At 37.1% G+C, this 55,899-nt stretch carries 70 protein-coding genes and 1 pseudogene (1 of these 71 only partly in view); 16 read left to right on the plus strand and 55 right to left on the minus strand.

Annotated elements, in window-relative coordinates:
• The 33 genes from MKL38_RS15910 to MKL38_RS16070 all read right to left on the minus strand — a co-directional run.
• On the minus strand, positions 1-255 hold a 255-nt coding region (locus tag MKL38_RS15910; RefSeq protein WP_270903737.1), incomplete at its 3' end, for a hypothetical protein.
• Positions 256-467: 212 nt separating this feature from the next.
• Positions 468-1,340 (minus strand): DUF4882 family protein, encoded by an 873-nt coding sequence (locus MKL38_RS15915; RefSeq protein WP_270903738.1) that lies wholly within the window; start codon positions 1,338-1,340, stop codon positions 468-470.
• A 118-nt stretch (positions 1,341-1,458) separates the two neighbouring features.
• Positions 1,459-1,848: a hypothetical protein gene (locus MKL38_RS15920; RefSeq protein WP_199943005.1), complete on the minus strand. Its 390-nt coding sequence runs from the start codon at positions 1,846-1,848 to the stop codon at positions 1,459-1,461.
• A gap of 117 nt (positions 1,849-1,965) precedes the next feature.
• Positions 1,966-5,403 (minus strand): host specificity factor TipJ family phage tail protein, encoded by a 3,438-nt coding sequence (locus tag MKL38_RS15925; protein ID WP_270903739.1) that lies wholly within the window; start codon positions 5,401-5,403, stop codon positions 1,966-1,968.
• Complete coding sequence (locus tag MKL38_RS15930; RefSeq protein ID WP_270903740.1) at positions 5,396-5,758, minus strand: hypothetical protein; 363 nt, start codon at positions 5,756-5,758, stop codon at positions 5,396-5,398. Before MKL38_RS15930 ends, MKL38_RS15925 begins: the two co-directional genes overlap by 8 nt.
• On the minus strand, positions 5,755-6,261 hold the full coding sequence (locus MKL38_RS15935; RefSeq protein ID WP_032063835.1) for a DUF1833 family protein: 507 nt from the start codon (positions 6,259-6,261) through the stop codon (positions 5,755-5,757). The genes MKL38_RS15930 and MKL38_RS15935 overlap by 4 nt, the downstream gene beginning before the upstream one ends.
• Positions 6,261-6,659: a hypothetical protein gene (locus MKL38_RS15940; protein WP_092705757.1), complete on the minus strand. Its 399-nt coding sequence runs from the start codon at positions 6,657-6,659 to the stop codon at positions 6,261-6,263. Before MKL38_RS15940 ends, MKL38_RS15935 begins: the two co-directional genes overlap by 1 nt.
• 49 nt (positions 6,660-6,708) lie before the next feature.
• The gene (locus MKL38_RS15945; protein ID WP_270903741.1) at positions 6,709-11,445 is read right to left on the minus strand and encodes a tape measure protein; all 4,737 of its coding nucleotides are present in this window, start codon (positions 11,443-11,445) and stop codon (positions 6,709-6,711) included.
• Between the two features lie 125 nt (positions 11,446-11,570).
• Positions 11,571-12,485, minus strand: a complete 915-nt coding sequence (locus tag MKL38_RS15950; RefSeq protein ID WP_270903742.1) for a hypothetical protein — start codon at positions 12,483-12,485, stop codon at positions 11,571-11,573.
• Between the two features lie 103 nt (positions 12,486-12,588).
• Positions 12,589-13,227 carry a TonB family protein gene (locus MKL38_RS15955; RefSeq protein WP_270903743.1) on the minus strand — a complete coding sequence of 213 codons (639 nt, stop codon included), beginning with the start codon at positions 13,225-13,227 and terminating at the stop codon, positions 12,589-12,591.
• A 62-nt stretch (positions 13,228-13,289) separates the two neighbouring features.
• Positions 13,290-13,637, minus strand: a complete 348-nt coding sequence (locus MKL38_RS15960) for a hypothetical protein (protein ID WP_270903744.1) — start codon at positions 13,635-13,637, stop codon at positions 13,290-13,292.
• 92 nt (positions 13,638-13,729) lie between these two features.
• Positions 13,730-13,885, minus strand: coding sequence for a hypothetical protein (locus MKL38_RS15965; protein ID WP_270903745.1), 156 nt, complete (start codon positions 13,883-13,885; stop codon positions 13,730-13,732).
• 98 nt (positions 13,886-13,983) lie between these two features.
• The gene (locus tag MKL38_RS15970; protein ID WP_270903746.1) at positions 13,984-14,493 is read right to left on the minus strand and encodes a hypothetical protein; all 510 of its coding nucleotides are present in this window, start codon (positions 14,491-14,493) and stop codon (positions 13,984-13,986) included.
• Between the two features lie 71 nt (positions 14,494-14,564).
• Positions 14,565-15,482 carry a phage tail tube protein gene (locus MKL38_RS15975; protein WP_270903747.1) on the minus strand — a complete coding sequence of 306 codons (918 nt, stop codon included), beginning with the start codon at positions 15,480-15,482 and terminating at the stop codon, positions 14,565-14,567.
• A 94-nt stretch (positions 15,483-15,576) separates the two neighbouring features.
• Positions 15,577-16,674 (minus strand): phage tail fiber protein, encoded by a 1,098-nt coding sequence (locus tag MKL38_RS15980; protein ID WP_270903748.1) that lies wholly within the window; start codon positions 16,672-16,674, stop codon positions 15,577-15,579.
• Positions 16,674-17,027 carry a hypothetical protein gene (locus tag MKL38_RS15985; RefSeq protein ID WP_270903749.1) on the minus strand — a complete coding sequence of 118 codons (354 nt, stop codon included), beginning with the start codon at positions 17,025-17,027 and terminating at the stop codon, positions 16,674-16,676. The genes MKL38_RS15980 and MKL38_RS15985 overlap by 1 nt, the downstream gene beginning before the upstream one ends.
• A 97-nt stretch (positions 17,028-17,124) precedes the next feature.
• Complete coding sequence (locus MKL38_RS15990) at positions 17,125-17,457, minus strand: hypothetical protein (protein WP_270903750.1); 333 nt, start codon at positions 17,455-17,457, stop codon at positions 17,125-17,127.
• A 105-nt stretch (positions 17,458-17,562) separates the two neighbouring features.
• Positions 17,563-17,961: a hypothetical protein gene (locus MKL38_RS15995; RefSeq protein ID WP_270903751.1), complete on the minus strand. Its 399-nt coding sequence runs from the start codon at positions 17,959-17,961 to the stop codon at positions 17,563-17,565.
• A 1-nt stretch (position 17,962) separates the two neighbouring features.
• Positions 17,963-18,331 carry an HK97 gp10 family phage protein gene (locus MKL38_RS16000; protein ID WP_270903874.1) on the minus strand — a complete coding sequence of 123 codons (369 nt, stop codon included), beginning with the start codon at positions 18,329-18,331 and terminating at the stop codon, positions 17,963-17,965.
• On the minus strand, positions 18,303-18,710 hold the full coding sequence (locus tag MKL38_RS16005; RefSeq protein WP_270903752.1) for a hypothetical protein: 408 nt from the start codon (positions 18,708-18,710) through the stop codon (positions 18,303-18,305). Before MKL38_RS16005 ends, MKL38_RS16000 begins: the two co-directional genes overlap by 29 nt.
• A gap of 63 nt (positions 18,711-18,773) precedes the next feature.
• The gene (locus MKL38_RS16010) at positions 18,774-19,739 is read right to left on the minus strand and encodes a hypothetical protein (RefSeq protein ID WP_270903753.1); all 966 of its coding nucleotides are present in this window, start codon (positions 19,737-19,739) and stop codon (positions 18,774-18,776) included.
• Between the two features lie 72 nt (positions 19,740-19,811).
• The gene (locus tag MKL38_RS16015) at positions 19,812-20,180 is read right to left on the minus strand and encodes a glutamate 5-kinase (RefSeq protein ID WP_270903754.1); all 369 of its coding nucleotides are present in this window, start codon (positions 20,178-20,180) and stop codon (positions 19,812-19,814) included.
• A gap of 3 nt (positions 20,181-20,183) precedes the next feature.
• The gene (locus tag MKL38_RS16020) at positions 20,184-20,573 is read right to left on the minus strand and encodes a hypothetical protein (protein WP_270903755.1); all 390 of its coding nucleotides are present in this window, start codon (positions 20,571-20,573) and stop codon (positions 20,184-20,186) included.
• 4 nt (positions 20,574-20,577) lie between these two features.
• The gene (locus tag MKL38_RS16025; RefSeq protein ID WP_270903756.1) at positions 20,578-21,243 is read right to left on the minus strand and encodes a stress-responsive nuclear envelope protein; all 666 of its coding nucleotides are present in this window, start codon (positions 21,241-21,243) and stop codon (positions 20,578-20,580) included.
• A 68-nt stretch (positions 21,244-21,311) separates the two neighbouring features.
• On the minus strand, positions 21,312-22,259 hold the full coding sequence (locus MKL38_RS16030) for a major capsid protein (protein ID WP_270903757.1): 948 nt from the start codon (positions 22,257-22,259) through the stop codon (positions 21,312-21,314).
• Positions 22,260-22,286: 27 nt separating this feature from the next.
• A complete protein-coding gene (locus tag MKL38_RS16035; RefSeq protein ID WP_270903758.1) occupies positions 22,287-23,054 on the minus strand; it encodes a DUF6651 domain-containing protein in 768 nt (255 codons plus the stop codon).
• Positions 23,055-23,174: 120 nt separating this feature from the next.
• On the minus strand, positions 23,175-23,669 hold the full coding sequence (locus MKL38_RS16040; RefSeq protein WP_270903759.1) for a hypothetical protein: 495 nt from the start codon (positions 23,667-23,669) through the stop codon (positions 23,175-23,177).
• A 66-nt stretch (positions 23,670-23,735) separates the two neighbouring features.
• On the minus strand, positions 23,736-24,827 hold the full coding sequence (locus MKL38_RS16045; RefSeq protein ID WP_270903760.1) for a minor capsid protein: 1,092 nt from the start codon (positions 24,825-24,827) through the stop codon (positions 23,736-23,738).
• Positions 24,828-24,837: 10 nt separating this feature from the next.
• The gene (locus MKL38_RS16050) at positions 24,838-26,280 is read right to left on the minus strand and encodes a DUF4055 domain-containing protein (protein WP_270903761.1); all 1,443 of its coding nucleotides are present in this window, start codon (positions 26,278-26,280) and stop codon (positions 24,838-24,840) included.
• Positions 26,277-27,704 (minus strand): phage terminase large subunit, encoded by a 1,428-nt coding sequence (terL, locus tag MKL38_RS16055; protein WP_270903762.1) that lies wholly within the window; start codon positions 27,702-27,704, stop codon positions 26,277-26,279. The genes MKL38_RS16050 and terL overlap by 4 nt, the downstream gene beginning before the upstream one ends.
• Positions 27,694-28,164, minus strand: a complete 471-nt coding sequence (locus MKL38_RS16060; protein ID WP_270903763.1) for a DUF2280 domain-containing protein — start codon at positions 28,162-28,164, stop codon at positions 27,694-27,696. Before MKL38_RS16060 ends, terL begins: the two co-directional genes overlap by 11 nt.
• A 58-nt stretch (positions 28,165-28,222) precedes the next feature.
• The gene (locus MKL38_RS16065; RefSeq protein WP_270903764.1) at positions 28,223-28,864 is read right to left on the minus strand and encodes a putative metallopeptidase; all 642 of its coding nucleotides are present in this window, start codon (positions 28,862-28,864) and stop codon (positions 28,223-28,225) included.
• Entirely contained in the window at positions 28,833-29,261 is a 429-nt protein-coding gene (locus MKL38_RS16070) for a hypothetical protein (protein ID WP_270903765.1), read from the minus strand. Before MKL38_RS16070 ends, MKL38_RS16065 begins: the two co-directional genes overlap by 32 nt.
• Positions 29,262-29,338: 77 nt before the next feature.
• On the opposite strand from MKL38_RS16070, the gene MKL38_RS16075 reads away from it, so the two are divergent.
• Entirely contained in the window at positions 29,339-30,064 is a 726-nt protein-coding gene (locus MKL38_RS16075; RefSeq protein ID WP_270903766.1) for a hypothetical protein, read from the plus strand.
• Between the two features lie 20 nt (positions 30,065-30,084).
• Complete coding sequence (locus MKL38_RS16080; RefSeq protein ID WP_270903767.1) at positions 30,085-30,384, plus strand: hypothetical protein; 300 nt, start codon at positions 30,085-30,087, stop codon at positions 30,382-30,384.
• A 593-nt stretch (positions 30,385-30,977) separates the two neighbouring features.
• On the opposite strand, the pseudogene MKL38_RS16085 reads toward MKL38_RS16080, so the two are convergent.
• From MKL38_RS16085 to MKL38_RS16135, 11 genes and pseudogenes are all read right to left on the minus strand, one after another.
• Positions 30,978-31,226, minus strand: a pseudogene (locus tag MKL38_RS16085) (hypothetical protein).
• Positions 31,223-31,477: a hypothetical protein gene (locus tag MKL38_RS16090; protein ID WP_270903768.1), complete on the minus strand. Its 255-nt coding sequence runs from the start codon at positions 31,475-31,477 to the stop codon at positions 31,223-31,225. Before MKL38_RS16090 ends, MKL38_RS16085 begins: the two are co-directional and overlap by 4 nt.
• Before the next feature lie 91 nt (positions 31,478-31,568).
• On the minus strand, positions 31,569-32,273 hold the full coding sequence (locus MKL38_RS16095) for a hypothetical protein (RefSeq protein ID WP_270903769.1): 705 nt from the start codon (positions 32,271-32,273) through the stop codon (positions 31,569-31,571).
• A gap of 151 nt (positions 32,274-32,424) precedes the next feature.
• Positions 32,425-32,673 (minus strand): hypothetical protein, encoded by a 249-nt coding sequence (locus MKL38_RS16100; protein WP_270903770.1) that lies wholly within the window; start codon positions 32,671-32,673, stop codon positions 32,425-32,427.
• A gap of 7 nt (positions 32,674-32,680) precedes the next feature.
• Complete coding sequence (locus MKL38_RS16105; protein ID WP_270903771.1) at positions 32,681-33,121, minus strand: hypothetical protein; 441 nt, start codon at positions 33,119-33,121, stop codon at positions 32,681-32,683.
• Positions 33,118-33,516, minus strand: a complete 399-nt coding sequence (locus MKL38_RS16110; protein ID WP_270903772.1) for a DUF559 domain-containing protein — start codon at positions 33,514-33,516, stop codon at positions 33,118-33,120. Before MKL38_RS16110 ends, MKL38_RS16105 begins: the two co-directional genes overlap by 4 nt.
• 66 nt (positions 33,517-33,582) lie before the next feature.
• Positions 33,583-34,524, minus strand: coding sequence for a helix-turn-helix domain-containing protein (locus MKL38_RS16115; RefSeq protein ID WP_270903773.1), 942 nt, complete (start codon positions 34,522-34,524; stop codon positions 33,583-33,585).
• Complete coding sequence (locus tag MKL38_RS16120; protein WP_098732531.1) at positions 34,524-34,817, minus strand: hypothetical protein; 294 nt, start codon at positions 34,815-34,817, stop codon at positions 34,524-34,526. Before MKL38_RS16120 ends, MKL38_RS16115 begins: the two co-directional genes overlap by 1 nt.
• Positions 34,814-35,086, minus strand: a complete 273-nt coding sequence (locus MKL38_RS16125) for a hypothetical protein (protein ID WP_270903774.1) — start codon at positions 35,084-35,086, stop codon at positions 34,814-34,816. Before MKL38_RS16125 ends, MKL38_RS16120 begins: the two co-directional genes overlap by 4 nt.
• A 52-nt stretch (positions 35,087-35,138) precedes the next feature.
• Positions 35,139-35,423, minus strand: coding sequence for a hypothetical protein (locus MKL38_RS16130; RefSeq protein WP_086378012.1), 285 nt, complete (start codon positions 35,421-35,423; stop codon positions 35,139-35,141).
• A gap of 30 nt (positions 35,424-35,453) precedes the next feature.
• On the minus strand, positions 35,454-35,711 hold the full coding sequence (locus MKL38_RS16135) for a hypothetical protein (protein WP_270903775.1): 258 nt from the start codon (positions 35,709-35,711) through the stop codon (positions 35,454-35,456).
• Positions 35,712-35,810: 99 nt separating this feature from the next.
• Between MKL38_RS16135 and MKL38_RS16140 the strand changes: the two genes are divergently transcribed.
• The 3 genes from MKL38_RS16140 to MKL38_RS16150 are packed head-to-tail and all read left to right on the plus strand — an operon-like array spanning position 35,811 to position 38,337.
• A complete protein-coding gene (locus tag MKL38_RS16140) occupies positions 35,811-36,533 on the plus strand; it encodes a LexA family protein (protein ID WP_270903776.1) in 723 nt (240 codons plus the stop codon).
• Positions 36,534-36,565: 32 nt separating this feature from the next.
• Positions 36,566-37,684, plus strand: coding sequence for a DUF262 domain-containing protein (locus MKL38_RS16145; protein ID WP_270903777.1), 1,119 nt, complete (start codon positions 36,566-36,568; stop codon positions 37,682-37,684).
• Entirely contained in the window at positions 37,681-38,337 is a 657-nt protein-coding gene (locus MKL38_RS16150; protein ID WP_270903778.1) for an MAE_28990/MAE_18760 family HEPN-like nuclease, read from the plus strand. The genes MKL38_RS16145 and MKL38_RS16150 overlap by 4 nt, the downstream gene beginning before the upstream one ends.
• On the opposite strand, the gene MKL38_RS16155 is transcribed toward MKL38_RS16150, so the two are convergent.
• Complete coding sequence (locus MKL38_RS16155; protein ID WP_270903779.1) at positions 38,334-39,602, minus strand: N-6 DNA methylase; 1,269 nt, start codon at positions 39,600-39,602, stop codon at positions 38,334-38,336. The genes MKL38_RS16150 and MKL38_RS16155 overlap by 4 nt on opposite strands.
• Positions 39,603-39,909: 307 nt before the next feature.
• On the opposite strand from MKL38_RS16155, the gene MKL38_RS16160 reads away from it, so the two are divergent.
• The 5 genes from MKL38_RS16160 to MKL38_RS16180 all read left to right on the plus strand — a co-directional run bounded on the left by MKL38_RS16160 (position 39,910) and on the right by MKL38_RS16180 (position 42,108).
• Positions 39,910-40,098: a hypothetical protein gene (locus MKL38_RS16160; protein WP_270903780.1), complete on the plus strand. Its 189-nt coding sequence runs from the start codon at positions 39,910-39,912 to the stop codon at positions 40,096-40,098.
• A gap of 2 nt (positions 40,099-40,100) precedes the next feature.
• Positions 40,101-40,430 carry a hypothetical protein gene (locus MKL38_RS16165; protein WP_270903781.1) on the plus strand — a complete coding sequence of 110 codons (330 nt, stop codon included), beginning with the start codon at positions 40,101-40,103 and terminating at the stop codon, positions 40,428-40,430.
• Positions 40,431-40,441: 11 nt separating this feature from the next.
• Complete coding sequence (locus MKL38_RS16170; RefSeq protein WP_270903782.1) at positions 40,442-41,560, plus strand: ATP-binding protein; 1,119 nt, start codon at positions 40,442-40,444, stop codon at positions 41,558-41,560.
• The gene (locus MKL38_RS16175) at positions 41,560-41,703 is read left to right on the plus strand and encodes a hypothetical protein (RefSeq protein ID WP_005047320.1); all 144 of its coding nucleotides are present in this window, start codon (positions 41,560-41,562) and stop codon (positions 41,701-41,703) included. The genes MKL38_RS16170 and MKL38_RS16175 overlap by 1 nt, the downstream gene beginning before the upstream one ends.
• Positions 41,704-41,811: 108 nt before the next feature.
• A complete protein-coding gene (locus MKL38_RS16180) occupies positions 41,812-42,108 on the plus strand; it encodes a hypothetical protein (RefSeq protein ID WP_081174656.1) in 297 nt (98 codons plus the stop codon).
• A gap of 18 nt (positions 42,109-42,126) precedes the next feature.
• Here MKL38_RS16180 and MKL38_RS16185 read toward each other — a convergent pair whose 3' ends face one another.
• Positions 42,127-42,768, minus strand: a complete 642-nt coding sequence (locus tag MKL38_RS16185) for a hypothetical protein (RefSeq protein WP_270903783.1) — start codon at positions 42,766-42,768, stop codon at positions 42,127-42,129.
• 713 nt (positions 42,769-43,481) lie between these two features.
• Between MKL38_RS16185 and MKL38_RS16190 the strand changes: the two genes are divergently transcribed.
• From MKL38_RS16190 to MKL38_RS16200, 3 genes are all read left to right on the plus strand, one after another.
• Positions 43,482-44,915 (plus strand): hypothetical protein, encoded by a 1,434-nt coding sequence (locus tag MKL38_RS16190; RefSeq protein ID WP_270903784.1) that lies wholly within the window; start codon positions 43,482-43,484, stop codon positions 44,913-44,915.
• Positions 44,902-45,297 (plus strand): hypothetical protein, encoded by a 396-nt coding sequence (locus MKL38_RS16195; protein ID WP_442866677.1) that lies wholly within the window; start codon positions 44,902-44,904, stop codon positions 45,295-45,297. The genes MKL38_RS16190 and MKL38_RS16195 overlap by 14 nt, the downstream gene beginning before the upstream one ends.
• Positions 45,298-45,718: 421 nt before the next feature.
• Positions 45,719-46,195: a hypothetical protein gene (locus tag MKL38_RS16200; RefSeq protein WP_270903785.1), complete on the plus strand. Its 477-nt coding sequence runs from the start codon at positions 45,719-45,721 to the stop codon at positions 46,193-46,195.
• Between the two features lie 78 nt (positions 46,196-46,273).
• Here the strand turns inward: MKL38_RS16200 and MKL38_RS16205 are convergent, their stop codons facing one another.
• The 4 genes from MKL38_RS16205 to MKL38_RS16220 all read right to left on the minus strand — a co-directional run bounded on the left by MKL38_RS16205 (position 46,274) and on the right by MKL38_RS16220 (position 49,093).
• Complete coding sequence (locus MKL38_RS16205) at positions 46,274-46,801, minus strand: DUF4411 family protein (protein ID WP_270903786.1); 528 nt, start codon at positions 46,799-46,801, stop codon at positions 46,274-46,276.
• Entirely contained in the window at positions 46,801-47,922 is a 1,122-nt protein-coding gene (locus MKL38_RS16210) for an ImmA/IrrE family metallo-endopeptidase (RefSeq protein ID WP_270903787.1), read from the minus strand. Before MKL38_RS16210 ends, MKL38_RS16205 begins: the two co-directional genes overlap by 1 nt.
• Before the next feature lie 309 nt (positions 47,923-48,231).
• A complete protein-coding gene (locus MKL38_RS16215) occupies positions 48,232-48,561 on the minus strand; it encodes a hypothetical protein (RefSeq protein ID WP_270903788.1) in 330 nt (109 codons plus the stop codon).
• Between the two features lie 85 nt (positions 48,562-48,646).
• Complete coding sequence (locus MKL38_RS16220; protein WP_270903789.1) at positions 48,647-49,093, minus strand: winged helix-turn-helix transcriptional regulator; 447 nt, start codon at positions 49,091-49,093, stop codon at positions 48,647-48,649.
• Positions 49,094-49,204: 111 nt separating this feature from the next.
• Here MKL38_RS16220 and MKL38_RS16225 point away from each other — a divergent pair, with 111 nt between their 5' ends.
• The gene (locus MKL38_RS16225; RefSeq protein ID WP_270903790.1) at positions 49,205-50,455 is read left to right on the plus strand and encodes an MFS transporter; all 1,251 of its coding nucleotides are present in this window, start codon (positions 49,205-49,207) and stop codon (positions 50,453-50,455) included.
• Between the two features lie 83 nt (positions 50,456-50,538).
• The gene (locus MKL38_RS16230; protein ID WP_270903791.1) at positions 50,539-50,943 is read left to right on the plus strand and encodes a hypothetical protein; all 405 of its coding nucleotides are present in this window, start codon (positions 50,539-50,541) and stop codon (positions 50,941-50,943) included.
• 95 nt (positions 50,944-51,038) lie between these two features.
• On the opposite strand, the gene MKL38_RS16235 is transcribed toward MKL38_RS16230, so the two are convergent.
• A complete protein-coding gene (locus tag MKL38_RS16235) occupies positions 51,039-52,286 on the minus strand; it encodes a mechanosensitive ion channel family protein (RefSeq protein ID WP_270903876.1) in 1,248 nt (415 codons plus the stop codon).
• Positions 52,287-52,543: 257 nt separating this feature from the next.
• Here MKL38_RS16235 and MKL38_RS16240 point away from each other — a divergent pair, with 257 nt between their 5' ends.
• Positions 52,544-52,906, plus strand: a complete 363-nt coding sequence (locus MKL38_RS16240) for a DUF3592 domain-containing protein (RefSeq protein WP_270903792.1) — start codon at positions 52,544-52,546, stop codon at positions 52,904-52,906.
• Positions 52,907-52,910: 4 nt separating this feature from the next.
• On the opposite strand, the gene MKL38_RS16245 is transcribed toward MKL38_RS16240, so the two are convergent.
• The 4 genes in view from MKL38_RS16245 to MKL38_RS16260 are tightly spaced (each overlapping or abutting the next) and all read right to left on the minus strand, a layout consistent with a single transcriptional unit that may run on beyond the window.
• Entirely contained in the window at positions 52,911-53,555 is a 645-nt protein-coding gene (locus MKL38_RS16245) for a glycosyltransferase (RefSeq protein ID WP_270903793.1), read from the minus strand.
• A complete protein-coding gene (locus MKL38_RS16250) occupies positions 53,552-54,151 on the minus strand; it encodes a class I SAM-dependent methyltransferase (protein WP_270903794.1) in 600 nt (199 codons plus the stop codon). Before MKL38_RS16250 ends, MKL38_RS16245 begins: the two co-directional genes overlap by 4 nt.
• Complete coding sequence (locus tag MKL38_RS16255; RefSeq protein ID WP_270903795.1) at positions 54,126-54,920, minus strand: PIG-L deacetylase family protein; 795 nt, start codon at positions 54,918-54,920, stop codon at positions 54,126-54,128. The genes MKL38_RS16250 and MKL38_RS16255 overlap by 26 nt, the downstream gene beginning before the upstream one ends.
• Positions 54,908-55,899, minus strand: the 3' portion of a protein-coding gene (locus MKL38_RS16260) for an acyl-CoA dehydrogenase (protein WP_270903796.1). The gene runs 22 nt beyond the window's last position; only the last 992 of its 1,014 coding nucleotides appear in the window; the start codon falls outside the window, past its right edge; its stop codon occupies positions 54,908-54,910. The genes MKL38_RS16255 and MKL38_RS16260 overlap by 13 nt, the downstream gene beginning before the upstream one ends.

Raw genomic sequence — 55,899 nt, forward strand, 5'->3', positions numbered from 1 at the left:
TAAAGTTTTGGAAGAAATAAAAAATAATAATGCTCCAATTGATAACACTACAATGACAGGTTTCAATTTATTATCATATGGATTATTTTCATAAGCTACTGTCGCAGCAATAAAAGCGGCTACAATATACATAATTATAAGGGCAACAACTCTTTGAGCTATGTCATTAAATACTTTAGTTAACTCAATCAATAGAGGGTATAAAGAACCTGGAAGCATGATAGGAATAACAAGAAAGATAAGCCATCTCAACATTTAAAACACCCTTATATTAATCAAATATTTATATGAAACTTTAATAAAATTAATATTATTAAAAGTGACGAAGATTTTAACCATTAATAAAAATTAATACAATATTTTCAAACACTTAATAAGAATTAATTAAATCACCAAAACTACTCTTTTATAAAATAGAACCACCCGAAGGTGGCTGTTGAGAAAAATTAGTTAATTCAATTTGCTTTTTACAAAGCTACCCCACAAATATCCTTAGCTCCAGTAGGATAAGTAAACTGCATTTTTGACTTATCGGTTACCAATTGAAGACCAACCGTTTTTCCAGTCAGAGCAGAGTTAGCGAATTTGTCTTGATTGATTACACCTGTATAGCTTATATACTTTAATTTATTTTCCATAGTGAGATTTGTATAACCATAATTCATTCCATTAATAATATATCCAAATTGTTTAGTATTCTGATTAACATAAATACCAACTCTTACTTTTCCATCAGCAGGTACATCTACTGGATTAGTTGTTCTAGCTAAGCTAAAAGGTTCTAACATACCTTTACCATCAGATTTATAACTTAACCCTACTAAATTAATAGAGTGCCCCTGCATTACCCCAGAATAATTATTACCTTTACTAAAGACCACATTTAAAGTGAATTCTGCTCTATTTTGAGAAGATCCTGTGAGAAAAAAACCATAATCGTACATCTGGGAGCTGGAACCAAGATTAATATTTATGTTATTCACATCAAAAATAAATTCCTGAACAAAGATATCTGATGTAGCAACAGTCTTATCAATTAAAGGAACATTATCTGGAGTATCAAAAACATACTGTGTTTTAAATTGAGCATATTTTTTGGAAGCTAAGTATAATTCAACATATTTATTTGAATAGTATTTTATGAGGTCGTAACCAGATTGATTAGTGATATTAATATTAGCAACTTGCTCAATATAGCGATTATTGACAGAGCCTCCTCCTTTCGCAGCTTCATAAGCTTTTAAGTCCTGTAAAGTTGCATCAAAGCTATAAGTACACTCAGCAAAAGCACTACTTATTCCACTAAAACCCATTACTGTTGCTAAAATTATCTTTTTCACGGCGTTATCCTATTTTTATTTTGAACATTTAGTATAAACAAGTCTTTAAATAATTTGACTAATTCCGACAGATGACAGAAATATAATTAAGCTATTTAATAATGCCGCCCGAAGGCAGTTAACTATTTTGAATATCATCTTTGGCTTTTTTAACTTCTTTGATTACTTCAACAATCGTCTTGCCTTCCTGTTTATCAATAAAGTTAAAAATCCAACGGACTAAAGCCCAGCCGGGAATACCGCATATGAAGAAGAAGCCCCCTAAGGCAATCATTCCCCAAACATCAGTAACCCATTCATGAAGCCCCCACTTCACGATAATGAATGAGCCACCGGCTAAACTTGATACGACTGTACAAATGAGCCCAACGGCCCATTCTTGAGGTGAGCGCGGCATACGTGTCATCAATACTACTGCTGCAACTAACGCGACCGCTAAAGTCACCATAATTGCTGCACCATAAAATTTTAAAATTGCTGTTACACCACTAGTGGAAACTGGTTCCATTTATTTCTCCAGAAATAGAAAAACCGCTAGAAAGCGGTAGTTGTTCGTTGTCCAATCCATCATTGGGCCAATCATAAAAAAGCACCCGAAATGGGTGCTCTAAGTTCTTTCAAAGTATTAAAGGGTTTGTAGGATTCTCCCTCCATTAATCAATTTTGTTGTGAGTGGTGCAACCCCGACAATTGCAGTACCACCTGCTCCGGGTTGGCCTTCAGTTGTTCCATGGTAATTCCAGTTCCATGTTCCATCATTTGTGGATTTGGTACCACGTTGGCCCCAGCCACCACCATCACCTGATAACGGTGATCCATAGCGGTCATTTTGAGTTCGGTAACCTTTACCAGTTACTGAAGCTTCAGCATCCGTAACCTTAACCACCATAAAATAGCCAGTAAAGTACCAGCGCCAATCCTGAGTATCATTGTAAATTGGTTGCCCTGTCATGACTCTTCCAAACGGAGCACCAGCTCCACCAGGAACACCCTGCACTCCATAGCCAAGTTCTGTGTAGATACCACTTGGTGTAGCCCCGCCTCCAGAGCCACCTCGAGCTAAAGTTCCTCCGTCAATAATCAGATTCAATTTACTGTGCCGATTCATTAAACCGGGTGCGCCTTGAAACCCATCACGGCGAGTTTTGGCAAAGTTATAATCCGGATCACTTGAGCGTGCACCAAATGCAAGATGGGGCAAACCGCCATCCCCTCCACGCCCAACCACTGAACCTTTAATCGTAAGATTTACGGTAAGACCAGGAGGAAACTCTCCTGTATCAATCGCAGGAAATTCAGGAGCAGCTGGAACAATGAACTCCTGTTTTGCTGGACTTGAGTTATGGTCAAACTTATAAACCATTCGTGTTTCTGGCCGAAGTGAACTAGAACTCGAAACCAAAGCACCGGCTTCAACAATAAAGCTAATTTCTCCCGAGGTTGGCAAGTCACCTCTTTGCATCTGATATAGCCGTGCAAGATTAATATCTAGCTGGTCATAACGGATGTAAATCGGAGAATTATCAATTGGTACATCAATAAAGTCTTTATCGTTGAGGTAATACCGAACATCGTAATTTACTGCTGTAACGGTATTTGAAAACTTATCAACCGGATCTTTTTTAGCGACCAAGTAAGGTAATGAGTCTTTTGTATCGTCATTAACAACTGTATAGATCGTATTCACAAAATCATCGGAACTCAGCTTTAAAGCGCCATTTGGCAACCGTCCTAAAACTACTTTGTTCTTAGCAGATCCAGCAGTAATAGGAAGTAGATCAACGGTACCATCACCCATTTGCAAATAAATCACGTAACTTTTGCCTGCTATGAAATCAACATCATGGCTTAGAGTGAGAATTAAGCCCTCTTGTTTCACCACATCACCACTTTGATGGATGCCATTTCGATAATCAGCTACAGCAATACGGTCACGTAAAACCAGTAATTCCGATTCTGGCGCTGCATCAAAGGTAATGGATTTGCGCTGAAAGCGGAGCTTATTCCAAAGCCGGTACGCATTAAAACGGGCTTGCCATTTATTGCGCACACCAACAGATTTAACTTCTTTAGGGTTCTTGGCTCCCTTATCCGGCAAATAAATATTGATACGGCTATCATCGGCCGGATCCGTATATTCATAGACCAAGCCATCATAGTCATCCATCATGCCTAGCGTTAGATCATGCTTATAACTATCTGGAATGATATTCCTGAAGTTAAACAGTAATACCGAATTATCAGTTGGTCGCTCAAAGTAGATCTTTAGCTTGTTGCTCTGACGATAAGCTGTACAAAACACTGCATCACAAAGATTGGTAACCAGTTCTTCAAATGAAAGATTCGTATCATCAATCGTCGTACAGAACTCGGCTGCTAAAGGTGTACCGAAGTAATCGACAATATCGTTATAAGTACGATAGATGTTTTCAATATCAATCTCGTCGATCATACGGCGGCCAATCTTGTCATCGAGCGCCATTGAGACCAAAGCATCTGCAAAGCTTGAAGTTGGAAACAACTCTGTCGTCATTGCTCCATTTTTATAAGTAGGCAACATCCGCTGAAGATCAAAATTGATCTTGCGCGATTTAACAGATAAAGCTCCAGTCGTTGCATATGTGCGTGCACGGAAGACCGTTTCATGTTCATACATCGTGCTTTGCAACGGAAATGCACCGTATAGCGCTTGCCACTTCACTTCATCAACTACAGTCGTCACTGCTGGAGTTGGAGTTAAACGTCGAGCACGTACGCTACAGCGCCCTTGAAATGTGACCATATCCAGCGTTGCGCCAACCGTTTGCCGTGACTTAGCTGAACCTTTGAGAATAATCTGCTTAAGCATTGGATTACCAATAGCTGCGCCAGACTCATTAACTGGAGTTACTTCAACTTCAATCATGACATTAACAGCCGCCTGATTACCTCCTGAAGAGACTGTATAAAGTCCATTATTCGCCACAAAATTAAAGATGACGCGACTACGTTCAATATTATCCAGAATGAATGGACCAATCCATTTCTCGCCAATGGATGACAGCTTTGGGGATAAAGCACCAGTTTGCTGATTTGATAGTTCTTTTAGCTTTAGCCAGTTCGGATTTACTGCTGCTGGATTTGATAAGGCCATTCGGTCATCAGCAACGGATAAAACGCTATAAGTACCGTTTAAATCGTATGTTTGCCCGTTATAAGTAAAAGAAGCATTACTGATTTCAACTCGGTCATTGCTGACAAACTTAGTTGTTAAATCGGTATTGTTAGCAGCTGCTCGAAGGATCTCATTTGGATAAGCAAATTGAAGATAATTGGTGCCTTCCAGACTTTGAGTGTCAGCTGGTCGCAAGATCTGACCATTCACCGAGTTTTGGTGCTGGACAGTTAAAGGCGGCGTAGTAATTTCGCTACCGAGCGAAAAATAAGGCTGTCCAGAAACAATATCGACACCTGGTCGAAAGACCTCTACCGACGCACCTGCAATATCAACAATATTGGTTTCACCATCGTAAGCGCCTTTGATGTGATAGTGACCACGCCCAATACAGCCAACAAGATGTTCGACTTCGACGTTGTTCTCATAGACCTTATAAGGAACTGCAATTAAATCAGGCGTATCCCAAGCTGCACCATAAATATCAGCAATACGTCCATTCACTCGCATTTTGTTTTCGCGGTTTGAAAGTTCGTTATTTGCTGATGAGGATTGGTTGTTATTCTGAGTGGTTTGGGCAATTGACGGCGCGGGCATTAAAAATGCAATCGCCACACTTAAAACAATAGAAACGATAGCGGCAATAAGCGCAGGCATACCTTTCGGATTTTCAATCACAATGAAAGTACCCGGCAAGAAATCAAGCTGCTTTAAGTCGTGAGCATTCTTAGGTGTAATTTCATTGGCAAAAGAGATCTCCGCATGATCCATATTGCTTGAAGTGTGAAAAATACGGACATGCTCAGGCAAGTATTCATATTTTGAAGTAAGCCATTGCCCGATAGTTTCGGCTTGCTCAATTATCTTCTCTTCAGACAAAGGATCCTGTTTATAAATAATCTTAATCATAGTAACTGACCCGACTAAACCCCATTGCTTTAATGACGTCTTCAGCTAAATAAGTGACTCCACTCTCCATTAAATGTAGTACACGCCCTAAACGAAAAAGCCCCACATGCGGGGGCTTATTTCTTTGTCTTGGATGGAATGCGACTATGCATCCCTCCTTGGGCATGGGCAGCGGATTTAAGAGTTTTAATCGTGAGACTTTAAATTCGATATGGCCTTTAGGTTGCATGAACAAATCTAAAGCTTCGCTCCGGTCTACTCCATATAGATCTAAAGCGGCTTCATGTGCAAAGTGAACACAGTTGTAGTGCTCTTCGTCGTATTGCTTATCAAGTAAATGATCATGACTTTTCATACAGCCCCCTTCAGTCCACTAAACCGATCCAGTGAGAAAATGTCACCAGTTTTGGAAGTATTTAAACGAGGTGATTCAGCCTTAAATGTCACAGCTTTATGGTTCATTGAAACACCTGCAAGTTGAAGGCCAAGCAAATAATGAATTGGTGTATTCAAATTATCTGAACTGTAGAGCCGATAATTCACAGTAGGTTTTACATCTGCAAATTGGCCTTCCAGCACTCGCTCAAACTCATCCGGCAATATATCGCCAAGACCTGAAACTGAGACAGTTAAAGTCTGGTCCAGATCACCCAGCATTCCAGATCTTTGAATAGTTAAAGGCAAATATTCATAATAGAACTGGCCTGACCCTTCTTTGTGCTGTACATAGACACCTCGATCATCATTACGAACAACACGATAAGTATTTAGAAATGATGGGTGTGATAGCTCAATACACTCCAGTTGATAGATATCGACTTTACGATTGAGAAAGAACTTGGCATATTCGTTATCCATTAGACCTCCCAATCTTTAATCAATGCTGCATCAGCTGTAAGGTTCGGCTGGTTCTGAACAACCTCAATCTGAGCAGTTACTCTGTAAAGATTTCCATTCACCTCATTAGTCTTGAATGAGTTGGGAATGAAGTTGCATTGGTATTGCTGGCGCGCTCCTTGGTCAATGACGAGATCCGCATAAAATGAAGCTGGCTTGCTTTGGTATACACGCCAGAAAGCCATCATTTTATTGAAATCGGTTTTACTTAAATTCCAGTTCACATCGACAATGTGGCTATTACGTTTCACATCGATGTAATAGCGTCCACGCCCTCCATCCATCTGCTGGCGCTTAACATCATCACCCGGTGTTACGCCATAGCCATTTGTTTGAGGATTTAGCTTTAACTTGTACATAACTTTCCTTAAAGCAATAAAAAACCACCTCGGAAGGTGGTTCTGTTAATTATCGATTGCGTCTTGCGGTTGTATTCTCAGTCAAAGAGCGGCTGATTAGAGAGTTTGGATTTTTAATATCCTCACTAACTAATCTTGGTACCGCTTTTGGAAGTTGCTTATCAAGTTCTTCCCTTACAATGATCCGGACAGTTTTCTCATCCAGTTGTTCAGCCTCAACCGTTGCACCACTGACTTGGTTCACTACCTCAATCTTGAAATTGATAGTTGGAGAAGATTGCCCAAAAGAAGGTATAAACTCAGCTTGTGGGCGTGGAGATTGCCCAGAAGTAAAGTCCTGCACCTCATCAAGATTTGATCGATCCTGAACTAAACCATTTGAAGAGAAGTAAACTTTTCCGTCGTGGAATAGATCAGAACCTGTTGAAGTTGCTGCAGTAGGCACGCTGCCATTGCCCTTATAGATAATCTGATCATCTTGATAAGACTGATTACAGATGTTCGAAATATCTCTACTTTGGTTAAATGCCTGTGAACTTTGATTAGCCCGATTCATAACACTTTCAAAAGAGGTACTGCTTTGAATCGAATTATCAAGTGCTCTGCTAAAGCTTGAGTTATTCCCAGCATACTGGTTAGTAATGCTTTGAATATCACCCGATCTTAACGGCGCTTCTTTGCTTTGCTTGTGAGCATTAACGATAATCTGATTCTCTCGAGTAGGTTGGTTAAAGATATTCGAGATATTTTGATTATCATTAAATGCTTTAGAACTGAGGAAAGAACGATTGAATACATTCTCAGTTGAAGAGTTATTCAGGGCGTGGTTATTGATAAATGCTTCTGGACCTGAGCTCTTACGCATATTTTCAACCAAGCCAACACCACCCCATCGTTTGATGTCTTCTTGAGACCAAACTACCTCACCTTTATGAACAATACCGGCAGGATCATATTTGCCACCAAATCCAGTAAAACCACCATCAGCGAAGCCCTGATCTTTGATTGCCCGGATGTTAGCAATAATACTGACACCTTGAGCAACTGCTCCAGCAATCAAAGGCAAGTTGTAAGGAAAACCAACTTTCGCAGCTGCTGCAATATTCTGCTGAATAGCAAGACCGGCTGCAGCGATCGCATAAGCCTTATCCGCCGCAAACATAAGCTTATAGGCTTTGGATTGTTCGCCAAACATAGAACCAAACATTGAGGTGACTGAACCCATCATTTGCCCACCAAGAGCAATTTGAGTGTTCAATCGATCCTGTTGATATTTGTCTTCAATATCCTTAGTGTTCTGTGCAAATTCATTGTAAATTTGACTTCTTTGCTCTTGAGCTGTCTGAATAATTGCAGTCTTCTGATTTTCAAAGTCTTGCTGCTGAATTAATCCTGCTTCCATCTGTGCATTCAGACCATCTAAAACGCTTTGCTCATTTAAATCAGCTGCAGCAAACTGACTATCAGCTAGGTCATTTGCAGCACCCAGGCGACTAAACCGTTCCTGATCCTGTCTGTAGAACTCACTGGTACCATTCATATCAGCCTGAATACCACCCCAGTTTTGAATAGCATTATTAACTTTGTCACGTGTCTCTTTGTCCTGTGTAGCTTTAGATAACGCAATAAGTTTTTGACGCTCTTCTATGGAAAGTTTTGTATTCTTAAGAATCTCCTCTCTTTCAAGTCTATATCGTTCCTGCATTGCTTGAGTTTCGGAAAGCAAAGATAATCGAGCTTGAAATGATCGTTGCTCTTGAGCCAATTTCATAAGCGCGTTTTCTTGCTGATATTGCTGTTCCAGCAACTCCACAGCTTGCTTTTGTTCCGATTTACTTAATTCAATATCATGAGCCGCGTTAAACTTTTTGCGATCAAAATTTTCTTTAAGTAGTTGAGTCTCAGTTTTCTGGAACTCCTTATAGTCTTCTAGTTTGCTTCTCGTTGCTTGCTTGGCGATCGCAATATCATTGTCAGCACGACGTTGTAATTCTGCTTTAATTTCTTTAGTGCGTTCTGGTGAAAAGCCTGCTTTATCAACATCCTCTAATCTAACCGTTAAGTTATTCTGGATCCGCTGTACTTCAGTGGCCACTTCATTTTCAAGTGACCGCTGAGCATCTAGTTGACGTTCAAGTTGTGATTGAATGTCACCTGATGCTTTATCACTCCCTTTACTCGCCCCACCTTTAACCTTGCTTTGCATACTTGGTGACTGGTGAAGAAGTTTAAGTGTTACACCATCTTCAAAGATCACTTCACTAACATAACCACCACCTTTGCTGTCATATCTTGTCTTGATATCTTTCACAGCGACATTGGTTGTGATCGGCGTACCTTCAGGCATTGAGAAATCAATACCCTTATGAAATGAAGAAGCCCCTTTGGTAGGGGCTTTTCGTAGACCATAATTTGAACTGATCTTGTAGGATGACAATGGTTTACCACCCGCCTGCAACCTAGCCAGATGTTCATTAGAGACTTTCTGGCCAGACATTGAACCACCATAACGAACATCAAGATGAGGGCCTGTGCCAATCCCTGATTTACCTGATACACCTACTAGACGTTTCGATAGTTTTTGCTGTTTAGATAGCTCATTCGTAGTTTCCTTTAATGCTTTATTCTTGGCATCAATTACATTCTTGTTTTGTTCCTCTATTGAAAGAGTCTGCAAACCAATCTGATATAACTCATTAGAAACTTCTACTCCGCTTTTCCGCGCCCAGCTTGCAGTTTCTACCATTTGCCTCACTTGCTCAGGTGAGTAACCTTTGGCAAGTAAACCTTTGGTAACTAATGCTTCAAATTTACGATCTGCCAGTGAATCGGCATATTGCTTTTGTGCATTTTTTGCTGCTAATGCCGCTCTCTCATTTTCATTTAAGGACTTGGTGTTTTTATCAACGCCAACAATAGCATTTTCCGCCTTATTGCCTGCAATTATTACCTCAAAACCAAATAAGCTATACGTTTGCTTGGTCTTGGCAGCAGTTTCAGCTGCTTCATCATAGGCATTCACTTGTTTAAGCAATGCATCCATTAAATCCGCAGGAATTTTTTGACTCTTTAATTGCTCAATCGCCTCTGTATATGAAATGGTGCCAAGTCTAGCCTTATTCGAAATTTCAGCAACTTTGGCATTGCCCACCGCATAGTTCTGGATATTGATCAATGCCGACCCGACCGCCAGTTCTTGCCGTTCTAACGCCTTGTTTTGATCTTCAATTGTCGCTGCTAAATCACCTAATTTTTCCTTACGCTGTTCATCATTAAGGGCTTTAATTTCTTCCTTGGTCAACTTTGCAGCTTCAGCTTGCTCTTTTAGCTTCGCTGTAGCCTCAGCAGATTTATTAGAAAAATACATGTAAGTCGTAGCCAAAGCAGTCACGCCTAATGTGATTGCCCCAATTGGACCACCAATCAATCCCCATGCTCCGCTCAATAAACCTGCCATTGAAGCGCTTTTACCTTGAGCTAACGTAACGGCCTTCGTTGCTTTCTCAACATTATTGGCTGCAAGTACATATCTGGCACTAGCTGCAGTTGCTCCAAATTTGGCTTGAGTTTCGGCATTTGTTGCTCGCACATTAACTAAATGCGCTTCAGCTTCAGCCAGTGCTGCTTTTGCGCTTTCTATCGCCTTTTGCTTTTGTAATTGTGATGCAGCATTGTCAGCAACTAAGGACCCTACTTTTGTATTTAAAGCTGATACTTGTGTTGCGATTGCTTTGGTAAGTAATGCAGTGCCTCCCAAAATAGCTACATAAGAGATTGATTCTAAATTCTCGGCTAGAACCTTAATTGAACCAGATAAGACTTGAGCCGCTCCGCTTCCTTGGCTAGCTTCTCCGACAAATTTAGTAATCTCATTATTAAGAAGAGTTAATGACTGGCTGATCGTAATATCAGTTTTACCAAACAATGCATCTACATCAGACTCTACATTTCTAAGAGCTTTTACAATTTCTTGTGATGTTATTTTTCCTTCAGCAGCAACTGTACGTAACTCACCTACAGTAATTCCCATACCCTGAGCAATAGCTTTTGCTAAAGCCGGTGTTTGTTCCATGACAGAGTTCAGTTCCTCACCACGTAAGGTACCACTCGCTAAGGCCTGCCCGAATTGAACTAAAGCAGCATCTGCCGCGGAAGCACTCGCGCCACTAATCGCCACAGCTTTTGAAACCGTTTCGGTTAAACGCGCTGTATCATCCATGGTTAAATTTAAAGTTTTAGCATTATCGCTAAATCGTTGATAAACCTGTAAAACAGAATCCCATGCTGAATAAGTATTTTGAGCAATCCTGAATGTATCTTCAGTCGCCTTATTTAACTCCGTCTGGTCTTTAGTAACTAGCTTTAAACGGTTTTGTAGTCCTGTATAAACATCTATTTGACCAATTGCAGCATTGACCGTAGCCAAGCCTGCCATATATCCAGCCAAAGCTTTAATTGACGTACCGAATGAGTTAGCCGCTTTATCCTGTTTATCCAGCTCATTGGTTGTAGCTTTAATTTCTTGAGCAAATTTATGATTTTGTTGAGTTGCTTGTTTAGTCACTTCAACTGATTTTTGAACTGACGTATTGGAATTATTAACTGTGGTATTAAAGTTTTGAACAATGTTATTAGTAACAGAAAGCTGTTTCCCCATATCTTTCGATGATTTAGAAGCGGAATCACCTCGATCAGTAAATTTTGACAATTCTTCTGCCAAGGCTTTGACATTACGTTCAGCATTTTGCGAATCAATAACAATGACCAGACGAGATTCTTGTGCCATTTTTACTTTTCTCCAGGCAATAAAAAACCCACTCATTGAGTGGGTTCTATTTAAGTTAAATATATTTACTAAGCTGGGTAGTAAACCAATTTTAAAAAGCACCCTAGGGTGCTTTTCTTACTATCTTAATATTGCTTTTTCGCAGCATCCAATCCCTCTAAGAATGAAACTACTATATCGGAAGGTACTTTGATGATCCTATCTTGTTGACCTTTAAGTTTTAACTCAAAGCCATTTTTATTTTTTCTTAGAAATGGTTCTGACAATGATACACCAATTATCTCACTTAATTTACAGTCCATATACCTATTAGAGCAGTCTGCATCTCGATCAATTTTCACAACTTCATGAGTATTTCCATCGGTATCATAGGCAATTTGAATATTGCCCCATTTACCTATAAATGATGTATTCAAATATAATTGAGTTGTTATAAGTTTTTTTGTTGTTGGGTTATATGTTCCTCTTAATAACATATTATTGAAATCTTTAGTTTTTATATTAACTATTTTTTCAAAGCGATCAAACACTACAGATGCAGATGTATCCTTCTGTTCCAGAGCGCTTCCAACCAATTCAATGTAACTTCCTTCATCAGCCTTACTACCATCGGCTTTTAAAAACATAAATTGTGCAGATTCAGGTCGCAAAGACATTCCTCCACCTAAATAATAAGTTTTACAGTCTGAAGTTAATAACTTTGATACCAAAGCTCTATCTTGCACATATGATTTATTATTAATAAGAAACTCAGAATATCTAGTTGGAAGTCGTCGGTTTCCATTGGCTTTAGTAAGCATCCCTGTTTCAATTACTTTAAATTTATTATTTTTCAAGGATTCGTAATTTTTTAAATTACGTTGAACTCCAGCAAAAATATCCTTATCAGGGTCGACAAAAAAAGAATTAAGCACGTATTGTTTTGACATATCTGTTAAAGAGAATTCACTTGCTTTTATATCTGCATAACCACATTCATTTGCATGAGCAGTTGTTAATCCCAATCCAAACACAATACCTAATAAAATAATCTTCTTCATGCACTTCACCATTTGTTATAAAATGTACTAACTTTAACAAAGTGGTTACTAATTGTCACATAAAGAAAAACCACCCAAAGGTGGTTTTTAAATTAATGATAGTTCAATAGTGATGGGTAAAAAAATTAGTTAATGTCAAATTTGTAGTATCACTAATCGGGTAAGATTTACCATTGATTATCAGAGGAAAGAATTTTGCTTTTTTACGGAATTCATCTAAAACAAAATTATCTAATTCTTGTAAGCCGGTACTTTTTTGAATCTTTGCAACTGTGATATTGCCATTATCATCTGCTTCTGAATAAATACTCATATATCTGATTTGCCCTTTAAGATCATCTTTATTCACCTTAATCTCAGGAAAAACTTCAAATATTGGCTTTCTAGAAACATCAAAATTAAATGGCTGCTTACCATAAAATCCAACATAAAAACCATTTTCTTGATAAGGATAAAAGCTAGCATTCTTCATAGCCTTTAAGCTTTTTTTATCTAGAGATTCAATACCACTACTTTTAATGATTGTCGTATCTACCACTTTACCCTTTTCATTCGCTAAAAAACCTACAACAACTTCTCTGTCATATCCTTGAAGTTCCTGATCGCTAATATTAATTTTAGGGATTTGCTTCCAATGTAAATTTGGAGGCATTATTTCGACTAAATTATTAGGATCACTGGCATACACATTAAGCGCAAAACAAAACGATAAACTTAATAAAACTTTTAAGAGAATTTTCATATTGATCCAAGTATTAAAATATTTATTTGAAAGTATAAAAAGTGATGAAATTATAAATGATTTCAACCGCAATTAACGACAAAAGCTTTTTTATAGAATTTCATCACAGCCTCATAATCCCTTAAGAGCGTTTCCTTTGTATATACATTAGGTGAGAGCTTCAGTAATGCTGGCATATATTGCTTTTTGTAGACATCAGGATATATGTTGCACAATATCTCCCCCTTCCGATCGAGTGGAAGATTTTGACTATTTAAATCATCGAGCATCTTTCCTATTTGTTGATCCGCACTCATGAATTGCGTTTCAACTGAAGGTGGAAGTGACTTATTTTCCACTTGTTTGGTACAGCTAACTAAAACCGCTAAAGAAATAGATAACCCCAATGTATAAAAAAGTTTTCCTAACATATTAATTTTCAATATAAATTATCGCCAACATTATACATTTCCATATATCAAAATTCATTAACTAAAATAGCCATCATGAAGATAGCTATTTCTTACTTCTTGGATTTGGTTGAAATCTTCTTATGGGCTTCATCAATAAATAAATTATCTAAAGCAAAGATACAGTCATTAAAAATATGAGCATCAACAGGCAAATCATTATGTTCAGCATATACATTGATAGCCTGCTGATCTAAAGATAACGGCACACCCTGCTCATATCTCCGGGATCTAATAATTGTGCTATAGGCTGCAAGGATTGAGTCAGCTGCATAAGAGTATTGCGGTGGATCCGGAATGTGTCCACCTAAGAACTTGATTTGTTCGATTTCGTGCGGCGTTTTTGACGCATAGGTCTTTTGGTACTTGTATAGTTCGATGACTTTCCCAAAATCTTCGCCTTGTCCTTATCAGCATCTTCCTGAATTTTTTGCGCCTGCTCTTTAATGAATGACCAGATCAATAGTCCAATATCACCAAGGTTAAGTAGCTTAGATGCATTCTCTGCTGTATAGGGCTGTTCAGTTTCGACTGTAGCTTCATCTTCAACTTCAGCGAAAACAACGCCTTTCCAGTCTTCGATTAAATGAGCGCCAGCCGCATCTAATAAAAGCTCATGATAGAGCTTGCTGTTTTCATCTCTCACCATTACATCATAGCCTTTGGATGTAATTTGATTCCCTGCCTTCTCTAGCGCAACTTGAAAGGGTTTATAACCAATCCCTCGAATTTTAAATTCCGCCTGCCCATCTGCTGTTTCAAACGTGCACCATTTAGATACTTCTGAGCTTCGTACAATTCCGACTTTTAAAGCCATACCTACCTCGAAAATTTTGGAAATAAAAAAGCCCATGGATTTCCATAGGCTTTAAGGTTTGTTAATTTGAATTACACAAGTGCACGCACAATCGTTGGAGCTGTCCGCACTTGAGCAAAGTTGATATCTAAAGTGATGATGTCATCACCACCGCCATCTGGATGATTTGCTTCCATAACTTCTAACTGCGGGAAGTTAAACGAGTATTTACTTCCTTTACTGTCTTTAATATCAAAAGTCAGAGTGAAAACATCACGGGTTTTAATGGCATCGATCCAGCCTGCTGCTGTGGCAGAGAACATGAATGAAGCATTCGCTTCGATATCCATCATCTTCTCTAAATAGAACTCTGGCGTGTATTTTCCTGAACCAATACAGCGAATCGCTTCAAGGTTGTTATTGATTGAAAGCGTAAGTGACTGCATACACGCTTTACCTTGAATTGACTGACCATTCACTAGCAAGTTTTCAACGTTAGGCATACTGACCAATGGGCGACTTGATGCAGCTATTGGATTGGTAACCGGATTGACTTGCTGGCGTGTAAACGAATTACCAACCAAGCCAAAGTTACCAGTGATCTTTCCTGTGGTCTGAATGGTAATTTCACCCGTATTTACCTGAATACCACGATAAATAAAGACCTGACCAACATCTTCAAAGACTTTAACCAGGGTAAATGATTTACGTACGGTGCCGCCAAAGCTGAGGGCATTTGCTGCCCAGTTATTAAATGCAAGAGCACTTAAAAACAGATCAAATGTCCCTACAGATAATTCAAACTCTAACTGACCAGCCACTTCAGCTTCAGTGACTACCCCACCTTGACGGAATCGTGAATCAACAACTTCACTACTTTCTTCAGTTGAAACGTTTTCAGATAATCCGTCACTCACACGGCGAACCGCGTACCAGATTGGATTAGCTGGAGTAGTTCCCAATACTGCTTCTTCACAAGCATATAATCGAATTTTTGCGCCTGAACTCATTTATAGTTCTCCAAAATTTAGGCATAAAAAAACCCGCTTCATCAGCGGGTCGTTTAAAAAATGGGTGTAAAAAAACCGCTAATTAAGCGGTCCTTTAAAGAGTTTCATCAGGGTTTGAGGATTCAGGCGGTTCTATACCATTTAGTGCCGCAGAAACTGCTTCAGATAAGTTGGTAGGCTGAAACTCGACGGGTGTTTCACTTGGTGGCTCATCAAGTTCTGGCTTAGGTTCTTCATGCAAGCGGATATCAATCCAGCGACTCTCAGGAATATCTATAGGATTATCAAAATCCGGCACAATTGAAGCAGTTTCAATATCGAACTTTTTCTTGTAGGTTTTTACTGAAATGTCTCCATCTTCAAGCTGCTCATAAGACACTGCTACAACTACATTGCCGTTAGCATCCTTAGGCATTTCGATATACCAGCCTTCTTTAGCAAAACCCAGCGAGTCTTTAATCAGGTAGTCACCAATATCTAGTTTTTCAAAGCTAATCGGCTGTTTTGAAGCATCTTCATTGAGTTCAAGTGAATCAGCAAAAAGTCTTGCAATCGGTGAAGCTGCCTTATAAACCCCGTTTGAATCGACAGTAAAGCCTTTTGAACTTAATTCGCCAGACGTATCTACAGTAACCAACTTACCGCTCGTAGCACTATTACTTGTGGTAAAAACAATCGGATTTTTGCTGGTATAAACGATTTGTTCTGTTTTACTTAGAGTGCTAGTTGCAGGGTTAAAACTCCATGCAATTACGGCCATGTTATTGGCACGGGTTGAGGTGTAATACGGTAAGAATAACTCAGTTCCAGTAAGCCCTCCTCGTGTAATGACTATCGATGGTGCATAACCAGCAATGAAAGGATTGGTATAAATACTACCTGGTGCATTCTTAAAACGAGTCCTTTGGCCTCCTGCTTTATAACCGATATCAATATCATTTTCAGTTTCTGATTGAGGAGTACCTCCATATCCCAAGTTAGATAAACCATATGAACCGTAAGCAGCAACATTACCGCTATCCACTCCAACATCTCTTGTTGCCGCTGGGCCTAGCCCAATTACCTGAGTCCAGTCTGGTGTTAAGTTTGGAATACCTGATGCAAAAGGCAACATAAACTGCCGCTTACCTTGAGAAGAGTTATAAACAAAGGGCCGATGATCCCAACTAAATCTAAATAAAAGATTTGCCATTATGCTGTTACTCCATCAATCACTTGGAATACTAAAGTTTCAGTATGTTGAACAACACCACCAACAACCGCCTTAATATCCATCTGACATAAACCCAATGGCCATGTAGCAGTACTTGCTGCTGATTTCACGTTAAGCCATCCTTTCTGAGTCGTCTGGCTTAAAGCAGCACAGGTCAAAGTAGCCACTGCCGCACCGGTATCTAAAGTTTTAACTTGAGATGTAAATGCATACCCGGTTAAGTCGATCGCACGACGTACATCATTAGCTGGATATTGCAATGCATCATCCATATCAACTAACTGCAAATTCAAGTTGAAGGTGTCACCACGCTTAAAAACAAAATTGCTCATAAGTGATTCCTGTAGACATAAAAAAACCACCGATGAGGTGGTAGTGAGTAAGACATAAAAAAACCACCCTAAGGTGGTGAATTAAATATAATAAAAACTAAAAAGATGAGTTGTTAACATGAGCTAGTTTTGATAAATGATCTGCTCGTTGAAACCGCTCAAATGACTGATTACTACAAATCATAATGAATATTAGTAATGCTCCCAAAGTAATCAAGTTAAAGCTTGTAAAAAAGACGACTAAAAACGCAGCTAGTAAAACAGTTGTAGCAATAGCCCACCCAAAGCCTCTTTTTTTCTCTTTAAACACCTCAAATTCAATTGACTCATAAGGGGCTTGTCTTTGTTTTTCTGAGTAGTCAAAAAATTTAACAACAAAGGAAACAAAAGAAACAATGAAAAATGGAAAGAATATCAAGTAAAAATTCATCAGATTGAATCCTAAGGATTTTCAATTTTATTGAAACCTATATTAGTAAAACAAATTTAACTCCAGAGACAATATTTAGTTGTTTTTTGTTAATAAAACAATCTTTTAATTCACCATAAATCCAATGGTCACATTGTATTGCACAAAGTCAGCGTCTTTACCAACTTTAATAGATTGTCCGTTCAAACATTCTAAATCATCAAAAGAGAAATGTTCAAAATGGGCCAATAAAGAATCACCGAGAATCGTTAGTGCTTTTTCTCCCACATGAAGTCGATCAAAACATTGAACAATAATATTACCGGTACGACGGTTACAAGGCTTATCTGCTACACCTGAAGTAAAGCTGGCACCGCCTGCAATGGTTAGACTACACCACAAGCCTTCCTTTGGTACTGTAAAGCCTGGAGCATTTGGATATTGAATTCTAGCCTGTGAGATCCCTGTAAAACTTTGCATTCGATCAATAATAGCTTGCCTTGTTTGCTCTAAAGTCATTGCCATATTATCCACCATACTTTTGAGAAATATAAGTAAACGTGGTGTTGTAAATACCTTGCGGTGCTTGATCAGACCAGCCATTTTCTAAACGTTCAGCATATGGCTGGTTATTCTGAATATAGACCAAATTACCCAGCTTAAACTTAACGGCTTGAATAGCTGCATCTTGCACGGCGTTTGTTTCAAGTCCACGTAAACCATAGTCACCAGATCCAATTGAAACGATATGAGAAGCACGATACGCGCCAGTATCAACGGGACTTGAGACTACTAAAGACTGAACAGCATCCATGGTAATTTTCTTTACCTTATCTTCTGCCGTTTTAGCCACATCAAGACTAAAATCAGTTGGCCTTTTCCCCTTCCATCCCATCATTCACCTCGCTTTCTTCATACATTTTAAAAAGGTCTTGAGCAATCGCTTGAATTGAATATGCTTCAAATTCTGAACTAGGCTCTTTTTCTCCCATGAGCTTCTTAACCTTCTGCCAAACATGAACAGCTTCATGCAAAAGCAAGCCATAGATCTCTACCAATTTTCTTTCTGAGGTATCGCCCAACTGAACAATTGCGTAAGCTCCATCGGAATAAAAATCAACTTGCGCCGCTGCCCCTTTAAAAGACATGAATTGGTCAACCTTAGTCATATCCTCGAATAGAAGATCCATATGGATTTGGTTTCGAGCTAATGTGTATTGAACATGTTGGAAGGGTGAGATATGCCATAAAGGTACGTAATCTGTACTTATCATTTAATCTCCTAACTTGCACACAATAAAAAACCCACCGAAGTGGGTATGATTTTTAGATAAAAACTATAAATAACTTGGGTTATCAATAAAGAATTTCCTTGACCCTAACCAAGACGTCTTAACTTGATAAACTTGCTCTAAAAGGGGTGCAGAAATTCGCTCTAGTTCCCAATTAGGATAAATATTTGTATGAAATATACTTCTGTCATCGGTATAGCTATTCCATCTATCAAAAATATTATTTCCATACTGACTTTGTAAAAGAATATGTAATGCAGATATGCTATCTAGCAAATGCTCTAGATTCGCTTCTTGAATATTATCGCCTCTATTATGTTTAACTGAATTATAAGCATCATACCAAGCTAATGATTTTGTAGGACTACTGTCATCCCACCCATTAAAGGGTTGAAATTTCTTAAGCTGAGGATACTGTGTAAGAGTTACTTCAAACTTATCAAGCTTTAATAAATCACGACATTTAATATAATCTTTTGTATTATAAAATGTTTTTACTGTGTACCCATTTTCAACTAAAACTTTAAGCAATAAATATTCAACTTCGGTACATGCTAAAATTAGAAGTTCTCTAATTTTGTGTCCATATGCTCTAAGATTGATCTGAGATGGTTCAATATAATTAAACAAATCACTTAATGATCGCTGAATATTTTGGAAAGCCCTAATATCTTGATAAAAATCTTCCGTAATATAATTAAAATTTACTCGTTCATTTGCAATTCTTGGATAGAAATATCCAGGGTGCACCAAATCAATTAATTCGATAACCTTTTCACCAAGAGGGCCATTGAATGCAAAATAATATTGGATGGAATCTGCACTTACTTCAGTAGTATCCCCTGTAGCATAGCCGTCATTTATTCTTCTAAGCCAATCATTCCATTCCCATTGTCCACTACTCTTTCCTGATAAACCCTTAGATTTAACTAAATACTTAATTGTATCATTTTGGCGCCTTGCTATTCCAAATGTTCCATTATCTGTTCTAAATACCCAAGATTTGTCCATAATAATAAAAGCCAAAAATAAGAAGGATATTAATTATTATTTTCTAATAAAAAAAGGATATTTAAAAATAATTTAAACCTTCCTCAACTGGCATTTCCAGATAGTAGCTGCTGGATCTTGTTGAATGTGTTTGACACGAAAAGTACCTAAGGGTGTAACCCACTCATCTTCCATTTTAGGTACCATGGTCACTTCATTTTGAAGCACGGTCGCTTTCTTATCTGTAGCCAGTACTCCAAGAGTTTGGATTTCATATTGTTTGTAAGAGCCAAAAAGAGCACCACGACCAGTATAGTTTTCTTTAACTTCAACATGAGTTTCAGTCTTAGGATCCCAATTTGTTTTTGATATCCGTTCACACGTAAAGGTATGCACGGCGTCAGCCAAATCTTCATTAAATGCTTCAGCAATGTCCGCCTGTAACTCATCTCTTAAGCCCATTATTTATGCCCTGTAAAGTGGAATGCCGAAGCCATTAAAACTTGCATTAGGATCTTTCAAATCAATCGAATCAATATAATCAATTGCTATCTGTTCAAAGCTAGAAATCGCTTCAGTACCTTCTTGATACTCTTTCTCAGATTCGACTGAATCAGCTTTAACTTTCTTTCGTTTAAGCAACTGCTCTTTGCCGTTATAGATCGCCTTAGCAAGAATGCCTTTAATAATTTCACAAGCAGCGTCTTTGAGGAGTGAATCAATAGGATCCGGCACAAATCCAATTCGTTTTTTCATCCAAACATTAGCGAGTTGAACCAGACGAGCTTTATCACTGTCTGGCGCAAAATCGCTGCCCAAAATTGAATTTGCGTCATCTACAGTAATAAAGCTCATTTCATTATTCCTTTGGGATCAACTTAAGTAGTTCTGGTTTTGTTGCAGATGGTTTGTAGCCAATGTCTTTACTTGCCAAATATTCTTTTAATTGATCGTTAGACCAACTTTCAAAATCATTTGTCGCCGTTTCAGTTGCTGGATTTTGTGCCGCTTTTCCAGCTTCCAATTCAGCAATACGCGCTTGCATAGCAGCAATATCATTTTTGAAAGCATCAAATTCTGCTTGGATGCTAACTACCTTTCCTTCAGCTGCTTTAGTTGCATTGTAAGCTTGGAGTACAGCATCTTTTAAACGTGAGTTTTCAGAAATTAATTCTGAACTATCACCACTTGCCTGTTCCAAGATTTCGATTTTCTGTTTAAGTTGCCCGTTTTCCTCAACAACCTTTTCACACTCAGCTTTTGTATTATCAATGACCTCTTGCAGCTCTGGGGTAATTCCCACTGCAACATTTACTGTGACCAAAGTCGTTTTTGCAGGCTCTTCCAATTTGCGAACTTCAACTGGAATATCCAAAGCTTCATAGTCATTTTGGATTTTTGGATAGTCACCATAAATGATTACTTCTTCAGCACTACGATTTGGATATTCATAATAGTCTGGGTTTGCAAATGTTCCGACTTCTAAAGCTGCTGCTGCGGCAATACGTGTATAAATTAACTTCATGATACTTTTCTCTTAATAATAAAAAAGAGGGCTAAGTTGCCCTCCAATAAAATTAGATGTTTAAGGTATTAAGGCGTACCAGACAAATCCAACAATGTACCAGCAGTCATTTTATTGCTGGTTGCATGTTTCAGCCAGTTTGCACTTGAACCCAGTAAAGAAAGATCAGGATTAATACCTTTGGTTGTATCCCAGCTATAACCAAGAAGATCCATGTTAAAGGTACCTTCAGCACGCATACCAATTCCTAAGTTTTCTTCATCATTAATGTCGTAAGCTCGGAAGCCTGGTACTTGTGATTCAGTGACAGTAACAGCTCCCACTTGCAGACCAAATGCATCATCATCGCCTACGGCATCAGTAACCAATACCGGCTTACCTAAAGTACCTGGTAAACCGCCATAGATAACGATTTCAGATTCACCATAAATCTGCTTAGTGATTGCATCATCAACAATATCGAAATAGGTGTCTGAGTTCATTACCCACAAACTAATACGGCCAAACTTATCGCCAAACTTACGCATTCCTTTGGTTAAAGCTTTACGACCGTCTACTGCGATACTGCCTTTTGCAACCATATCAGGATTGCTTGTAATAGCTGCTTTCAATGAAGCCAAGCTGTACTGTAAACGTCCTGCAACCAAGGCATCTGCCAAATCATAACCAAGAATCATTGCGAACTCTTCAGGTGTACGAGCACGGCGTTTGAATGCCTCTTCAGTAGAAGCATAAGGACCATATTTATAGGGAATTTTCACGCCTACAGATTCACCGGCACCAATTTTTTCAGGGTTAACTTTAGCATTTGAGTTCACATCACGATGTTTGATGCTTCCCCCCACTCGGTAAAAAGAATCTTTGCTAAAATCACCTTCAATGATTTCATTGCGATAAACAATCGCTCCAGCGGATGCCTCATTAAAGATATTCAAATTGTCTTGCAAACGCTCTAAATAAGCAGTTTGCGCCAATTGGTTGTAGATGATCATGTCTGAATTAACTGTTGTAGTCATAACGACTTATCTCCAAATATTTAATAATTAGTTTGGTAGTTTTAGGAAGGATTCTTGGCCATGTTCTTTGATGTAATCGGCTCTTTGAGATACTGACATCTCGCTTCGCTTCATACCTGCAGGTGCTCCACCTTTGCCCCCACTTTGGAAACCACCGCCATTTCCTTTACCACCTTTAAGGATTAAGTCTTTATGCTGGTATCCACCAACCAAGGACTCTAAAGCTTCATCAACAGTTGCAAGTTCGCCAGGGCGGACACGGGAATAAATCTTTTCGCCTTTTTGGTCGTAGGCAACCACTTTGCCTTCTTCGATTTTGAAGTGCTGGCCAAATGTCGCTTGAACCATATCAACCGGTACTGCAATGTTGTCTTGAATGTACTTAGAACGAGCAAAACCACCACCAATAAGCTCACCATGCAATTGAGCTTCAAGAGCATCTCGCTGCTGAACAATAGGAGCATATTTTTCTTCAACTGCCTTGATAGCTTCAGCTTTCACTTTCTCGACTTCACCAGCATCCACCAGCTTTTTATCGTCAAGGTTTTGCATTGTCTGAATTGCTTTCTTAGCTGCTGTTGGATCTTCGATTCCGTCAAAAGCTTTTAGGGCTTTTTCTGCCGCTTCTTTAGCTTCACGATTCGTTTTTGCTTCATTGTTTAAACGTGTAATAGTTGCTACAGAGTGAGCGGCATCGTGTGGCATCTCTTTACCATCATCATGAACATAGATAGGTTTATCACCCTCTACTTCCGCATAAACTTTACCGTCGATCGTTACTGTTTTAAGTTTCATGGGTCATCCAACCTATATTTTCAAAAATGGGCATCCACCCTGGTTCGCCGTCTGCATCCACTTTCGGCAGGCATAAAAAAAGCCCTATTTCGAATAGGGCTTTTTAAAATTAATATTAATTTATTGGGTTGTTACTAACTTTCTATCTGGCTTTAAAAATAATTTCTTTTTAAAGAAAACTAAAAAAGTTGAGTTACCAACTGATATCAAGCCATAGATAATAAATACCACTAAAATATGCTCATACCCCACCGCAAAAAGATAAATAATTGCAAATGAAATTAAGATACCTCCAGCCAATCGAAAGAGAGCTATTGAAGTATCAAGTAAGCCTTCCGAAACCTCCTTTAAGAAATTCTTATGCTGAAAATTAAAATATCGATGTAAAAGCCAAAATATCAAGCCTATTAAGCAGTTAATAGCAACAGCAACTAATCCAACAAAATTAAATTGGTCATTTAATGAATTAACTATTTTATCAACACCCTTTTCTCCATCGAAAAAATATGAAAATATCATTGTTATTAAGTTAATTGTTACGACAATGCAAAGCTCAACCAACATTAAACTTAATAAATTTATATTCTTACCCGAATAGTTAGAAAGTTTTTTCATAATAAATATATTTAATAAAGAAAAAATAAAATTAAAATATTTTAATTAATATTTCAATATACCTTCCTATTTAACCAATTTACTATCTAATAATTTGAGATCATTCAAACTATATAAATGTCCCTCTGGATCATAAAATTTATCAAAATCAAACTTCCCTTCCTTATAAAGCTTGTACCGCTTTAGCCCTAGCCACTCTTTTTGGAAGAAATCATCTGTATTCTTAAAGAACTCTTTGAATGTAATATTCGCATCCAATTGCCCTATTAATTGGCTTCGCTCTTCCTTAGGGATATCTTTGACTTTGCGCTCATCCATTACAAATGGACGCTCTCCGACTAATCGACCGTCTTTATCAACTGGTACCAAAATACTGCGGCAATGAGGATGCAAAGGCGGTACACGCTTAGCGGGGTCGTTTATTTCCCAAAATGAACCATCAAGCGAAGCACATAGCTTAGAAGTTCTGCCATCAAGAACACTTACAAACCGAACATATTCAAAGCCAATCTTCTTATAACTATCTAGATAAGCTTGATTAGCCACATGACTTCGTACAGTCCGAACAGTACGGTCAATATCAGATTTAGTGCTGTTTAACAGACCATCTTCGAAATTAAGGCGTTTGGTACCGCGAATACGCTGAATAATTTCTTGGTTTGTTTTACCTGTGCTGATTCCATCACGAATCGCGTATTCAACTTTCTGGCGAGCACTTTCTGCAATTCTTGATAAAAGATCATCAACTAGAGCACCACCAGCCAAGGGAACTTTTTTGGCTGCTGAAAACAGCTTTTCACCGTCTGGCTTATTTATCTTTGCGCCGAATAACTTAGCTATATAACTGGCTTCGTAAACAGCCATAGCTGTAGCAGAAACGGCGAATGCTTCAGGTAAGCTTGTATTTACACTACTAAACCATTGAGAAATTAAATCTCTTATTTCCTTAAGGTTTGGAGTTGGGTATTTCCCTCCAGCTAAAGCAATCTTTTCTGAATCACTTAATTCATCCAATAAATCACGAAGCTTTGAAAGCATTGCATTCGTATCATCATTGAATAAACCCAATAATTCATTTACTGATTGCGAAGAAGCACGATAAAGATAAGCCTGATGTTGAGTGAGTACCTCCAAAAGATTTTTATTATCTTTAGCCATATCACCCTACCTATAGATTCACTGTTCCATCTTTTTCGCCTTCGATGTTGTCCAGCTCTTCTTTATACTTTTGTTTTGGGAACATTCCAGTCTGGTTATATTCCCACCAAGATTTAAATGAAGAACGGCCTTGTAAAGCTGCCTCATATAATTGTCGGGCTAATTCAGCTTGATACCCTTGTTTGTTAAATTCCTGACTAATTTCGAACATCAGTTCATCTTTAGTCAGAACATCAACATTAGGCGTTACAAACTTTGCCGCCCATCTTAAAGCCATCGAAAATGCTTCATTCATATTCACAACACATAATGAAAGAACTGAATGCTGAACGGCGTCATCACTGTTTGATTCAGTAGCTGTCTTTTTAGCTGCTGAACCCTTTTCTATTAAACGAGCACCCATTTCTTTCATTTGGTCCCATTTATCCTTCATTGCTTCCCGAGCTAAGGTATTTGGATCTGCTTGTACAATTCCCAAATCACCGTTTTCAGGTAAAGGTAATAGAACTTTTGCACCGATATAAATGCCGCGCTTTTTGGCCTCGTCGTACCAAGCCCAATTGACACCCTTTGCATAAAACTGTGGTTGGCCCATATAAAAAACGGACTCTTGAAAGTCCGCACTATCTCTATAATGAGCTAAATTAAGATTAGCTAATGGGAGCAAGGGAGGCTTTTTAATCTCTTCGGAGTTATCAATTGCTCCCACAAAGGTGAAAGGAATATATGACCAGGTATCACCGTTATAATCAGTTGGTGACTTCTTTTCTCCCCCCATCCAAGTACCTTTATCCCCTTTGGTGTAAACCTGAACTGTATAGATGTAATTTCCTTCACTATCAGGCTCTAAACGAAGAACTCGGTATTGCTCCACGTCTGTTTTACTAAAGCCATCATTGCCACGTTCAGAAGTAAATTCACGGATGACCACCAAGCAAAGCTTTTTCTGGTTATCAATCATCATTGAATCCCAATTGATTACATCAATGGCATTCAATAAGTGAATCATCGGATAGGCTTTTTGCTGTTTAAACTCTGCAAGATTTCGTGCCGGGGTTACTGCTGGATAATCTACATAAAGAGCGCAGCGATAATGCTTTAATAAATGACGAATGCCCGTCTGTGCCAACTGATAAGCACTTAAGCCAGCACCATTAGCATTACGTTCTAAATGAGCGAGTTCAGCAGGAAATTTAAAGCTTGGATCTGTGGCAAAAGCAGCGCCAACTAAACTATTTGATGTTGTACCTGTAACTTCATAAAACACAGCACGTATCAAATAAGCTAAGTAAGCACTCTTATTTGCTGGCGTTTTATCATGTGCATTAGGCTTAGGTAAATATTTTTCACCTTTAGCTTTAACTGCATCCTCACCCTCACAAACATCATCCAGTTTTTGCCAGTATGGCAAGTTTTTAACATATTCAGGATGTTTAAAAGTTACGTCACTCATCGAGAAAACCCCATATCTGCGAAGAAGACTTCAAAGCCTTCGTGTAATTCATTAAAAGCATCAGAACCAGCATCAACCTGGTCGTCATGAGTACCGTTCGGAAAGTGGCGAAGCTCATCTAAGAAAGCTTTATTCCATTCGCCTTTAAGCATACGAACATTCCCAACATTTACTTGAGCTGCAAAAGGTTGTGCCCTTGTTAGCTTGTCACCTGATATCGGCTTAGCAATTACGCTATAACCAGCTAGTAGTTTCACAAAAGCATTAGCTTGCGATTTACCCGCTTGACCAGGATCCTGAGGTAGACGAACAGTGACGTTTTTGCCGTCCAACTCAGTAGTTTGCTTTAACCGCTTATTAACGTTGTCTGGACCAAGTTGCCCTTTGGTCACATCGACAATATAAGTAAAGCCATCTGCGCCCAAAGCCTCCCTAACACCTGCCGTAAAGTCACCTTCATTCTCAGTTGCACCAAAGTCCCACGCTCGTACCTGCTTCACTACATCCGCAGGCAAAGCATCTATAATTTCAATATTGTCAGGCTTAAAAAAACCGCCTGCTGGCGGTGAAGGCATTTGTCGGTACTGACCAGCAAAAACATAAGGCGCAGCTTGCTCCATTTGTTTTAATTTTTGGATATTGTGTTTTGCTGGCCATAAAGCAGATCCATCTTCTTGAATAGCTGAAAGACAAAGATGTTCCCACACTTCGCCGTTACCACCAGCAACAGGTACACCATCTTTTCTATCACCTAACAACCAGCCCGCTAAATCATCTTCGTGCAAACGTTGCATAATGACAATAATTGGCGTTTCCGGTGAGTTAGTACGAGACTCGAGTGTATTTTGGAACCAGTCAATCACACCTTCTCGAATTGTTTTAGAAGATGCTTCATGTGCTTTATGTGGATCATCAATAATGATACAGCCACCAAAGTCGTCTCTTAGTTTTCCTGCTCCGAACCCTGTAATGGTACCGCCAGTACCAGTCGCATAGCAGACACCGCCCTCAGATGTGCGCCAGAAGTCTTTTGCCTTACTATCATCTCTCAAAGCAAAATCAGGAAAGACTTTCTTATAGGCTTCCTCTTGCACAAGGCCCCTAATTTGGAATGCATTATTAGCTGCCAACATTGCGGAATAACTGATATGAATAAATTCAGAATCAGGCTTTTTACCGTAACACCATGCCATAAAATTAATTACGACAATCTCAGTTTTAGAATAACGAGGCGGTAAATTAATAACTAACCGCTTGGTTTCTCCGCGATAGACTTTCATTAAAGCCTCACAGAGTTCTAAATGGTGCCAGTTATGCATCCATTTATAGCCACGGCGCTCCTTAAACATGTACCTTGTGAAGAAATATAAATCTTCTTGCGCCTCGATCCGGATGGCTTTATCCCGAGCCGCATCAGTACTCATCTAAGACCTCCCTCCGCGCTTTTAAATACTCTTCCATTGGAACAGGCACATCTGAATTAACAGTTTGAACTGGCCCGCCGTCTTTGCCTGTTATTTCTTGGCGGTTGGTAAATTGTCCACCAATATCTTTTGCAGCCTGCTCTAGAATTTTTAGCGCCGTTTTTACGTTTCTAGTTCTATCAAGCTGTCTTTGGTATTGCTTCAGACGGTAGTACTTATTAGCAATTGGAATATCAATTAAGCCTTCATCAAATTTCTCTCTGGTCGATTCAAAAAGCTCAACAAACTTCTTGCTTAAGTTTCTGCCCGAATATTTCGTTGGGTCATAGCATTCGCATTGGCTACGACTAATATCAACACCAAACTCTTGCTTGACCAGTTCAACCACTTCTTGAGGCGTATCACGGCATGCAAGAGCTTGAACAATAAATATTTTCACAGGCTCTTTTAGTGCTGCCATAAATTCCCCTTCGTACAGCTACGTACAGCAAACAGGTCAAAAAAAAGAGCCGCAAGGCTCAGTTGATTACACAGTTTCCGCAGCATCTTGAAATATCTAGATCCGATACAAACGGCGGATTCTTGGCGACCTCAATAAGCCGCTTAACATTTTCGCTTGGTCCCCACCGTTTAACTACACCAATAAACTCTTCAACATCGTGACCAGCAAGATAGTGCTTAGGTAAGCCTGTATTGTCGCTATAAAGGATCTCGCCATCTTCATCTTTCATAACGCCAATGTGATACAACTCATGCTCTATCAAATAGCAAAATTCAGAATCGTTAGCCCGTTCGCAAAATGAAGCATCGACGGTAATTAAGTAAGTTGGTAACGCGCCAAACCAATCACGCATTTGTTGTTCCTGACGTGCTTTCTTCCAGCCGCCAACATTAAACATAACTTTTTCACATTGGCCTAAAACCATAGCCTGTTTGCTTTTAAATGCAGCTGAAGCCCATGCAAATGCCAAAAACTCTTCATTATCATGAAGCAACTCAGCAATATGGTCATGATCTGGGTTATGAAGAGGCCCACCAATTTTTAAATAATTAGATACAACCCACTTCTTTAAATCCGGTGCTGGAATTATACGGATTGCTTCCTCTTCTTCAGCTTGATCAATAAAGTCAGTTGGTGGGAATGGTCTGATTTGTTCCATCTTCAATTCTCGCTAATTCGCTTTTTATCCAATTGATTGCATAACCTGATTCAATTTGATGAGGCTCAAGACGCTCAAATACATAACCCTGATCTAGAGCTAGATCATACTTACAAAATGAATTTGCGATCTTCCTTCCGCCTCTACCTACAGACCATGGACTACCTGCAATTTCTATTAGAAGATTCAACTTCACAATATAAAAATCGAACCGCCAATTTTTGGTTGATTCAAATTGAAATTTTCTTCGGTATCCAATTCGATGTTTTTCTAACTCTTGAAATAGAGCTTCTTCAGCTTCAATATATTTTTGGGTAGCTTTTGGTAAGGGTTTAGAATGTAGTTTGGTTTTGTATTGCATCTTATCCGTGATGGCTTGGTATTGATAATTATCCATATAAGCTCATAAAGATTAGTTGTGGTAAGCTAAATTTATTAAATTGAATTGACTTCAAATATAACAGGATTAGAAATATGGTTAAGCGTTACTACTTAGATGTAAATGCCCTAAACAATTCAAATGTTTTTAATTCTGACTTAGACCTATACTTTTCCGCTTGGGGAATTTTCGAACTAATCGCAGGCATTAAAAATGATAAAGAATTTCAAATAAGAAAAGGGATACTTAAAAAGCTAAAAAACTCAAACATCAAAATCATTCCCCATTTTCAATCTAGTTTATGCGCAGAGATATTTGCATTTGAAGATTGGAATAATGATGATGTTAAAGCTACTTTAGAAATGTATAACCGAATACTTGATTGTATATCTTTTGAAGAATACAAAAAAATTAGCTTCTCAATTTCAGATAAAACGAAAATTTACGACTATGAACTGTTCCAAAAATTCGACAATACCCATACTAATGACCACAGAATACTATTAACAGACCTGATTAAAGAATCAAATATCCAAAAAAAAGAAGTTAGCCAAACACTCTATAAATACATTTCAATCCCCCATTTGTGTTCATGTACGGGATTTAAAGCACAAAACCGAATTTATGCTTATAATTTTGCCAGTCACTATTTAAAAGAAGCTATTAAAGAAGGAAATTATTATAATGAATTATTAAAAAAAATTAATGAAAATAAATTCTTTAAAAATATGAGTAAAATTGAGAAAGATGACTTAAACAACCAAATTGCTGAGAAAAAATACCCTCTGAAAGAGTTAAACTACTGCAAAAATATAAAGTAGTTCAAACAATAATTGAGTCAATGCACATTGAGAAATTAAAAAAATCAATGAAAGCGTTTGACGGCTATATAACTCATAAACGTAATTTTACTTATCCTACTATTTGTCAAGATATTGGCGCAAATGCTGTACTAAACAGTCAACATCCTGCACGTAATGACTCACAAGATTTAGGTCATCTATATTTCATTGATCATGTAGATTTCTTTGTATCAAATGATAAATTTTTTGGAAGAATTGAATGCTTAAAGGGAAAAGTTATAAACCTTGATGAGTTTAGTAAAAACCATTTAAATAAGTATGTTGTACTAGAAAATTAAAAAAATATTTTAAAAAATCATCATATAAATTCCGCAAATAAGTAAAGTTTTTATTTGGTGATTTTGGCAGGACTGGAATCTACCCTCTACCAAGAAGGCATATGTATTTTGACTAAATATCTTATAAAAAAGACTATCATTTTCATGATAGTCTCTTCGCCAATTAAAGCTCAAGAATTAATTTAATGACTTCCAAGATTTTAAATATTCCGGGAAATTACATTAATTAGCTTCTTTAATTTTTCATTGCTGAATAGCTTCATATTAAGGCTCCTATAAGATTGTATTTTTAGAATTGTATCTGTTTTTAAAAAACCCTTAGCGATGTAAATATCTAAGGAAAAATTACAATTATAGTGATTGATAAAATAAATTATTTTTTATAGTGAAGCAATAAAAAATTTACATTAAGTTTTTTTTATTTTTCTGTTAGATGCATGCCAGCAATATCGGTAGTTATAAAAACTTTTCTGTGTTTCATTAAATTATCTTATTGAAATCAAATTTTTACATTAAAAAACCCGCTTCTAAAAAAGAAACGGGTCAAAAAACAAAAAAACTTTCAGCGCAGTATTTGATATAAATACTACACTTCAATATATGTATTTACAATACATCTTAAGCCTATTTTTTGGAGATCTTAAAATTTCTAGTACTTTATTAGACATATCATGCAAGTTAGAACCTACAGGCTACCAGAATTGATAATTGATATTTTCGCGGTTAAAAATCTGTTTGCAGTACTCAGTAATAAATGTTGGGTCTATATCAGAAGCTTTAAGTAACTTCTCCTCTTTTTCTATAATTTGATCATCTAGTTCACCGCCAATACACATATTCAATTGCTAGAACCTACTTGGTTTGCTAGTGCATCTTTTAAAGCATAATCATATCTATCTTCGGGCAAATCAGTTAAAACATAAAAAATTTCTTTCTGATTAGTATTCGGATTTAATAACTTTTTTGGACGATATATATGAGGTCTTAGGGGATTATTGTTATATGGGTGAACTTCATGAAATTCATCTTGCTCAATCCACTTCCCAGATTCACTTCCACCAATACAAAGCCATTTTCTAGAGTTAATTGACATATGCATCTCCTTTATTAGGGGGTTTTCTTATATCACAAAGCACAAAAGCTCACTAATGCAATGAGCCTTAATACAATTAAGGAAATTTATATTAATGATCTATATCGTTGTTACTTTTGAAAATATACTTAACATCTTCACCAACATTTATCGTATAAACCATGAAACATATAGCTCTTAAAGCGTTCAACTTTGTACCGTAATTTTGATATTCAATAAGTCCATGTAAAATACCATGTCTATTCATGGAATAATTATCATTCGGGGTTGTATTATCAGTATGAATTGAAATTGGTAATTCTTCGTAGCTTTGAGAACCAATAAATTTTTCGCTATGAAAAAATCTAATAAATATTGCTTTTGATAAATCTTGATTGGCTATTTGATTCACATATGGAATGAATTTACTTTTATTAGGTTCTACATTTTTTTTACCTGAGAACATTCCTTTTGTTCCGTAATCTCTCGCTATACCATCGGTTTGAGCCAGAAAAAGCGGTATGCATGCTATATAGTTTTCAGCTTCATACAATTTAAATGCTACTTCCATAACCTCCTTGCGTAAAGGAAATAACTCAAAACAATATTCTTTGATTTGATCATATTTATTTAATATCAACCTTTCCATAAATTCGTCAATAGTCTCATTTGAATCTTTTTCGAATCTACTGACAAATTTAATTGGATACCAACCATAATCAAAAAGTTGGTCTTTAAGTGTGTGACATTGAGAAAAAACTTTAAAACTTTTCTCAAGCTTTTCAAGATACTTTTGTACATTTGAACTAAAGCTCATATTTCAATTATTATCAAATTCACCAAGGTATCTTCATATTAGCATGAGATATTTAATAAAATTAAAGCTCGCATAAGCGAGCCTTTAAAATTGCCGATTTAAATGAAAAATCACCAAGTTATCACAAATATGACATATTGTGTCTAGACAGTCAACCCTCATTTAAATTATGATTTTCAACCAATTGTAAAAGTACTAATCGGCCAACAATCTGTTCTATAAGATCATTGGCGATTGTAAAATTGATTCCTTCAAAAGCTACTAGTGTTAATTCCAACTTGTTATTAATTACGGTTGTGATAACAGATATTTTGCCGACATAATCAGGGAAATATTTTAAAACCTCATTTACTTTATCCCGATTGATACCTTCATATAGTCTTACTTTGTATTTTTTCATTTGAGCCTCAATTTTGTTTTAATCTTTTATCATGTCCTGCTAAATAAAATCTAGCGCAACTTACCATAATCGCAGCTTGTGCTTTAGACTGGTTTGTTTCTTGGGCAACTTTAACTAAACCTTTATTTTCTACTTTATTTTTGATTAAACAAATTATTGCAAACTTTGTCGTTAAATCTGTTTTTTCAGATTTTAGTAAATTGCGTAAAAGCATTTGCACTTGATCTGCTTCATAATCACTTATCTCACAACGAATATAAGATTTACCCTTAGGTAGTTCATTACCAGCTTTACGCATTAACCAGTAAATTTGATTGATATGAAGTCCGTCTGGTAGATCACCGCCTTTCATTCTAACTGTTTCACACCAAGCGCCTAACTGCTCTAACCAACCATCAATAGTATATTTTGACCATTCCATTTGTTGTGTTTTTAAAGCTGCACTCATTTCTCACCCACCAATTGCTCAATTTGTTTAATCGCCACGCCTGCTTTAACTTGCTCTGTACTGAACCGTAAAACCGTAAACCCCATCATTGCCGCTTCGTTGTATTTCTCCATGTCTCCTAGATAACCTTTGCCTCTTGTATGACGGCCTCCGCTCCAGATCCCGCCTTCCACCTCTACCAGAATCTTTGTTCCCGTAATTAAAAAATCAGCTCTCCATTTGCGTTTTGGATGGAATTTATATTCCTGCTCAAAACTGATCTTGCATGCTCTTAAATGTGTTGCCAGTACTGTCTCACCTTCGCTTGGCTGTCTGGCACCTTGCTTTGCTGAACGACGCTTCTTTGTCTTCACTGGAAATAATTCACGGTATTCAGCTAAACTCATGCTAGACATGCAAACCCCTTTCAAAAGTACAAAGCTCACTATGCAAGAGCGCTACGTTGACATGGTAGAGGTCTGTCATGCTGCCGCCTGCAATGAGCCTTTGAACCCGACTTGCTTAAGATACGGCTCCCATTGTTTGGCCTGAACTGGATCGCTAAGCTTCACTGCGATACGTGCAGCAAGTTGTTCATAGCTCTCGTTACCTTCCGCGTATTTACTTGAGAATTCTGGAAGCACAGAAAGTTTTTGAGCGAATGAGTAGATCTGTTTTGAACTGAGGGGGTTTGACTCCCCCTGCGGGACTCGAACCTGTGTTCCAGTATTTTGGTTTTTAGCTTGCTCACGTGACTGGTATTTGCCACATGCATTGATTAACCAATCTGCAAAGTGGTAATTCATGAGTTCATCACAAAGATTCTTCTCGGCATTGTAGAGTTCAAATGCTCTTAACTCACGATCGAACCAAGTTGCGTTTTTGATCTGCTCGTAAGTTTCCTGATCAGTTGCCAAAAGAATTTCTTCACCAAGTTTTTTCAAACTCAACCATGTTTTTTTATTTTTAGATTCTATTGATAGATTCCCTGATAGGTTCTGTGTCCCAATATTGGGACTGGTCTCGGTACCGTTTTTGGGACTGGTTGCGGTCCCATTATTGGTACTAGTACCGTTTTTGGAACCAGTACCGAAATTGGAACTAGTTCCGTTATTGGTACTAGTCCCCTTTTTGGGACTGGTTAAATCATTTTCTTCACGGCCCATCACACCAATTAACTGGTAAACCTTCACACCATTCCCTGTGATTTCACCTGTAAATCGAATTAAAGAAATTGCTTCAAGTTCATCTAATACTTTGATTACTGTTTTGCGATTAAGCACAGTGTCTTTAACCATTCGCTTAATGCTTGGGTAACACTTGTGAGACTCTCCCGCTCTATCAGCCAAAGCCAATAAAACGAGTCTCTGGCTTGAGGTTTTAACCTCGGCTTTGAAAGCCCAAATGGTTGCGTCCAGACTCATTACTCACCAGCCTTAGGCTTTACATATCCGCCCATGTATTCAATCTTTTGAGCCTTATACAAACTCGTTTCAATTTCCCCAGCCAAATACAAAGTAATGCGGCCACGGCGCGCGAGTTCTTGCCTAAACTCTTCGCGTGTTATTGCTGCATTCTTTTCGTTGTATCCACGCTTACGGAGATTTGCTTTGTTTCGTTCAAGCATTTTGTTTAGGAGATTTAGAGCTGGCTCATACCAAGACTGAATACCTTCTCTCTGCTTATGTTCAGGAAGGTGTTTAAATTGTTGATTCATGACACCTCCGCCCGTGCTAATTCTTCTGTAGTTAATCGACGTTTTGCTTCTAACTCAGCAATTGATGCTGATCTAAAGAATTGAAATGGTAGAGCTAACTGCTTACCACATGCTGACTTAACAAAAAGTTGTTTAGGTGTGCTGTAGTAAAATCCAAACACTTCAAAAATTTCGTTATGATCCAGTTCATTAACAACCACCATGTCACCTACTACAAATTCCTGTGAGTTGAGTTCGACTGGTTGTTCTGATAAATTAATTATGTTCATTTGATTCACCTCAATTGAATGCCTAGAAGCCTGATTTCCGAGATCAGGCTTTTTAATGCTCTAAATTTGACTGTGTATTCTCATGACATCCTCTGGCATCTCTTGTTTCCTTAGGATGACCCCATACCTTTCGCATACGATTGAACTTGCGTCTCTCCACCAAGAGTTTTTCTATGCAAGCTTCTCGTATCCAGTCTGCTTTAGTCATGTCGCTGGCATTGGCCACACCTTCGATTGATTCATCAGTCAAATCATTAAATTTGACCGTTACAGGGTTATCGAGCTTTCCACCTAGAAAGCCCAATTCTCTTGCTTCATTCATTTCATCGGTTCTCATGAAAAGAGCAGCTCCCTTACTTGATAAAAATCATGTAGGGATTACTTCGTTCCTACGCTCTATATTTTTTGCCTTAGCAGGATTTCCAATCTTCAGAATTTCTTGCTCTGAAAATTTCTTACATAACTGTGCTATCGAATTTGAATAATTGCTTTCACCTGTGTACTCAGAACGAGGTAAACAGTTCTTTTCAATCCATTTATAAATAGACCTTTCACTTAATTGGACAGCAAATGCAACTACACAGACTCCACCAGCATCATTAATAACTTCTTTTATATTGCTCATATCCAACCCAATAATGAACTATTGGTTCAACTTTAACAGGAACTGATAGTTCTTTCAATAACATTTATTATTGAACCAATGGTTCACAAAGGTGATGCTATGACTTCACAAACCGATTTAGTTAAGCAAGAGTTTGCCAAACGACTTCATAAAGCAATGGATAAAGCTTCTTACCCTCTTAGAGGCAGAGCTCGTGTATTAAGCAAGGAATTTAACATTTCTGATAAAGGTGCAGGGAAATGGCTTAATGGTGATGCGATTCCTGAAACCTCAAAAATTCCTTTAATAGCTCAATTTTTAAAAGTTAATTCTGAGTGGTTATTATCAGGTTTTGGCTTGATGACTAATAATTCAGATAATGATAATGTAAGTATAAATTTAGATAATAATGTTGATATAAAAGAAAAAATTAACGTTTTAGGTCAGTTAATTCCTGTTATATCTTGGGTTGAGGCGGGAACATGGACAACTATTGAATCGGTTCCGATTGGCACAGAATTTCATGAGTGGTTACCACCCAACCCTAAGTGCGGTAAGAACGGATATGGATTGATTGTACGCGGAGAATCAATGTCACCCAAATTTGAACCGAATGATAGAATTTATGTTAATCCAGACATTCCCGTAAGTGATTTAAAAACTGGAGATTTGGTAATTGTTTCATGTGATGGTGAAAAAGAAGCAACCTTTAAAAAATTAGTAATTGAAAATGATGGTATGTATTTAGAACCTTTAAACCCAAAGTGGCGTGAAAAAATCATGAATCTACACGAAGGTTGTAAACTGGTTGGCAAAGTAGTTGGTTTATATCGAGATGTATAATTTTAAATTAAAACTTAATAAAGGTTAAAGAAATGTCTTTACTACAAGAGCAAATAGATACTGCACGTATGCAAGTTCATACTGACTCCTACCCGATGTCAATTGGAGAGTTGGTAAATTTATATGATGACCAAGAATTAGATATTCATCCTGAATTTCAACGAGTCTATCGATGGTCAAATGATCAAAAAAGTAAATTAATAGAGTCTATACTATTAGGTATTCCTTTGCCTTCAATTTTCGTCGCACAACGTAAAGATGGTGTTTGGGATGTTGTTGATGGTCTTCAACGTATTTCGACAATTCTTTCTTTTTTAGGAAAACTCAAAGATGATGAAGGGAAAACTTTACCCTCTCTTCAATTACAGAAAACGAAGTACTTACCTGCGTTAGAAAATAAACTTTGGGATAACCCTGATGACCCTGATAATGAAATAGATATTGAAATTAAAAGAATTTTCAAACGAGAGAAAATAGATGTAAAAATCATAAAACGTGAAAGCGATGATGATACTAAATTTGAATTATTCCAAAGATTAAATACTGGTGGAACAAGGTTAACTGAACAGGAAGTTCGTAACTGTATTCTTCTTATGTTGAATAAGGATGTATTTTTTTGGCTTAAAGATCTTTCGATAAATACCCATTTTGAAAATTCAATATCAATATCTGAAAAACAAAAGGAAGAATGCTACTCTCAAGAATTAGCATTACGTTTTTTTATTTTAAGAAATAATAATGATGATATTCGAAAAGCTAACAATGACGTAGCGCCTTATTTAAATGCTGAAATGACTAGAATTTTTAATCCTCAGAATGATTATGATTATGATTTTGAGAAAACAATTTTTTTAAGAACATTTGAACTTATTGATAAAGCACTAGATGATCAAGCATTTAGAAAATACCACCATATTAAAAATAGATATGAAGGTCCTTTATCCCTTCCAGTTTTTGAAGCAATAACTTATGGTGTTTCAATATTAGTTGAAAATGGCAATTTAAATGATGATCAAATAATTGATATTATTAGACTAAAATCTAAAGAATTGACTTCTACTACCACTTTTATTGATACCTTGGCTCGTAGAAGCAGACCTTTAGATAGAACATTTACAATGATCTCACTAGGCAGGGAAGTATTTTCATGAAAATTCGTACTACTTATGAGTTAGATAAGAGTATTGATCATGATATTGCTTGGAGAAAGCGTGAATTTACAACAATTAAGTTTATGATTTTAGAGGCAAGGGATCATGAAAAAAAAATACTCCTTAGAGCAGCCATTACCTTATTATATTCTCACTGGGAGGGTCATATAAAGCATTGTGCTTTAGTATATTTAAATTACTTAAATTGTTTAGGTTTAAAATACGGGCAAATGAAGGAAAATTTTTTATTATTGAGTCTTACAAATGAGTTTAGTAGCGGATTCTCGATTAAAAAATTTTCTTCACAAAAAAAACTTCATGAGTATTTTAAAGCTTCAAATAGTATAAATTTTTCTATTAATGAGCAAGAGATTGTTGATACAGGATCTAATTTAAAATATCCAGTTGTATCAAATATTTTAGACCAACTTGGATTAGATGCAAAACTATATGAATTAAAAGAACACTTTATAGACTCTAAACTCCTTCGATGCAGAAATGCAATCGCTCATGGAGATATTATCAGTTCACAAGAAATTGAAGACACGTATGCTGAAATAGAAAGTGAATTATTAACTATGATTCAATCTTTCCAGAATGCGATAAGAACAGCCGTTGATAATAAAGAGTACTTAAAAATAACTCCCGCCTAGGGAGTTATTTTTATTGGGATACTTTTTAAAGCTTCTACTGTTAAATGGCGAAGTCTAATTCTTTCGTTTAGAAAATTATTAGTTCCATTACTTTTTAGTATTTTCAGTAATTTCTTACATTCGCTTAATCTTCCACTTTTGGGTTTAATAATTATTAAATGATTTTCAACAGCAACAAGATCTTTTACATTTATAATTGTTGCAACTGCTCTATTCTTATCATTTGGACTAGACGTTCTTTTTACTACTATAAACGGTGATGATATTACTCTTCCTTTAAACTTCCTCTTCTCACTGATTTTTGAAATTGTTTCCCATGCTGGTACATTTTTAGAATGAATATATAAATACTCATTGCCAATTTCTGGATCTCTATACGCTACTAATGGCCCAACACAAACATCATATTTTTCATATAGTTGTATTGAATTTTTAAACGGTTGATACCAAAATATTTGTTGATCACTTTCTTCAACTACACGACCATAAAGTAAAAATACATCAACATCGGTTTTGTTATTAAAACGACCTATAATTTTAGTTTCTGCATAACTTTTTAATGAACAGAATTCTCTAAACTTAGAGTATCGACTTCCAGATCTTAATACATCAGGTAAAATAGCACTAAAACAACAGTTAATTGGTAAAATTCTTAGAAAGTGATCAAAAAGAATACCAGCAGCATTAATTTTACCTGCGTTCCAATAAAACTTATTAGGTGATTTTATCAATGTAAAAGGTGGGTTTATAACAGCATGTGTGACGCTCACTAAATCATCTTTTTTTGCAGCCCAAATATCTCTTACAATAATATTTGGAAACATACCTAAAGCATCATCAAGTGTACAATCTTTTACCACCCCACGACTTAAAGCTTCAATAATTAATCGTAGTTTTGTTGACTCAATGAATGAATCATAAAGATCATATCCCCACAAAACCTTACCCCATTTAGCTAAGGTTTGAGAGAGTGTTTCCTCAACGCCCAAACTTCTTGAACATTCAATTAATAAATTTCCAGCACCGCAAGTCGGGTCAAAAACTATTGAATCAAAAGTTATAGCATTAGATAAAGTTTTAATAACTACAGTTGCTAGATTTTGGCCTGTAAAAAAGCTACCAGCTTCTCTCATTTCTTCTATTGATAAGCACTCTCTTAACACTAAATCTATCGAATCGAGATTTACAACATGATTATTAAAGTTAAAACTCTCATGTTCGATAAGATCACGTAATGTCTTATTGTGGCTTGAAAATTGATTCATAGAAAAATACTGCAGTTATACAATCTAAATATACCATTAATCAAAATAAATTCATACATTTAAATAATTGAAAAAAAAGAAATTTATCTAATTTTATTTTATTAAAAACTGCAGATAAAACAATGCATTATGTTTTGTATAAAAAATTTAAAACCCAATAGTACATAATTTTTAAATTATAGGAAAACAAAAAAAGAACCAATAGTTCTTGACCAAATTGAACCAATAGTTCATATTATTCTCATTAAAACAAAAAAGCACCCCTGCCTTCGAACTCATGGGTGCTTTTGCATAACGCGAGGTAAGTATGAAACAAAACCCTATTCCTAGTCAAACGACTTCACGCCTATATCAACACCCTACTGTTGAAGAACAGCGCCCTTCTCGTTTCGCTATTATTAAAGCGAATGTCATCGACTTCCTTATATTCATTACCCTTTCATTCATCCTTTGGGTGATTGCTGTAGCCGCTGCATCTTGGATGATGGGAGGCTAATCATGAATGCTCAATTCAAACCACATCCAGATGGTGTTAAAGCCTATATCGGCCATGACCGCTTAACAGGTCTTTACTCTGTCCGTATCGGCTGGACTGTGTATGCAGCTAATGCAAACGGCAGTGTGCTGTATACGGTAAAAGGTGAAGTGAAGACTCCTTTAAATGTCGAAGAGTTTAAGGCAAAGCGCCCTAAGGTTTACGCATCCTTAATGAATGAGATTAGCTTCCAGCGCTCAAAGCAACTTGCTAAGGATTTAGCTGGCTCACACATACCATCAAATGACCGCAAAGCTTATAAAAAGAAGCGCGGCTTTACGGGTTCAAGATAAGGATAAGAAAAATGGCTTTACCTATTATTACTGCTGAGCAAACTTTATTAGTTCAAGCAATTATTGTGTATCTATACGCCGATCCAGGATTGGGTAAATCATCCATGGGCTTTACTGCAGAAAAAGCAATTTCATTTGACTTTGACCGTGGTGCTCACCGTACTGGTGAATTACGTCGCGGTGCGGTTGTACAGGTTCAACAATGGAGTGATGTAGCAAACCTGACTCCTCAAGACTTAGCACCTTATAAAACTGTAATCATTGATACCGTGGGCGCAATGCTTGAATGTATTAAAACCCACTTGTTGCTAACTGCTAATAACCGTCAAAAAGATGGCTCTTTAAAGTTAAAGGCTCAAGGTTTAGCGAATCAAACGTTCAAGCAATACATCAATACTTTGATAAGCCTTGGCAAAGATGTTGTTTTTATAGCTCATGCTTCTGAAGATCAAAACGGTGATCAAATTATTTATCGTCCAGATCTAGGCGGTAAAAACCGTAATGAGCTTTACCGTATTGCCGACATCATGGGATATCTAACAACTGTTACTACAGGCGAAGGTAAGAATGCCCGTGTAATTAGCTTCAAACCTTCCCCTACCCATCATGCAAAAAACTCGGGTGCTTTAGGCGGTGAAGCTGGTGAAGTATGGGTTCCAGATCTAAAAGCTAATCCAACTTTCTTAGCTGATCTAATCACCCAAGCTAAGAACCATATCAATACTTTAACACCTGCACAACTTGCGGCAGCTAAAGCTCAAGAAGAGCTAGAAAACTGGAAACAAAGCTGTGAAGAAGCTGAACATGCAGGTGATCTGAATCAATTAACTGAATCACTTGATAAAGAACACATGTATTACCAGAACATGCGTCAAACAATGTTAATGCGTGCTAAAGCCTTGAACTGTCAGTACGACAAAGAAAGGAACTCATGGATTAGTCCACCAGAGTTTAATGGCATTAATGATAAGCAACGTGATCATTTACAAGCATTTATAGATGAACGTGGATTAAACGTTAAAACTGTGTGTGAATACTTAGGAATAGATTCACTCATGCAAATAGAAGTGGCGAAACTACCAGCAGTTCAAGTTGAAATTGAAAAGCTTGCTAAAGGAGAGATTGCCTAATGAGCTTCCGATACTCCTCTACTGCCCGAACACTCATTGTGTTCGGCAATCTGATGAACCATTACTACGACAATGTAAACCCGTCTCAAATCGATAACTTAGTGGATGAGGCTAAATTTAAAGAAGCGACTTGGAGAAAGTAAAAACAATTTTAGAGCTGCGATGTTCTACATGAGTGACTGTATTGCTGACCCTCTGCGGTCACTCTTGAGAACATTGCAGTATTTAGGGGTAATTAGATAGGTAAAGGTATGGGAAAATATATAGTCGTTGTTGAAGCAGAAAAACCACCTCAGGTATTCATTCATGAAATCATTCCTAATGTTGGGAAAGTCATCGAAATGAAAGCCGAGGAAATACCAAACCGTGTTACTGCAGCGTGGTTAATGGAGCGCTATAGCCTGTCTCGTAAATTGATTATTGATGAGCTTCGTCCATTCAATAAAGGGACTGATGGCAAGCATCTTTACGATCCAAATGAAGTTATTCCTATCCTTGAAAACTTAAATAGACAAAGGCAGCAACGGCAGTCGAGACGTAAAAATTAAAAGCGCATTATGCGCTTTTTACTTATCAAGATATTTAGAAACAACCTCTTCATTACACTTCCGAAGCATATATCTATATTCGTATAACTCATTTACGAAGGGCTTTTCATTAGAGGGCTCAAAGGATGCGATTACGTACTCACACATCTCTTTTGCTGTTCCTGTTCTATTCTCACCAATAGCATTTATTCTTTTCATGATTTTTAAATCAATTACGTTTAAAAAAATATATAAGTCATTATTTAATTTGATTTTCTTTTGAAGTTTTTTAAACAGCATTTTTTGATTATCAATTTCCAATAAGAGTAATTCAGCATTCTCAATAAACATCATAATATTGTCATTATATTTATCAAAATCAAATATATCTTCATCTGATTTAATTATTTTTTTTAAATAGTCATTCATATGACGAGAAGTTTCAATTACATCTTTAAATAACAAATTAATATTTTTTTGAGATTCAACATACAAGTTCAGCACGTACTCTTCTCGCCAATCCTTATAAAGTACAAATGCAACTAGAGCAGCAATAAGAGTTGAAAAAGAGGAAAGATAATCGCCCTCAATTTTATAAAATTCCTTAACTTGGATGGATACACCTAAACAAATAAGAAAAATTAAAATGAGTGATAGACAGTAAAAAAAGTATTTTTGCATTTTTAGTTAAGCAGTCTTTAAAATTTTGCTAAAATAATAACCGAAGCCCTATAAAATTTGTAATAAATTATTCGACACCACTTCGGCACCATCAAAATATAACCTCTTGTTATTTAATATTTATTACAACCTTGCCAAGGTTGGGGTCGCGAGTTCGAGTCTCGTTTCCCGCTCCAAAATTTAAAAACCACTTAATTCGAAAGAATTAGGTGGTTTTTTTATTGTCTATTAGTTCGCTAAAAAAGTTAGATTACTCCCATCCCTTCTTATAATTATCTTTAATCAAATTTGACGGGCTGCATTCTTTCAACAAAGGAAAAGACGGTAAGCATCTTTACGATCCGAATGAAGCTATGCCTATCCTTGAAAACTTGAATATTCAAAGGCAGTCGAGAAGAAAAAATTAATATGGGCTTCTGCCCCTTTATTACTTCTTATAAAAATATATTCCAACAAAAACCCAAGTACAATTAAATAAAATCACATTTTTAAAAACAATGTTTTCAATAAAGTTATTCAATGTAAAAACCGCCTATAAATTAGTTTATTTACAATTTTATAATGAATTTATTTTTATATTTATATTAAATATTTAGCAATCTAATTCTAAATATTTACCACTTGATAAAATATTTAGTTACACGCTTTAATATTTTATAAAAAAACTATATGTTAGTTTTTAGACTCATAATTAATTCCATTGTGAGATAAAAATGTCATCTAAATACAAGAAATTTAAACTAAAAACCCTTTCAACCACTTTATTTATTGCATTTGCTTCGACTAGTGTATTTGCAGCAGATAGCAATACAAATCAACAAAAACCTGTAATGAATGTCGCTGAGACATTAGCATTTGATGCAAAACACTATGCAGCATCTTATGGAGTCACATTAGACGAAGCTATGCGCAGATTACTCATTATGCATGGCACTGATAATCAAGTAGCAGGTTTAAGCGATAAATATAAAAATGTTATTTCTGGCCTATATTTTGATAATGGACCTGACTTTGGATTAAAAGTTAAAGTTGTTGGAAATAATAATTCTCAACAAGCTTTTAAATTAGAAAGAAAACCAGATACATCAGTTAAACTTTTAAAAAACAAAAATTCTCAAGAACGTATTCAAGTTAGAAAGCTGGCAAATTTAACTGAAACTGAAGTGGAATCTGCATATAGAGCTATTGAGCGCGGTGTAAGTGCCCCTATTACCCTTATACAAGGAGCTTCAAATACTAAGCAACAACGAGTAAATCATCTTAATAAATCATTTGCTGCTGTTAAAAAGGCGTACCCTACAGTTGAGATGATTTTAGATAATGAGCAAACAGGAAATGCATTAGTCTATGTGAAATCTCTAAAACAAGTTGATAAACAAGCTCTCGAAAGACTACTCAACGTCAAAGTAGACTTATCTGAAATTCCTACCGGTATTCTACCGACAAAATCACGTGGTGGATCTTGGTTAGTAACGAATTCAGGTGGAAACTACTGTATGACTGGTTTTACTGCAAAGAGGATCTCAACTGGTGAACTCGGTGTTATAACTGCAGGCCACTGTATAGATCCAAATGTTCCTTTAAATTATAAAGATAAAGATGGAACTCAATATGCTATTTCACCAGTAGCAGGTATGTATCGTGACGATACAACTATGGACCTAGCATTTATGAAGGCAGGTACAACTACCGCTCAACAAGCTGTACCAGAGTTTTATGCTGATGCCACATCACCAGCTCGAGCTTTAACAGGTAAGCGAAATCGAACAAGTACTGCAGTAAAAAGTGGAACAGTTAAAGGATCTTATGTTTGTCACCTTGGACAAACTTCACCAACAAATCCAGCATTGATGCAAAGCTGTGGTGAAGTAATATCAATTACTGGTGCGAATCATCATCCAGGTGGGAATACTTTTGTAGTCGTTTCAAATACTCAAAGTGGAGCTGGAACTAATCATACAACTGGCTTAGGCACTTTACGTTGTGTTGGTGGTGATAGTGGCGGACCTTGGTTCGCTTTAAATGTTGCTTTTGGTATTCAGTCTGCCTGTTCTTGGAAAGATACAGGTAAAACAATAACAAATACAGTCATTTATACTAGTGTAGATTATTTGGCTGATTTAGGAGCTCAACTTGTATATCAATAAGATATTGTTATTGATTGCTTGTACTGGACTACTTGCTGCATGTCAGCAGCAAGTATCCGATAAGCAAGAAAAAAACGATCAGCTAGCCTCAGTAAAGCTTCCTATTTATCAATCTAATGGCGTTTTCGCCTCTGCACGATTAAGGGGACCGTTACAGCTAAAACAAGAATGTCTATATGTAAATGATATTCTAATAATTTTCCCTGAAGGATATGCAGAATGGGACTCTAAGAATCAAATTTTAACTTTTAATGATAAAAAAGTTGCCTTAGGTGAAGAATTAGATTTAGTTGGTGGTTTTGGCCAGTTTGAAAGAGATAGTAAGCGAGTTAAAAACTTAAGCGCTTCATGTGATCATAAAAGTATTTGGCTTGCTGGATAATTTAGCACTTTATAAAAGTGCATTTCATAAATTGGAATGCACTTTTTCTTTTATGGCGTCATGGTTAAACAAGTTACTCATCAAATCGCTCATTATCTCCGCTTTAATTGTAAAAACTTATTCGGCACCATTAAATCACAACCCATTGTTATTTATAATTTATTACAACCTTACCAACGTTGAGACTATAAGTTCCAGCCTCATTTCCCGCTCCAAAATTTAAAAACCACCTAGTTCGAAAGAATTAGGTGGTTTTTTTATTGGTTCTGAATTAGAAAAAATCAGCTACGCCCGACTGTTTCTTATCGAATGGATCTTAATAACTAATATTTAAAATTATTCTGACATAACCAAGAAAATTAATCTGAAACTATTTCAAAGTAAATTTATAGGTTCTAGAACCACTTTATAGAAAGAAAAAATGGCCTTAATTAATTGTAAAGAATGTAAGAAAAAATTTAGCAATCTTGCTTATGCATGTCCTAAGTGTGGTGCACCCACATCATACTCAACAGAAAAAAATGAGGTATCTATCCAAACTGATAACCCCTCTTCTTTTGATTTAATAGAATCAGAAATCTGCAATAAAATCATAGACCACTACTGGAGCTTACATAGAGAGATCACTCGGTTAGGAGGAGTAACACCCGACAGCCCAGAATTTAATGAAGAAGAGATTGTAAGAGCAGTGATTACAAGAACGGTGCAATTTAAAAGGATGTTTTTAACTATTAATCATTTTGATGGAAAACCTCAGATCCAATTCATTCCAAGTGATTGTTGGATTCTAAATAGTGAGAATATCGTAAATATTATTGCTGACCGTGAAGGTCCTAAAAAAGAACTTTTACCCGATATTATTCAAGCCGCAGTGAATCGATTGGCTAAAGCACCCTAGGGTGCTTTTCTACTGTCACTAAATGTCACATAAAGGAAAACCACTCAGAGGTGATTTTAAAAGTAAATTTAGTATCTGCTATTTCAATGTAAAATTATTATGAGCATGTCTTCTTAAAAGAGAGGGCATTGTAATACAACTAATACCAAAATTTGCAGCAGCATCTGGAATTAGAATCCGTGCTTTTGCAGCTGGATTTGAAAGCTCTTCTGTTACAATTACATAGTTATATGCCATTGCTGTTGCTATTAAATGAGCATCTGCACTATCTGGCCTTGCAAATTCATTTTTTGCTTTGGGTAAAAAATGTGTATTCGAAAAAGCCCATGACATCAATTTCCCATATTCAGTAGTCACTTTAGGATCAGCAAGACTTTCAACAAACATTTCTTGAGGAATGCTTTGACTTCTCAGTAATTGAGATAATTCATCTTGAGATGATGTGGGTTTGATCATTTCATTATAGACTTTATCAATACTATAAAATTTATCTGCATTAAACCCTCCAACCAGCCAATCCCAAAATCCATTACAAAATGATGGATGATATGAAAGATTAAAAGATTGAATAAAAATATTTGTATCAAGCAGGTACTTTGTATGCATTAAATAACGCCACCTATTTTCATAATATTTTGAGGGCTAGCATTTAACAATTTACCAGCATCTCTTAATAATAATTTACCAGATAAAGCCTGATTTACCACAGTTTTTGTTAAAAGGTAACTATTTCTACCTGGTATTAAATTTACAAAACTAGGGCTACCATCTTTTTTAGGTATATTTTTAAATGCTTCGAATTCTTCCTTTTGTATTTTTTTATACTCATAAGCTTCTAAAAAACGATGTGTTAATGCAAGTCTAGCTACCATTAATTTACTTACACAAAATTCTTGTGCAATATAATATAAGTCTCCTTTATGTCTATCCCATGCATCAATAAATTCGGATTTTGTTATTAATACTTCTGCGGCAATTTTATTACATAGAACTTCATTTGGATCATTTCCATATATATCTAAATCATCTACCCCAGATTCGCCTAACCAAATATGTGCTAATTCATGAGCTAATGTAAATATCATAGCAGCAGGCATATCTTGAGCATTCAAAAAAATTGCTGGAGCATATTCATCTACTAATACAAATCCACGAAACTCGTCAGTATTTAAAGGCTTCTTGGTTGCATTTTTTACCATACTATTTTTAAAAATTAATATCCCAATATCTTCACATTTAGAGATAAGATTTTTTAGATATTCTTCCTTGCTTTTTTTAGTATTTAAATCATAGGGCAAGCCAATATGTATTCTAATATCTTTAGCAATAATATCAGCATCTCTTTTTTTATTATACTTGCCTACAAATTCTAATTTTTGGGCATCATTCTCTTTTAGAAATTCAATAAACCACTGCTGTTTGGTTTTAACATCTTCTAGAACTTCATAAAAGCTCTCACTTAAAGGGAGTGCATTTTGACTTTGCCGTAAATCTGGAATGCTTGGCTTATACAAATTCTCAGGTGGAACATTTAAAAAAAGTGCACCAAATGGAACTTTGGTTAATTCAGCAAATTCTTCAGCCTGTTTAATAGAAAAATTACCTTCCATTAATTTTTTTTGTGTTCGCTCAGCTTCAGAAATTTTAGTTACAACATCGCTTAAGCTCAAACCAATATTGTTTGCAGCCCACTCCAACATGTTGATACTAAAATTTAAAGTGCCCATATCTTTATATTTTCCAAAACTTGTAAAATATCGCTTACGCTTTATTTTATCATTTGCTGTAATTTAACATTATTAATTTTTTGTTCAATAGGTTAATAAAAATAAACGACACAAGGTGCCGTTTAGTTTTTCCGAGCCTTCTTATGCGCCTCTTTCAATAACATGTCCTCTATACAACCCAGCTTAAGCTTTGTACTTCTCAGCAAACTGTCTAACTTTTCTTAAATCATCAGATTTATGGAATAGAAGTCCTAGTTTCATTAAGTTTTCATGGGTTAATAATCGATTTCGACATTTCCCCACTACACCTCAAATATTTTTAGCTAATTCTTTTGCCAAACATTGTTCATGCCATGTGGTTTGAAAATTCTCGACAGCTTTTGATTTAATGAGAGGGTCTTCAAATAATTTTGAAGAATATGCAGATTTGATAAGCTCTTGATAAATTTGTTTGGCTTGTTCCTCTTCAAGGTGATCAGCGATATCGTGTAACTCTTTAGCTGGCACCTCATGTTGTCTAGCATCCATCACGCCACTTGCTGCTTTTTTAACAGTTTCGCAGTAATGAAGCTGCATTGCTTCTGACGCTGCATAACATGGAATAGAAATTGCGCTGATAAAGAGGAATATAAATCTCATAATCTCACCTTAATTTGACGCGCAAGGGTACCAACTAATCTGCCCCAATTTAAGTTAAAAAAGGTTATTTTTGTTTCCTCTTCTTTTATTTCACCTTTTGCACTTGAGTATTAAAAGCTCTCAGCACTGTTCCATCTGCCGCGACTGGCGCCATGAATGGAATTTGCTGACCTGTATTTTTATCAATTAACAGAGAATGGCGCTCACCACTTTCAAATAGGTTCTGCTCTCCCCATTGTCGTAGAGCCACAACCACTGGAAACAAACTCTCCCCTTTAGCTGTCAACACATACTCTTGATAGGCCGTACCATCCGAAGCATCTTGCATTTCAAGAACGTCTGCATCAACTAACTTTTTCAGTCGATCAGACAGAATATTTCGCGCAACTCCTAAGCTGCGCTGAAAATCTCCAAAACGGCGCATTCCATCAAAAGCATCACGCACAATCAGAAGTGACCACCGATCTCCTATGAGATTGACACAGCGCGCAACAGGACAAGGTTCTTCTTTCAAAGATGTAGTGTTCGCCATCAGGTTTCCTTAAAAATAATCAGGAATAAAATATCTAGTTGCATTTTAAAACTAGTCAATCTAATATTCAACTAGTTTCATTTTAAAACCAGATTGAATGGATTTAGGATTATGAAAGCCTCTCTTGCATCTTCAACTTCACCCACAGAAAACAATAGACCGCTTTCGAGCATGCCTCGTGGCGTCATATTGCTGTTTGCTATTGCAAGTGGTGCAAGCGTAGCAAATGTCTATTATGCACAGCCCTTGCTCGACATATTGGCTACGGACTTTAGCATTAGTCATGCCGCCATCGGTGGTGTAGTTACAGCCACGCAAATTGGTTGTGCGCTGGCCCTCGTGTTTCTGGTGCCGTTGGGTGATCTTGTAAATCGGCGTAGATTAATGGCTATACAGTTACTGGCTTTGGTATCTGCATTGCTAGTTATTGCATTTGCTCATTCTGTTGTTGTTCTTTTGGCAGGAATGCTTGCAGTGGGTTTACTGGGTACAGCCATGACACAAGGGCTTATTGCTTATGCTGCGAGTGCTGCTCTCCCAGATGAACAAGGACATGTGGTCGGCACTGCACAAAGTGGTGTATTCATTGGTTTACTGCTTGCCCGAGTGTTTTCAGGAGGAATCAGTGATGTAGCGGGTTGGCGTGGCGTTTACTTTTGTGCAGCAATCATCATGCTCATGATTGCTTTACCACTCTGGAGACGACTTCCTCATTTAAACGTTCAGCCCGTTTTAATGCGCTATCCGCAGCTTCTGGCTTCTATGTTAAAACTGCTACACCAAGAAAAAGTACTTCAAGTGCGCGGTGTCTTAGCTTTACTCATGTTCGCGGCATTCAATATTTTTTGGAGTGCACTGGTATTGCCATTGAGTGAGCCACCTTATAGTTTTTCACATACGATTATTGGATCTTTTGGTCTTGTTGGAGTCGTTGGTGCTCTGGCTGCCGCACGTGCGGGTTATTGGGCCGACCGCGGATATGCTCAGCGTACAAGCTTAGCAGCACTCGTAATATTACTGCTCGCTTGGGGTCCACTTTCACTCATGGCATACTCACTCTGGGCACTGATGATTGGCATAGTATTGCTAGACTTGGGCGGACAAGCTTTACATGTGACCAATCAGAGTATGATTTTTCGTACTCGTCCAGAAGCGCATAGCCGGCTTGTTGGGCTCTACATGCTATTTTATGCAATTGGTAGTGGACTGGGTGCGATCAGTACAACCGCTACTTACGCCTATGCTGGATGGCTTGGTGTGTGTGCTCTAGGTGCAGGTGTGAGTCTGTTGGCGCTATTATTTTGGTGGATGACACGTCATATCTTGCCTCCAAACACAGACGAAAAAGATAACAATATATAAATTAGTAAAATATAATAAGACGAAATCTTCTCTAACAACCTAAATGTTGATATGCAACGTTAGTCCATTACTATCAAAAATATATGGAAGTCCCTAAAGGAATAAAATTGGGTATTAATAATAAATTGATTTGCACAGTTCTGTTGGTACTCCTTACAGGATGTCAGCGACAAGAAGCGAGCGAAAATACAAGCGCTGTAAAACTCCCTGTTTATCAGTTTAATGGCGTTTCTGCATCAGCACGCTTAAAAGGAATATTGCAGCTAAAACAAGAGTGTCTTTATGTGAACGATATACTCATTATCTTTCCAGAACACACAGCTCAGTGGGATTCTGAAAAAGAATCTTTGAGTTATAAAGGCAAGCACATCTCCCTAGGCAGTGAATTAGATATTACTGGAGGGGGTGGTGATTTTGAGCAAGACAACTTACGCATTAGACATTTGAGTCCTATGTGTGATCATCAGAACATTTGGTTTGCTGGATAATCTACAGTGAAGAATTCGAGTTCAATATTAAAAAAAAGCCCCCATATGGGCGCTTTTTCAAAGTAGTTTAAGACCTGTTATTTACAGATTAAATCTTAACTTGGATGAATTTCTGTCGTTAATCTTTGCAAATCATGACCCGAAGGCGCTTGGTAAACACGTAAACCAAATTCGGGAAGAATCGCAATTAAATGGTCAAAAATATCGGACTGAATTGCTTCATAGGAAACCCATGCAGTTGTATTGCTAAATGCATAAATTTCTAATGGCAACCCTTGGCTAGTCGGCTGTAATTGACGAACCATAATCGTTTGATTTTGAGCAATCCCCTTATGTTGGCGCAAATAAAATTCAACATAGGCTCTAAATGTACCGATATTGGTTAAACGGCGTTTGTTATAACGAGATTGATTGCTTAAATGTTTATTGAATTCTTCAATTTCAGAATTCTTTGCATCAAGATATTGATCTAATAATAAAAATTCTTTGAGCTTTTGTTGCTCTTCATCAGTCATAAAATGAACACTACTTTGATCGAGAAAGAGTGAACGCTTCATACGACGGCAACCTGAATTGCTCATGCCTCGCCAGTTTTTAAAAGTATCGGTAACGAGCTTATTGGTTGGAATGGTGGTGTAAGTTTTATCAAAATTTTGAACAGTCACTGTATGTAGTGAAATATCGATCACATCACCATCCGCATTCAGTGAAGGCATCTCAATCCAGTCACCAATACGAACCATGTCATAAGATGCAATTTGTACACTGGCAACCAAAGACAAAATCGTGTTTTGGAAAACCAGCATTAATACTGCTGCCATCGCACCAAAACCTGCGAGTAAAGTGAACACATCTTTTTTAAGGAATGTGCCCAAAATCATAAGGCCACACACAACAAATAAAATTAATTTAACAAGTTGTAAGTAACCTTTAATTGGTTTGTTTCTAGATTTTGGATTACGCTGATAAATGAGGTTAAAGATATTTAACAGTTCGCTAACTGTAAGCGCGAGTGTAAGAAAAATAAATGCTTGCGCCCCCATTTCGACAAAAGTAATAAACTTCGGCGTTAGATGAGGAACTGTTGCAATACCATTCATAATCACAACAGCTGGAACAATATTTGCAAATTTCTTTATGACACTATGTTGGGCAAAAATAGATTGATTGGGTGATTTGAACTTTGTGACTAAGTGACGAACGCCCCGAACAATAATGCGTTTAGCAATAAAATTGGCTATTGCTGCAAATAAAATCAAAATCGTGAGTGAAACAAACATTTCTAGCCAAGGATAGTGGCTTAGTTCAACCCGAATATCACGAAAAAAATTTAAAAAATCCAAACTCATACCCCTTAAAACTTTATTTTCTAGAATTTTAAGGGTTAAAGCATTTGATAATAAGACTTGTTTACATATGTAGTCATAAATACAACAACTAAGTTATATACCCTGCGCAAATTTAATTACGAATCTCATTATTTTTGACGCTTAACTATGATGTCTTAGCTACTTATTTTTTAGATCGTTTATATAACGTAGATCGAATGAATCGGTTCATTTAAAATAATGTATTAAACGGGTAATTCTGGTTTTAGTGAGTGAAATTTTCTGACTTTTTGACTTTTATTGGAGTGGTCTGGTTCAGCTTATTCTTTATCTATATTGTTTGGACCTTTTTTCTTAAAAGTCTGGTTCATAAATTTTTTATTTATAAACGAGGAATCATTACTTCTGCCGAAGTTGTGTATTTTCAGGACTCTCTCGTCAAAGTTCAATATCGCCCCTTATGTCACATAAAATTAAAATTCCAAGCTGAACAAGGCCAAATCATGACTGAAAATTTAAAGGTGCTTATTGCTAAACAAAATCACGATCAATATAAAATCGGTAGCATCATCAAAATTAAATATGATCCTAAAAATTTAAAGAATATTTCGATATTGGGAGAAGTAATGTTGTGAGTCATTAGAGGTTATTTAAAAAGTAAGATAAACCCTGAGGTGCTCGTCCATTTAACCGACTACTCGTTGTCACTCTAACCAGATTACTCCAAGTAATATTGCAACAATGCTTTATAAATTTTTTGATTAAAGATACATCTTCATGACATGAAATAGGCTCAAAGCCACCAACTAAAACATAGACTTCCGCACTAAAACTTAAATTTGCCCCATGAATATGTGCATGATCCATCTGATCTTTATAATGTGCCAAGTATTTCTGCCGTTTGGATATCGATAGATGGCTCAAGTCATCTAGGGTCACCGTACCGCAAATTGCATCTGTTGGTTGATGCTCTATTTGATAGCGCAGCCAATCAGGACTGACCACCGTGTCTGCATCCGTACACGCAATCCATGTTACACCGCGCCCAATTAAATGACGAATACCTAAATCTCGTGCTTGCCCCACACAAGCATAACCACACTCAATCCAATTGATTTGATGGCTTTGTGCAATGAGTCGCGACTGATCTGTACAGTTATCAAGTACAACAATAACCTCTACGTCATAACCGCTAATATTATCTATGGCAACCTGAATCGATTGCAGGCAGGAAGATAGATATTGCTCTTCATTATGTACTGGAATGACGATACCTATTTTCATCTTAGTTTTTCCTGCTGCGCTAAAGAGGAAGTGTTCGCCGTCCAAACATCTATCATAAAATCTGGGTCGTTCAAGCTTAGATAATGATGAAATGGGAAATGTTGCTGAAAAGCTTGATGGACTTGTTCTGCGTTTAATTCAAAATCTTGAATTTCATGACGCCAATGGCAACACAGAATTTCACCGTCATCATTTAAACTATGCTTTAACTTTTCAATAAACTGATGCAATTCGTTTGCCGACAAGTAATAGGCCATCTCACTAATTAAAATTAGGTCGAATTTTTGAATTGAGTAGTCTTCAGGTATTTTTCTATTCTCAACAACAACATGCTCAAATTGTTGTAGGCGCTCGGAAGCTAAGCGGACAGCACACTCAGAGACATCTATACACACTAATTGCTCGGCTCTTTGGGCTAAATGAATACTTAAATGTCCATTTGAACAGCCCACTTCTAACACTTTTGGGTAACGAGGTCTTGTGAGCAGCGCGAGACAAATTTGCCTTTTACGGGCTTCATACCAATGTGAGTCATAGCCCCATGGATCACTGTTATGACGATATAAATCTTCAAAGTACATGCGAGAATGAATCACTCAAATACACCTCATAAGGCATTAAAAGACGTTTAATTGCACTTGGAGAGAGAACCGCAGTATTACCCGTGGTTTCATCTGCTTCAAGTTGGGTTTTAAACTGCAAAATTGCTTGATGTTTTTTAGTTAATTGTTCTTCGGTTAAGTGGAACGCTTTTGCGCGCTGCCAATCAATTCGTGGGTCTAAAGGCTTTGCCCAATGCCAAGCCCATATTAATACGTGTAAACATAGTAATTGCTTAGCGTTTGCATAAGCTTGCACTGTTTTACCTACTGCTTCATGGTCTGGGTGACCATCAAGTGTATAACTACAAATCAGAATATCGTCAGCTTGCACGGTCTGCTCTAAACTCTGCCAAAGTTGATGGGTTTGAAAATGGATCTGACCATCTAACAAATTAAGCTCTGCCCGTTCGGTTGACTCTGCTACCCCTAAACAATCTAAGGCAGCTAAACTTTCTTTCGGGCGAAGAACATTGAGCTGATCTGGAGGATATTTTGTCGAGTTAGGATGGCTTTGTGTGCCGTTAGTCACAGCTAAAATTAAAATCTTACAATTCAGCGCGATGAGTTGCTGCATTAAGCCGCCGCAACCGAGCACCTCATCATCAGGATGTGGAGCAACAATCACCACCCTTTTAGAGTGAAATAACTCAAGATTTAAAGACGCTAAAGGATGTTCTTTAAATGCCTTTAACCATTGCTCTTTGGACGTACCTTCACCAAAAATAACGCGGTCTTCAACTAAAGGATGTTTTAAAGTTCCCATAAGCTTTGCTCCGATAAACAGAGTTCTGCAATTTGTTCATAGTCAAAAGCGGCATGACTTTGTCTGATAAACACAGGCAAGTCAGCCATGAGCTGAGCGAAAGTCGCATCTTCACAAAAAGGTCGAGCACCTAAGGCTTTCCCTACCCGTTCAATCACACTCAGACAGCATTGTTCTGTTTGGGCACGTAATATCCGTATTTCCCGCTCATGACTCAGCAATGGTTGATGATCAATCAGTTCAGCAATGTATTGAAAATATTGCTTGGTGATCGCTAATTGCTGAGCTAACTCTCCTAAGTACAATTTCTTAAAAGGGTTAGGATTTGCCTGACAACTTTCCTGCAAAAAGCTGGCTAAACGCACAGCGGCACCGTACCAACAAGCAGCGACTCCAGCCGCACCATGCCAAAACCCTGGGCGTTCTAAATAACTGTTTGGATGACCTATCAGTTGAACAGTCTTATTTTCAAAAGTGACTCTAGCTGTCTGCGTGGCGTGCATCCCGACTGCATGCCAGTGGCTCAAATCGGTAGTAATTGAAGGATGTTCTAAGTTAACAATACAAAGCTGTGCTTGGCCTTGCTGGTCTTTATAACTCATTAAGGCTTTTTGAATAAACTCCGCACCGGAGCACCACGGTTTTATGCCATTACAAAGATTATCTTTTATTTGCAATGGAGCTGGTCCACCGTCTGCTGCCCAAACCGCCCAAATCTGGTCATCTATTTCTTCTTGATAGCCCAATTCATTTAAAATACTTAAGGCATCACAATGAGACTCAAATAGTTTAGCCAAACTTAAATCTGACCCAGCAATCTGAGCAAAAAGTTGCCAACGTTGATAGGTTTGGCCCGAAGCTGGATAAGGTAAATTTTTGGCTAAATTTACCAATTGAGAGAGTAAATCTATACGAAGCTTACTTTTATCTTCAGCTAAGGCAGATTCAAATTCACTCAAGATGCTCAATATCGTCATAT

Source organism: Acinetobacter sp. AOR14_HL, assembly GCF_027855175.1.
Classification (GTDB): domain Bacteria; phylum Pseudomonadota; class Gammaproteobacteria; order Pseudomonadales; family Moraxellaceae; genus Acinetobacter; species Acinetobacter calcoaceticus.

Bases quoted from the DNA above. Each gene is read 5' to 3' on its own strand.
- MKL38_RS15920 (WP_199943005.1), bottom strand. From the start codon at position 1,848: ATGGAACCAGTTTCCACTAGTGGTGTAACAGCAATTTTAAAATTTTAT.
- MKL38_RS15925 (WP_270903739.1), bottom strand. From the start codon at position 5,403: ATGATTAAGATTATTTATAAACAGGATCCTTTGTCTGAAGAGAAGATA.
- MKL38_RS15930 (WP_270903740.1), bottom strand. From the start codon at position 5,758: ATGAAAAGTCATGATCATTTACTTGATAAGCAATACGACGAAGAGCAC.
- MKL38_RS15935 (WP_032063835.1), bottom strand. From the start codon at position 6,261: ATGGATAACGAATATGCCAAGTTCTTTCTCAATCGTAAAGTCGATATC.
- MKL38_RS15940 (WP_092705757.1), bottom strand. From the start codon at position 6,659: ATGTACAAGTTAAAGCTAAATCCTCAAACAAATGGCTATGGCGTAACA.
- MKL38_RS15945 (WP_270903741.1), bottom strand. From the start codon at position 11,445: ATGGCACAAGAATCTCGTCTGGTCATTGTTATTGATTCGCAAAATGCT.
- MKL38_RS15950 (WP_270903742.1), bottom strand. From the start codon at position 12,485: ATGAAGAAGATTATTTTATTAGGTATTGTGTTTGGATTGGGATTAACA.
- MKL38_RS15955 (WP_270903743.1), bottom strand. From the start codon at position 13,227: ATGAAAATTCTCTTAAAAGTTTTATTAAGTTTATCGTTTTGTTTTGCG.
- MKL38_RS15960 (WP_270903744.1), bottom strand. From the start codon at position 13,637: ATGTTAGGAAAACTTTTTTATACATTGGGGTTATCTATTTCTTTAGCG.
- MKL38_RS15970 (WP_270903746.1), bottom strand. From the start codon at position 14,493: ATGGCTTTAAAAGTCGGAATTGTACGAAGCTCAGAAGTATCTAAATGG.
- MKL38_RS15975 (WP_270903747.1), bottom strand. From the start codon at position 15,482: ATGAGTTCAGGCGCAAAAATTCGATTATATGCTTGTGAAGAAGCAGTA.
- MKL38_RS15980 (WP_270903748.1), bottom strand. From the start codon at position 16,674: ATGGCAAATCTTTTATTTAGATTTAGTTGGGATCATCGGCCCTTTGTT.
- MKL38_RS15985 (WP_270903749.1), bottom strand. From the start codon at position 17,027: ATGAGCAATTTTGTTTTTAAGCGTGGTGACACCTTCAACTTGAATTTG.
- MKL38_RS15990 (WP_270903750.1), bottom strand. From the start codon at position 17,457: ATGAATTTTTACTTGATATTCTTTCCATTTTTCATTGTTTCTTTTGTT.
- MKL38_RS15995 (WP_270903751.1), bottom strand. From the start codon at position 17,961: ATGGCAATGACTTTAGAGCAAACAAGGCAAGCTATTATTGATCGAATG.
- MKL38_RS16000 (WP_270903874.1), bottom strand. From the start codon at position 18,331: ATGGGATGGAAGGGGAAAAGGCCAACTGATTTTAGTCTTGATGTGGCT.
- MKL38_RS16005 (WP_270903752.1), bottom strand. From the start codon at position 18,710: ATGATAAGTACAGATTACGTACCTTTATGGCATATCTCACCCTTCCAA.
- MKL38_RS16010 (WP_270903753.1), bottom strand. From the start codon at position 19,739: ATGGACAAATCTTGGGTATTTAGAACAGATAATGGAACATTTGGAATA.
- MKL38_RS16015 (WP_270903754.1), bottom strand. From the start codon at position 20,180: ATGGGCTTAAGAGATGAGTTACAGGCGGACATTGCTGAAGCATTTAAT.
- MKL38_RS16020 (WP_270903755.1), bottom strand. From the start codon at position 20,573: ATGAGCTTTATTACTGTAGATGACGCAAATTCAATTTTGGGCAGCGAT.
- MKL38_RS16025 (WP_270903756.1), bottom strand. From the start codon at position 21,243: ATGAAGTTAATTTATACACGTATTGCCGCAGCAGCAGCTTTAGAAGTC.
- MKL38_RS16030 (WP_270903757.1), bottom strand. From the start codon at position 22,259: ATGACTACAACAGTTAATTCAGACATGATCATCTACAACCAATTGGCG.
- MKL38_RS16035 (WP_270903758.1), bottom strand. From the start codon at position 23,054: ATGAAACTTAAAACAGTAACGATCGACGGTAAAGTTTATGCGGAAGTA.
- MKL38_RS16040 (WP_270903759.1), bottom strand. From the start codon at position 23,669: ATGAAAAAACTTTCTAACTATTCGGGTAAGAATATAAATTTATTAAGT.
- MKL38_RS16045 (WP_270903760.1), bottom strand. From the start codon at position 24,827: ATGGCTAAAGATAATAAAAATCTTTTGGAGGTACTCACTCAACATCAG.
- MKL38_RS16050 (WP_270903761.1), bottom strand. From the start codon at position 26,280: ATGAGTGACGTAACTTTTAAACATCCTGAATATGTTAAAAACTTGCCA.
- terL (WP_270903762.1), bottom strand. From the start codon at position 27,704: ATGAGTACTGATGCGGCTCGGGATAAAGCCATCCGGATCGAGGCGCAA.
- MKL38_RS16060 (WP_270903763.1), bottom strand. From the start codon at position 28,164: ATGGCAGCACTAAAAGAGCCTGTGAAAATATTTATTGTTCAAGCTCTT.
- MKL38_RS16065 (WP_270903764.1), bottom strand. From the start codon at position 28,864: ATGGAACAAATCAGACCATTCCCACCAACTGACTTTATTGATCAAGCT.
- MKL38_RS16070 (WP_270903765.1), bottom strand. From the start codon at position 29,261: ATGGATAATTATCAATACCAAGCCATCACGGATAAGATGCAATACAAA.
- MKL38_RS16075 (WP_270903766.1), top strand. From the start codon at position 29,339: ATGGTTAAGCGTTACTACTTAGATGTAAATGCCCTAAACAATTCAAAT.
- MKL38_RS16080 (WP_270903767.1), top strand. From the start codon at position 30,085: ATGCACATTGAGAAATTAAAAAAATCAATGAAAGCGTTTGACGGCTAT.
- MKL38_RS16090 (WP_270903768.1), bottom strand. From the start codon at position 31,477: ATGTCAATTAACTCTAGAAAATGGCTTTGTATTGGTGGAAGTGAATCT.
- MKL38_RS16095 (WP_270903769.1), bottom strand. From the start codon at position 32,273: ATGAGCTTTAGTTCAAATGTACAAAAGTATCTTGAAAAGCTTGAGAAA.
- MKL38_RS16100 (WP_270903770.1), bottom strand. From the start codon at position 32,673: ATGAAAAAATACAAAGTAAGACTATATGAAGGTATCAATCGGGATAAA.
- MKL38_RS16105 (WP_270903771.1), bottom strand. From the start codon at position 33,121: ATGAGTGCAGCTTTAAAAACACAACAAATGGAATGGTCAAAATATACT.
- MKL38_RS16110 (WP_270903772.1), bottom strand. From the start codon at position 33,516: ATGTCTAGCATGAGTTTAGCTGAATACCGTGAATTATTTCCAGTGAAG.
- MKL38_RS16115 (WP_270903773.1), bottom strand. From the start codon at position 34,524: ATGAGTCTGGACGCAACCATTTGGGCTTTCAAAGCCGAGGTTAAAACC.
- MKL38_RS16120 (WP_098732531.1), bottom strand. From the start codon at position 34,817: ATGAATCAACAATTTAAACACCTTCCTGAACATAAGCAGAGAGAAGGT.
- MKL38_RS16125 (WP_270903774.1), bottom strand. From the start codon at position 35,086: ATGAACATAATTAATTTATCAGAACAACCAGTCGAACTCAACTCACAG.
- MKL38_RS16130 (WP_086378012.1), bottom strand. From the start codon at position 35,423: ATGAGAACCGATGAAATGAATGAAGCAAGAGAATTGGGCTTTCTAGGT.
- MKL38_RS16135 (WP_270903775.1), bottom strand. From the start codon at position 35,711: ATGAGCAATATAAAAGAAGTTATTAATGATGCTGGTGGAGTCTGTGTA.
- MKL38_RS16140 (WP_270903776.1), top strand. From the start codon at position 35,811: ATGACTTCACAAACCGATTTAGTTAAGCAAGAGTTTGCCAAACGACTT.
- MKL38_RS16145 (WP_270903777.1), top strand. From the start codon at position 36,566: ATGTCTTTACTACAAGAGCAAATAGATACTGCACGTATGCAAGTTCAT.
- MKL38_RS16150 (WP_270903778.1), top strand. From the start codon at position 37,681: ATGAAAATTCGTACTACTTATGAGTTAGATAAGAGTATTGATCATGAT.
- MKL38_RS16155 (WP_270903779.1), bottom strand. From the start codon at position 39,602: ATGAATCAATTTTCAAGCCACAATAAGACATTACGTGATCTTATCGAA.
- MKL38_RS16160 (WP_270903780.1), top strand. From the start codon at position 39,910: ATGAAACAAAACCCTATTCCTAGTCAAACGACTTCACGCCTATATCAA.
- MKL38_RS16165 (WP_270903781.1), top strand. From the start codon at position 40,101: ATGAATGCTCAATTCAAACCACATCCAGATGGTGTTAAAGCCTATATC.
- MKL38_RS16170 (WP_270903782.1), top strand. From the start codon at position 40,442: ATGGCTTTACCTATTATTACTGCTGAGCAAACTTTATTAGTTCAAGCA.
- MKL38_RS16175 (WP_005047320.1), top strand. From the start codon at position 41,560: ATGAGCTTCCGATACTCCTCTACTGCCCGAACACTCATTGTGTTCGGC.
- MKL38_RS16180 (WP_081174656.1), top strand. From the start codon at position 41,812: ATGGGAAAATATATAGTCGTTGTTGAAGCAGAAAAACCACCTCAGGTA.
- MKL38_RS16185 (WP_270903783.1), bottom strand. From the start codon at position 42,768: ATGCAAAAATACTTTTTTTACTGTCTATCACTCATTTTAATTTTTCTT.
- MKL38_RS16190 (WP_270903784.1), top strand. From the start codon at position 43,482: ATGTCATCTAAATACAAGAAATTTAAACTAAAAACCCTTTCAACCACT.
- MKL38_RS16200 (WP_270903785.1), top strand. From the start codon at position 45,719: ATGGCCTTAATTAATTGTAAAGAATGTAAGAAAAAATTTAGCAATCTT.
- MKL38_RS16205 (WP_270903786.1), bottom strand. From the start codon at position 46,801: ATGCATACAAAGTACCTGCTTGATACAAATATTTTTATTCAATCTTTT.
- MKL38_RS16210 (WP_270903787.1), bottom strand. From the start codon at position 47,922: ATGGGCACTTTAAATTTTAGTATCAACATGTTGGAGTGGGCTGCAAAC.
- MKL38_RS16215 (WP_270903788.1), bottom strand. From the start codon at position 48,561: ATGAGATTTATATTCCTCTTTATCAGCGCAATTTCTATTCCATGTTAT.
- MKL38_RS16220 (WP_270903789.1), bottom strand. From the start codon at position 49,093: ATGGCGAACACTACATCTTTGAAAGAAGAACCTTGTCCTGTTGCGCGC.
- MKL38_RS16225 (WP_270903790.1), top strand. From the start codon at position 49,205: ATGAAAGCCTCTCTTGCATCTTCAACTTCACCCACAGAAAACAATAGA.
- MKL38_RS16230 (WP_270903791.1), top strand. From the start codon at position 50,539: ATGGAAGTCCCTAAAGGAATAAAATTGGGTATTAATAATAAATTGATT.
- MKL38_RS16245 (WP_270903793.1), bottom strand. From the start codon at position 53,555: ATGAAAATAGGTATCGTCATTCCAGTACATAATGAAGAGCAATATCTA.
- MKL38_RS16255 (WP_270903795.1), bottom strand. From the start codon at position 54,920: ATGGGAACTTTAAAACATCCTTTAGTTGAAGACCGCGTTATTTTTGGT.